Annotated in this window: 53 protein-coding genes and 4 tRNA genes (1 of these 57 cut by a window edge); 30 read left to right on the top strand and 27 right to left on the bottom strand. The window is 67.1% G+C overall.

Annotation, left to right across the window (positions count from 1 at the left end):
* The 4 genes from lptD to J7J08_RS10130 form a co-directional block, all read right to left on the bottom strand.
* Nucleotides 1–1,143: the start of an LPS-assembly protein LptD gene (lptD, locus tag J7J08_RS10145; RefSeq protein ID WP_214904781.1), read on the bottom strand. The gene continues 1,308 nt to the left of window position 1, outside the view; only the first 1,143 of its 2,451 coding nucleotides appear in the window; it begins with the start codon at nt 1,141–1,143; the stop codon falls past the left edge of the window.
* A 132-nt stretch (nt 1,144–1,275) separates the two neighbouring features.
* On the bottom strand, nt 1,276–2,187 hold the full coding sequence (locus J7J08_RS10140) for a histone deacetylase family protein (RefSeq protein WP_214904779.1): 912 nt from the start codon (nt 2,185–2,187) through the stop codon (nt 1,276–1,278).
* A 29-nt stretch (nt 2,188–2,216) separates the two neighbouring features.
* On the bottom strand, nt 2,217–2,771 hold the full coding sequence (locus tag J7J08_RS10135) for a cob(I)yrinic acid a,c-diamide adenosyltransferase (RefSeq protein WP_214904777.1): 555 nt from the start codon (nt 2,769–2,771) through the stop codon (nt 2,217–2,219).
* A gap of 11 nt (nt 2,772–2,782) precedes the next feature.
* Nucleotides 2,783–3,367: a hypothetical protein gene (locus J7J08_RS10130; protein WP_214904775.1), complete on the bottom strand. Its 585-nt coding sequence runs from the start codon at nt 3,365–3,367 to the stop codon at nt 2,783–2,785.
* 85 nt (nt 3,368–3,452) lie between these two features.
* Between J7J08_RS10130 and ubiH the strand changes: the two genes are divergently transcribed.
* The 4 genes from ubiH to J7J08_RS10110 all read left to right on the top strand — a co-directional run bounded on the left by ubiH (nt 3,453) and on the right by J7J08_RS10110 (nt 6,868).
* Nucleotides 3,453–4,658: a 2-octaprenyl-6-methoxyphenyl hydroxylase gene (gene ubiH / locus J7J08_RS10125; RefSeq protein ID WP_214904773.1), complete on the top strand. Its 1,206-nt coding sequence runs from the start codon at nt 3,453–3,455 to the stop codon at nt 4,656–4,658.
* Nucleotides 4,655–5,830: a UbiH/UbiF family hydroxylase gene (locus tag J7J08_RS10120; RefSeq protein ID WP_214904771.1), complete on the top strand. Its 1,176-nt coding sequence runs from the start codon at nt 4,655–4,657 to the stop codon at nt 5,828–5,830. Before ubiH ends, J7J08_RS10120 begins: the two co-directional genes overlap by 4 nt.
* A 112-nt stretch (nt 5,831–5,942) precedes the next feature.
* Complete coding sequence (locus tag J7J08_RS10115) at nt 5,943–6,287, top strand: hypothetical protein (RefSeq protein ID WP_214904768.1); 345 nt, start codon at nt 5,943–5,945, stop codon at nt 6,285–6,287.
* A 155-nt stretch (nt 6,288–6,442) separates the two neighbouring features.
* A complete protein-coding gene (locus tag J7J08_RS10110) occupies nt 6,443–6,868 on the top strand; it encodes a hypothetical protein (protein ID WP_214904765.1) in 426 nt (141 codons plus the stop codon).
* A 41-nt stretch (nt 6,869–6,909) separates the two neighbouring features.
* Here J7J08_RS10110 and rlmM read toward each other — a convergent pair whose 3' ends face one another.
* Genes rlmM through J7J08_RS10095 form a run of 3 tightly spaced genes read right to left on the bottom strand, consistent with a single transcriptional unit; the run spans nt 6,910 to nt 10,318 of the window.
* A complete protein-coding gene (gene rlmM / locus J7J08_RS10105) occupies nt 6,910–7,956 on the bottom strand; it encodes a 23S rRNA (cytidine(2498)-2'-O)-methyltransferase RlmM (RefSeq protein WP_214904762.1) in 1,047 nt (348 codons plus the stop codon).
* A 24-nt stretch (nt 7,957–7,980) separates the two neighbouring features.
* A complete protein-coding gene (locus tag J7J08_RS10100; RefSeq protein ID WP_214904759.1) occupies nt 7,981–8,541 on the bottom strand; it encodes a nucleoside deaminase in 561 nt (186 codons plus the stop codon).
* 28 nt (nt 8,542–8,569) lie between these two features.
* Nucleotides 8,570–10,318 (bottom strand): glutamine--tRNA ligase/YqeY domain fusion protein, encoded by a 1,749-nt coding sequence (locus J7J08_RS10095; protein ID WP_214904757.1) that lies wholly within the window; start codon nt 10,316–10,318, stop codon nt 8,570–8,572.
* Between the two features lie 400 nt (nt 10,319–10,718).
* Between J7J08_RS10095 and J7J08_RS10090 the strand changes: the two genes are divergently transcribed.
* On the top strand, nt 10,719–10,985 hold the full coding sequence (locus J7J08_RS10090) for a DUF2007 domain-containing protein (protein WP_214904755.1): 267 nt from the start codon (nt 10,719–10,721) through the stop codon (nt 10,983–10,985).
* A 9-nt stretch (nt 10,986–10,994) separates the two neighbouring features.
* Nucleotides 10,995–11,663 carry a peptide-methionine (S)-S-oxide reductase MsrA gene (gene msrA / locus J7J08_RS10085; protein ID WP_214904754.1) on the top strand — a complete coding sequence of 223 codons (669 nt, stop codon included), beginning with the start codon at nt 10,995–10,997 and terminating at the stop codon, nt 11,661–11,663.
* A gap of 370 nt (nt 11,664–12,033) precedes the next feature.
* Here the strand turns inward: msrA and J7J08_RS10080 are convergent, their stop codons facing one another.
* From J7J08_RS10080 to ahpC, 5 genes are all read right to left on the bottom strand, one after another.
* Nucleotides 12,034–12,996: a transaldolase gene (locus tag J7J08_RS10080; protein ID WP_214904752.1), complete on the bottom strand. Its 963-nt coding sequence runs from the start codon at nt 12,994–12,996 to the stop codon at nt 12,034–12,036.
* A gap of 51 nt (nt 12,997–13,047) precedes the next feature.
* Nucleotides 13,048–13,452: a nucleoside diphosphate kinase regulator gene (rnk, locus tag J7J08_RS10075; RefSeq protein ID WP_214904750.1), complete on the bottom strand. Its 405-nt coding sequence runs from the start codon at nt 13,450–13,452 to the stop codon at nt 13,048–13,050.
* Nucleotides 13,453–13,588: 136 nt separating this feature from the next.
* Complete coding sequence (oxyR, locus tag J7J08_RS10070) at nt 13,589–14,545, bottom strand: DNA-binding transcriptional regulator OxyR (protein WP_214904747.1); 957 nt, start codon at nt 14,543–14,545, stop codon at nt 13,589–13,591.
* 91 nt (nt 14,546–14,636) lie between these two features.
* A complete protein-coding gene (gene ahpF / locus J7J08_RS10065; protein WP_214904742.1) occupies nt 14,637–16,229 on the bottom strand; it encodes an alkyl hydroperoxide reductase subunit F in 1,593 nt (530 codons plus the stop codon).
* 153 nt (nt 16,230–16,382) lie between these two features.
* Nucleotides 16,383–16,946, bottom strand: a complete 564-nt coding sequence (gene ahpC / locus J7J08_RS10060) for an alkyl hydroperoxide reductase subunit C (protein WP_068849365.1) — start codon at nt 16,944–16,946, stop codon at nt 16,383–16,385.
* A 340-nt stretch (nt 16,947–17,286) separates the two neighbouring features.
* Between ahpC and prmC the strand changes: the two genes are divergently transcribed.
* Together prmC and pip are read left to right on the top strand one after the other, a co-directional pair.
* Nucleotides 17,287–18,144, top strand: a complete 858-nt coding sequence (gene prmC, locus J7J08_RS10055) for a peptide chain release factor N(5)-glutamine methyltransferase (RefSeq protein ID WP_214904739.1) — start codon at nt 17,287–17,289, stop codon at nt 18,142–18,144.
* 34 nt (nt 18,145–18,178) lie between these two features.
* Nucleotides 18,179–19,123: a prolyl aminopeptidase gene (pip, locus tag J7J08_RS10050; RefSeq protein WP_214904736.1), complete on the top strand. Its 945-nt coding sequence runs from the start codon at nt 18,179–18,181 to the stop codon at nt 19,121–19,123.
* 459 nt (nt 19,124–19,582) lie between these two features.
* On the opposite strand, the gene J7J08_RS10045 is transcribed toward pip, so the two are convergent.
* Genes J7J08_RS10045 through J7J08_RS10030 form a run of 4 tightly spaced genes read right to left on the bottom strand, consistent with a single transcriptional unit; the run spans nt 19,583 to nt 22,417 of the window.
* Nucleotides 19,583–20,377 (bottom strand): N-formylglutamate amidohydrolase, encoded by a 795-nt coding sequence (locus J7J08_RS10045; protein ID WP_214904734.1) that lies wholly within the window; start codon nt 20,375–20,377, stop codon nt 19,583–19,585.
* On the bottom strand, nt 20,370–20,921 hold the full coding sequence (locus J7J08_RS10040; protein ID WP_214904729.1) for an NUDIX hydrolase: 552 nt from the start codon (nt 20,919–20,921) through the stop codon (nt 20,370–20,372). The genes J7J08_RS10045 and J7J08_RS10040 overlap by 8 nt, the downstream gene beginning before the upstream one ends.
* Nucleotides 20,918–21,841, bottom strand: a complete 924-nt coding sequence (locus J7J08_RS10035; protein ID WP_214904726.1) for a 5'-3' exonuclease H3TH domain-containing protein — start codon at nt 21,839–21,841, stop codon at nt 20,918–20,920. The genes J7J08_RS10040 and J7J08_RS10035 overlap by 4 nt, the downstream gene beginning before the upstream one ends.
* Nucleotides 21,842–22,417 (bottom strand): nitroreductase, encoded by a 576-nt coding sequence (locus J7J08_RS10030; protein ID WP_214904722.1) that lies wholly within the window; start codon nt 22,415–22,417, stop codon nt 21,842–21,844.
* 331 nt (nt 22,418–22,748) lie between these two features.
* Here J7J08_RS10030 and J7J08_RS10025 point away from each other — a divergent pair, with 331 nt between their 5' ends.
* Complete coding sequence (locus J7J08_RS10025; RefSeq protein WP_214904719.1) at nt 22,749–25,070, top strand: DUF1631 domain-containing protein; 2,322 nt, start codon at nt 22,749–22,751, stop codon at nt 25,068–25,070.
* Nucleotides 25,071–25,541: 471 nt separating this feature from the next.
* A complete protein-coding gene (locus J7J08_RS10020; RefSeq protein WP_214904716.1) occupies nt 25,542–26,621 on the top strand; it encodes an NAD(P) transhydrogenase subunit alpha in 1,080 nt (359 codons plus the stop codon).
* A 96-nt stretch (nt 26,622–26,717) separates the two neighbouring features.
* On the opposite strand, the gene J7J08_RS10015 is transcribed toward J7J08_RS10020, so the two are convergent.
* From J7J08_RS10015 to J7J08_RS10005, 3 genes are read right to left on the bottom strand one after another with little or no spacing between them, the layout of a single operon-like run.
* Nucleotides 26,718–27,149, bottom strand: coding sequence for a DUF3106 domain-containing protein (locus J7J08_RS10015; protein WP_214904713.1), 432 nt, complete (start codon nt 27,147–27,149; stop codon nt 26,718–26,720).
* Nucleotides 27,150–27,151: 2 nt separating this feature from the next.
* Complete coding sequence (locus tag J7J08_RS10010; protein ID WP_214904865.1) at nt 27,152–27,469, bottom strand: hypothetical protein; 318 nt, start codon at nt 27,467–27,469, stop codon at nt 27,152–27,154.
* Between the two features lie 8 nt (nt 27,470–27,477).
* Entirely contained in the window at nt 27,478–28,047 is a 570-nt protein-coding gene (locus J7J08_RS10005) for an RNA polymerase sigma factor (protein WP_343237724.1), read from the bottom strand.
* A gap of 129 nt (nt 28,048–28,176) precedes the next feature.
* On the opposite strand from J7J08_RS10005, the gene J7J08_RS10000 reads away from it, so the two are divergent.
* Nucleotides 28,177–28,485 carry an NAD(P) transhydrogenase subunit alpha gene (locus J7J08_RS10000; RefSeq protein ID WP_068849390.1) on the top strand — a complete coding sequence of 103 codons (309 nt, stop codon included), beginning with the start codon at nt 28,177–28,179 and terminating at the stop codon, nt 28,483–28,485.
* Nucleotides 28,482–29,936: an NAD(P)(+) transhydrogenase (Re/Si-specific) subunit beta gene (locus tag J7J08_RS09995; protein ID WP_214904708.1), complete on the top strand. Its 1,455-nt coding sequence runs from the start codon at nt 28,482–28,484 to the stop codon at nt 29,934–29,936. The genes J7J08_RS10000 and J7J08_RS09995 overlap by 4 nt, the downstream gene beginning before the upstream one ends.
* 147 nt (nt 29,937–30,083) lie before the next feature.
* Here the strand turns inward: J7J08_RS09995 and J7J08_RS09990 are convergent, their stop codons facing one another.
* On the bottom strand, nt 30,084–30,503 hold the full coding sequence (locus J7J08_RS09990; protein WP_214904705.1) for a hypothetical protein: 420 nt from the start codon (nt 30,501–30,503) through the stop codon (nt 30,084–30,086).
* 117 nt (nt 30,504–30,620) lie between these two features.
* Between J7J08_RS09990 and sufT the strand changes: the two genes are divergently transcribed.
* From sufT to J7J08_RS09975, 3 genes are all read left to right on the top strand, one after another.
* On the top strand, nt 30,621–31,172 hold the full coding sequence (sufT, locus tag J7J08_RS09985) for a putative Fe-S cluster assembly protein SufT (RefSeq protein WP_214904702.1): 552 nt from the start codon (nt 30,621–30,623) through the stop codon (nt 31,170–31,172).
* Between the two features lie 31 nt (nt 31,173–31,203).
* On the top strand, nt 31,204–32,301 hold the full coding sequence (locus J7J08_RS09980) for a branched-chain amino acid aminotransferase (RefSeq protein WP_214904699.1): 1,098 nt from the start codon (nt 31,204–31,206) through the stop codon (nt 32,299–32,301).
* 509 nt (nt 32,302–32,810) lie between these two features.
* Entirely contained in the window at nt 32,811–34,550 is a 1,740-nt protein-coding gene (locus tag J7J08_RS09975; RefSeq protein ID WP_214904696.1) for a S8 family peptidase, read from the top strand.
* A 108-nt stretch (nt 34,551–34,658) separates the two neighbouring features.
* Here J7J08_RS09975 and J7J08_RS09970 read toward each other — a convergent pair whose 3' ends face one another.
* The 3 genes from J7J08_RS09970 to wrbA form a co-directional block, all read right to left on the bottom strand.
* Nucleotides 34,659–35,144: an asparaginase domain-containing protein gene (locus J7J08_RS09970; protein ID WP_214904694.1), complete on the bottom strand. Its 486-nt coding sequence runs from the start codon at nt 35,142–35,144 to the stop codon at nt 34,659–34,661.
* Between the two features lie 129 nt (nt 35,145–35,273).
* Nucleotides 35,274–35,612, bottom strand: coding sequence for a DUF2069 domain-containing protein (locus J7J08_RS09965; protein WP_214904691.1), 339 nt, complete (start codon nt 35,610–35,612; stop codon nt 35,274–35,276).
* Complete coding sequence (gene wrbA, locus J7J08_RS09960; protein ID WP_214904688.1) at nt 35,609–36,199, bottom strand: NAD(P)H:quinone oxidoreductase; 591 nt, start codon at nt 36,197–36,199, stop codon at nt 35,609–35,611. Before wrbA ends, J7J08_RS09965 begins: the two co-directional genes overlap by 4 nt.
* 72 nt (nt 36,200–36,271) lie before the next feature.
* Between wrbA and J7J08_RS09955 the strand changes: the two genes are divergently transcribed.
* Both J7J08_RS09955 and J7J08_RS09950 read left to right on the top strand, forming a co-directional pair.
* Nucleotides 36,272–37,546 (top strand): YihY family inner membrane protein, encoded by a 1,275-nt coding sequence (locus J7J08_RS09955; RefSeq protein ID WP_214904684.1) that lies wholly within the window; start codon nt 36,272–36,274, stop codon nt 37,544–37,546.
* Nucleotides 37,543–38,100, top strand: coding sequence for a TlpA disulfide reductase family protein (locus tag J7J08_RS09950; RefSeq protein WP_214904681.1), 558 nt, complete (start codon nt 37,543–37,545; stop codon nt 38,098–38,100). The genes J7J08_RS09955 and J7J08_RS09950 overlap by 4 nt, the downstream gene beginning before the upstream one ends.
* Before the next feature lie 499 nt (nt 38,101–38,599).
* On the opposite strand, the gene J7J08_RS09945 is transcribed toward J7J08_RS09950, so the two are convergent.
* Genes J7J08_RS09945 through hemA form a run of 3 tightly spaced genes read right to left on the bottom strand, consistent with a single transcriptional unit; the run spans nt 38,600 to nt 42,643 of the window.
* On the bottom strand, nt 38,600–40,300 hold the full coding sequence (locus J7J08_RS09945; RefSeq protein WP_214904679.1) for a tetratricopeptide repeat protein: 1,701 nt from the start codon (nt 40,298–40,300) through the stop codon (nt 38,600–38,602).
* Complete coding sequence (prfA, locus tag J7J08_RS09940) at nt 40,297–41,382, bottom strand: peptide chain release factor 1 (RefSeq protein WP_214904677.1); 1,086 nt, start codon at nt 41,380–41,382, stop codon at nt 40,297–40,299. The genes J7J08_RS09945 and prfA overlap by 4 nt, the downstream gene beginning before the upstream one ends.
* Entirely contained in the window at nt 41,360–42,643 is a 1,284-nt protein-coding gene (gene hemA, locus J7J08_RS09935) for a glutamyl-tRNA reductase (RefSeq protein ID WP_214904675.1), read from the bottom strand. Before hemA ends, prfA begins: the two co-directional genes overlap by 23 nt.
* A gap of 64 nt (nt 42,644–42,707) precedes the next feature.
* Between hemA and J7J08_RS09930 the strand changes: the two genes are divergently transcribed.
* The 8 genes from J7J08_RS09930 to ychF all read left to right on the top strand — a co-directional run bounded on the left by J7J08_RS09930 (nt 42,708) and on the right by ychF (nt 49,692).
* Nucleotides 42,708–44,408, top strand: a complete 1,701-nt coding sequence (locus tag J7J08_RS09930; RefSeq protein WP_214904673.1) for a tetratricopeptide repeat protein — start codon at nt 42,708–42,710, stop codon at nt 44,406–44,408.
* The gene (gene lolB / locus J7J08_RS09925; RefSeq protein ID WP_214904670.1) at nt 44,405–45,067 is read left to right on the top strand and encodes a lipoprotein insertase outer membrane protein LolB; all 663 of its coding nucleotides are present in this window, start codon (nt 44,405–44,407) and stop codon (nt 45,065–45,067) included. Before J7J08_RS09930 ends, lolB begins: the two co-directional genes overlap by 4 nt.
* Nucleotides 45,064–45,933: a 4-(cytidine 5'-diphospho)-2-C-methyl-D-erythritol kinase gene (ispE, locus tag J7J08_RS09920; RefSeq protein ID WP_214904668.1), complete on the top strand. Its 870-nt coding sequence runs from the start codon at nt 45,064–45,066 to the stop codon at nt 45,931–45,933. The genes lolB and ispE overlap by 4 nt, the downstream gene beginning before the upstream one ends.
* Before the next feature lie 9 nt (nt 45,934–45,942).
* A tRNA-Gln gene (locus J7J08_RS09915) sits at nt 45,943–46,019 on the top strand.
* A 134-nt stretch (nt 46,020–46,153) separates the two neighbouring features.
* Nucleotides 46,154–47,113 (top strand): ribose-phosphate diphosphokinase, encoded by a 960-nt coding sequence (locus tag J7J08_RS09910; RefSeq protein WP_026070235.1) that lies wholly within the window; start codon nt 46,154–46,156, stop codon nt 47,111–47,113.
* A gap of 80 nt (nt 47,114–47,193) precedes the next feature.
* Nucleotides 47,194–47,811, top strand: a complete 618-nt coding sequence (locus tag J7J08_RS09905; protein WP_214904666.1) for a 50S ribosomal protein L25/general stress protein Ctc — start codon at nt 47,194–47,196, stop codon at nt 47,809–47,811.
* A gap of 80 nt (nt 47,812–47,891) precedes the next feature.
* Nucleotides 47,892–48,470, top strand: a complete 579-nt coding sequence (gene pth, locus J7J08_RS09900) for an aminoacyl-tRNA hydrolase (protein ID WP_214904664.1) — start codon at nt 47,892–47,894, stop codon at nt 48,468–48,470.
* A gap of 130 nt (nt 48,471–48,600) precedes the next feature.
* Nucleotides 48,601–49,692: a redox-regulated ATPase YchF gene (gene ychF, locus J7J08_RS09895; RefSeq protein WP_214904661.1), complete on the top strand. Its 1,092-nt coding sequence runs from the start codon at nt 48,601–48,603 to the stop codon at nt 49,690–49,692.
* Nucleotides 49,693–50,347: 655 nt separating this feature from the next.
* Here ychF and J7J08_RS09890 read toward each other — a convergent pair.
* Nucleotides 50,348–53,086: a TonB-dependent receptor gene (locus J7J08_RS09890; protein WP_214904659.1), complete on the bottom strand. Its 2,739-nt coding sequence runs from the start codon at nt 53,084–53,086 to the stop codon at nt 50,348–50,350.
* A gap of 245 nt (nt 53,087–53,331) precedes the next feature.
* Here J7J08_RS09890 and J7J08_RS09885 point away from each other — a divergent pair, with 245 nt between their 5' ends.
* The 5 genes from J7J08_RS09885 to J7J08_RS09865 form a co-directional block, all read left to right on the top strand.
* Nucleotides 53,332–54,342 carry an isoaspartyl peptidase/L-asparaginase gene (locus tag J7J08_RS09885; RefSeq protein WP_214904656.1) on the top strand — a complete coding sequence of 337 codons (1,011 nt, stop codon included), beginning with the start codon at nt 53,332–53,334 and terminating at the stop codon, nt 54,340–54,342.
* A 139-nt stretch (nt 54,343–54,481) separates the two neighbouring features.
* Nucleotides 54,482–54,567, top strand: a tRNA-Tyr gene (locus J7J08_RS09880).
* A gap of 28 nt (nt 54,568–54,595) precedes the next feature.
* Nucleotides 54,596–54,669 (top strand) — tRNA-Gly (locus tag J7J08_RS09875).
* Between the two features lie 47 nt (nt 54,670–54,716).
* Nucleotides 54,717–54,792 (top strand) — tRNA-Thr (locus J7J08_RS09870).
* Nucleotides 54,793–54,832: 40 nt separating this feature from the next.
* Nucleotides 54,833–55,144 (top strand): GTP-binding protein (locus J7J08_RS09865; protein WP_214904653.1); only part of this gene is annotated, 312 nt, incomplete at its 3' end.

The raw sequence follows: 55,144 nt of genomic DNA, 5'->3' as shown, positions 1-55,144 counted from the left end.
GCGCGCGTACGGCAGTGAGGACTCGGTCAGGGTGTAGTCGGTGAGCTGCCAGTAGTCGGCCATCAGCCCGGCCCGCCAGTTCTTGCCGGTCCCGTAGATGCCGACCTGGCTCTGCAGGCTGGAGGTGGTCACCCCCAGCAGCTTGCTGGAGAAATCCTCGGTGTAGCGCTCGTCGCTCACCCAGGCGATGTTGGCGCGGGCCTGCCAGGTCTTGTTGACGTTGTGGTAAGCGCTGTATTCGACCTGGCCACGGTCCTTGTCGCGCAGCTTGTCATTGGGCAGGTAGGCGGTCTGCAGTTCGCCACGGCCGCCGTCATAGAGATAGCGGAACTCGTTGTCGAGCATCAGGCCGCGCTTGCTCATGTAGCGCGGGGTCAGGGTGTCGTCGTAGTTCGGCGCCAGGTTGAAGTAGATCGGCTGGGCATAGTCGAAGCCGTTGCGCCCGGACATGCCCAGCTGCGGGTAGAGCAGGCCGGTCTGGCGGCGGTCGTCGATCGGGAACTTGAAGTACGGTGCCCACATCACCGGCACGTTGCCGATGCGCAGCACCGCGTTGCGCGCGGTACCGAAGCCTTCTTCATTGTCCACGTCGATCTGCGGTGCCGACAGTTTCCAGACCGGCTGCGAGGGATCACAGGTGGTATAGGTCGACCGGTGCATCTGGCCCACCGAGCCCTGCAGGTCGATCGAATCGGCGCCGCCGTGGCCGCGCCGGTCCACCAGCTGGTACTGGATGTCACTGATCTTGTGGGTGTCCGATTCCTGGTTGCCTTCGGCGCGCTTGGCGGTCATCCGGATCGACGAATCCTGGTAGCGGACATTGCCTTCGGCGATGTAGTTGCCGCTTTCGGTGTCGAAGCTCAGGTGGTCCGTGCCCAGGAACTGGTCGCCGCGCTTGAGCGCCACGTTGCCCTGGTACTGCGGCACGGTGCTGGTACCAAACAGCGCGTCGCCTTCGATATCGGTGGGTTGCTGGTCGCGGGTTTCGGCCGCGGCCTTGTCCGCCACGGGGGCGTCCTGGAAGACAGGCAGGACATCGGTCACCGGGCACAGGCCCCAGTTCACCGGTTTGTCGTCGGCCATGGCCGGCAGGCAGATGGCAATGCTCAGGGGGAGAGGCAGCAGGCGGAGGGCTCGGCGCACGCGGGATTCGGATTCGGACGAAAACGGATCGTAGCTTGCCCCATCCCTTGCATAGGGGCAATGAAGGCCTGCCGCAGGCGAGGGTTCAGGTTCATCCGGAAGGCGGTAGTGCCGGGCCATGCCCGGCAATCGTCACAGCATCGCGCCCACATGCGCGACCGAACATTCGGCGAGGGCCTGCAGGTCGTATCCGCCCTCCAGCATGGACACCATGCGACCGCCGCCATGGCGACGAGCCAGGGTGCGCAGCTCAGCGGTGATCCAGGCGAAATCATCGGTTTCCAACATCAGGTCGGCCTGCGGATCGCGCAGGTGGGCGTCGAAGCCGGCCGAGACCAGCACCAGCTGCGGGCGGAAATCGTCGATGGCCGGCAGCATCTCGTCCGCCCACGTGTTGCGGAAGCGGAAGCCGCCGCTGCCTGGTGGCAGCAGGATGTTGAGCAGGTTGCCGGCGCCCCGGTCGCGGCGCAGCCCCGAGTTGGGGAACAGGCCGGCCTGGTGGGTGCTGTAGTAGGCCACGCGGGGCTCGGCCACGAAGATGTCCTGGGTGCCGTTGCCGTGGTGGACGTCGAAATCGACCACCGCGATCCGCTCCAGGCCGTAGCGGTCGCGCGCATAAGCGGCGGCGATGGCGATGTTGTTGAAGAGACAGAACCCCATCGCGGTGGTCGCGGTGGCGTGGTGGCCAGGCGGGCGCACCGCGCAGAAGGCCATCGGGTCGTCGCCCAGCATCACCGCATCGACGGCCGCCACGCCGGCCCCGGCCGCGTGCAGTGCCGCGCTGGCCGAGCCGGGCGAGGTCATCGTGTCCATGTCGATCAGGCGCAGCGGCTCGGTCTGCGGCGCCAGCACCTGGTCGATCAGCTCGCTGTCGTGCACCCGGGCCAGTTCGCCGAATTTGGCCGGCGGTGCCTGGCGCCAGTCGAGCTGGTCGGGGTAGGCGGCACGCAGGGCATCGAGCACCACCTGCAGGCGTTGGGGGCATTCGGGGTGGCCGCGGCCGGGATCGTGTTGCAGACAGGCGGGATGGGTGAAAACCAGCATGCGGACAGGGTTCCGGGACGGTGGGCGGCTCAGCCGTGGCGGCGGGTGTGCTGCCAGAGGACCTCGCCGTGGCCGTCGGCACGGGCGAGCACGCGGGCCAGTACGAACAACAGATCCGACAGCCGGTTGAGGTAATGCAGCGCCTCGGCGCGCACCGGTTCCTGGCGGGCCAGGGTGACGGTTTCGCGCTCGGCGCGGCGCACGATGGCGCGTGCCAGGTGGCAACGGGCGGCGGCTTCGCCGCCACCGGGCAGGATGAACTCCTTCAACGCCGGCAGGTCGGCGTTGAAGTGGTCAAGCTGCCGTTCCAGTGCGTCCACGTCGGCCGCCTGGATCGCGGCGTGGCCGGGAATGCACAGCTCGCCGCCCAGGTCGAACAGCTGGTGCTGCACGGTGGTGAGCAGGGCGCGCACGTCATCCGGCAGCGCCACCGCCAACAGCACGCCCAGCGCCGAGTTGGCCTCGTCGAGGGTGCCGAAGGCGTTGACCCGTGCCGCATCCTTGGCCACCCGGCTGCCGTCGCCGAGGCCGGTGCTGCCGTCATCGCCGGTGCGGGTATAGATGCGCGACAGCCGGTTGCCCATCTGCGCCGGACTCAGTGCAGCGCGTCGTGGCGGGCGTGCAGCAGCTTGACGACCTGTTCGGTGGCCAGCTGCAGCGCGGCCGCCAGGCCGACGTAGATCGCTGCGGTACGCAGGTAGGGCAGGAACCAGTCCACATAGTTCTGCGCCCAGCCCTGCACGCTGGGTGCAGCGACCACGTCGCTGGTCCAGTAGAAGCCGCTCTGCGCGAACAGGTGGCATACCGCCACCGCCGCCGCCAGCAGCGCCGCGGCCTTGGCCAGCGCGGTCCAGTCCGCGCTGCGGTAACCCTGGCGCAGCAGCGCGCCACCGGCCCACATCGCAGCGTAGGCCGGCACCAGCAGCGCGGTGCCTGGCGAGACGCAGTAGTGCTGCCAGTAGCCGATGCCGCTGGCGCGGATCACCAGCACGTCGATCACGATCGCCAGCACCATCAGCAGCGGGAACGCCCAGCGCGTCCAGCTGCGCAGGTGGAAGCCGGCGATGAAGAACACCGCCCAGGATGCGTCGGGGATCGCCGCGAAGTGATTGACCCGGGTCGCCGCCATCAGCAGCACGAGCACGAACAGGATGAAGGCGCGTTGGGCAGTGGTAGTCATGGGGGCGGGCGGTGAGAGTCCAGCGTTCATTCTAGCGCCTGCCGCCACGGGGCGTTGCCGGGCCGCACGCACTATCATGGGCGGCATGAGTGAACGTCATGACGTAGTGATCGTGGGCGGCGGCCTGGTCGGCGCCAGCCTGGCCATTGCCCTGGACCGGGCCGGCCGCGATGTCGGGCTGGTCGAGATCGCCCCGGCCGGCGCGCTGCCGCCGGTGTTCGACCAGCGCAACCTCAGTTTTGCCGCGGCCACGGTCAACGCCCTGACCGCGTTGGGGGTAATGCCGCTGCCTGGCGCGGCGGTGGGCCCGATTACCCGCATCCACGTCAGCCGCGCCGGCGATTTCGGCCGGGTGCAGATGGATGCCGCGCAGTACGATCGCCCCTGGTTTGGGCAGGTGGTGGTGGCGCGCGATTTCGGCCAGGCGCTGGAAACCCGCCTGCAGGGCCTGCAGCGCCTGGCCCGCTACCGCCCGGCGCGCTTTCTGCGGCTGGGCGCCACGGTCGACGGCTACCGCGAGGTGGTCATCGCCGACGACGCCGGCGAGCGCACCCTGCTGGCGCGGCTGGTGGTCGGCGCCGACGGCACCCGCAGCGGTGTGCGCGAGGCGCTGGGCATCGGCGTGGACGAGCATGACTTCCAGCAGACCCTGTTCGTGGCCCGCGTGCGCCCGGCCCGCGCGCCGGACGGCACCGCGTTCGAGCGCTTCACCGATACCGGCCCGACCGCGCTGCTGCCGCGGGGCGACCGCCATTACGGCGTGGTGCACGGCGTTGCCCGCGACCAGGCCGATGCGGTGCTGGCGCTGGACGACGTGGCCTGGCTGGCCCGGCTGCAGCAGGCCATCGGCTGGCGCGCCGGACGCCTGCTGGACAGTGGTCCGCGCAGCGCCTATCCGCTGGTGCAGGTGTTGGCGCAGGCACGGGTGGGCGAGCGCGCGGTGCTGCTGGGCAATGCGGCGCAGACCATCCATCCGCTGGGCGCGCAGGGCTTCAACCTTGGCCTGCGCGATGCGCTGACCCTGGCCGAGCTGATCGAAGCCGCCGACGACATCGGCAGCGATGCGTTGCTGCAGGCGCATGTCGCGCGTCGGGAAGAGGATCGTCGCCAGACCATCGCGTTCTCGGGTGGGTTGGCGCGGCTGACCAGCAATCCCGCACCGTTGATGCGCCCGCTGCGCAGTCTCGGGTTGCTGGCGGCGCAGGCCACCTCGATGCAGTCGATGCTGGTCGGCGGCGCGATGGGCTTCCGCGGCGAGGTTCCGGCGCTGTGCCGGGGAGCCGGCGCATGAGCCGGCGCGCGCGCGATGTGATCGTGGTGGGCGGCGGCGTGGTCGGAGCCGCCTGCGCGCTGGCGCTGGCCGATGCCGGGCTGGAGGTTACGCTGGTGGAAGGCCGCGAGCCAACGGCGTGGCAGCCGCAGCAACCTGACCTGCGCGTCTACGCATTCGCGCCGGACAATGCGCAGCTGCTGCGCACGCTCGGGGTGTGGCCCTCGGTGCTGGCCGCGCGCGCCTGCGCTTACCGGCGCATGCGGGTGTGGGATGCCGCGGGCGGTGAGGAGCTGCGGTTCGATGCCGACCGCCTGGGCCGCGAGCAGCTGGGCTGGATCGTGGAGAACGACCTGCTGGTGGATCGGCTGTGGTCCGCCCTGCCCGGGGCGGGTGTGCAGCTGTGCTGCCCGGCGCGGCTGGAGGCGCTGGAACAGGATGCCGACGGTGTCCGCCTGCGCCTGGACGATGGGCGCCGGCTGGATGCCGCGCTGGCGATCGCCGCCGACGGGGCGGACTCGACGCTGCGCCGCCTGGCCGGGGTGCAGGTCAGCCGCCAGGATTACGACCAGCGCGGCGTGGTCGCCTACGTCGACACCGAACAGGACAACCAGGCCACGGCCTGGCAGCGCTTCCTGAGTACCGGGCCGCTGGCGGTACTGCCGGCTGGCGCACGGCGCAGCTCCATCGTGTGGACCTTGCCCGATGCCGAAGCCGGGCGCGTGCTGGCGTTGGACGAGCCAGCGTTCAACGCGGAACTGACCCGCGCGTTCGGTGCCCGGTTGGGTGCGATGACGCTGGCTTCGCGGCGCGCCGCCTTCCCGCTGCGCCGTCAGCTGGCCAGCGCCTACGTGGCCGGCCGCGTACTGGCCCTGGGCGATGCCGCACACGTGGTGCACCCGCTGGCCGGGCAGGGCGTGAACCTGGGCCTGCGCGACGTGGCGGCGCTGCATGCCAGGGTGCTGCGCGCACAGCAGCGGCGGCAGGACTGGGCCTCGCCGGATCGCCTGCAACGCTGGGCGCGCGAACGTCGCAGCGAGAACACGGTGTCCGCCTACGGCTTTGACGCAATCAACACCGTTTTCTCGAATGACGAGATGCACCTGACCCTGGCGCGCGGCTGCGCGCTGGGCAGCGTGGGCCGCTGGCCACCGCTGGTGTCGGCATTGTGGAAGCGCGCGGCGGGGTTGTAGTCCCGAGGGGATCGAAATCTGGAAGCGGGCACGGTTGCGACTGGGCAGACTGCGGCGCGGCTGGCGCTGTCCCGCACCGGCAGCCGCGTCTCCTCCCTTCCGGAATCCTCCCATGGAACTGCCACCCCTTGTCCGTCCTCTGCCGTCCTCGCCGGCGCACAGCATCCTGGGCGGCGACCCGCGCCGTGCCCCCGGCGGCATCAAGTGGCAGCTTACGACCGTGCACAACCGTGGCATGGCCCCCCCGAAACCGCTGCACGACGTCGCCGGAGACGCGCGGACTGCGAAACCCGGTGTGCCGCACGCTGTCTCCGGCGCCGACGACAAGGTGGCAGTCGTGCGAAAGGACGAGGCCAACAGAGGCAGCTGCCAGTATTTCGTGGAGCTGTTGAGGTCCCAGAAGCAGGGTCTTCCGGTAGAGAAGTGCCTTCTGTTGAACCAACGCCGCCAGGACTGATGTGCACTGCGGCAGGCCTGGTGGTTGGCGCGACCGGCCTGGGATGATCGTTTCTTGAAAGCTGGTGACCTGCGTGTTTCAGCAGACTGAGGGCGTCTGGATGCGCCTCACCCTGATGGGTGCGCCCTCATCGCTCCCTTTCCGCAGGAAGAATCATGAGCATTGCCAAGGTTCTCAATCAGATTTTCCGGCCGGCGTCGTTCAACGCCGACAAGGCCGCGAGCGCGATCGTTGCCCATCCGAAGGCGGCAGCCGAAGGGTTCGGCGGGCTGCTTACGCACATCAACAACAGATGCCATCCGTTCGGCATCGGGTGCCGGGGCCAGGAAGGCTATCGGGCCCAGACGAAGCTCGACCGGTTCGTCCGTGCGGAGGGTAATGCCGCACCCAGCGCAGGCGAAGCGAAGCTGCTGCTGAGCAGCCTCAAATGTCTGGAGCGCGACCTCAAGAGCCAGTTGCGCCCCGCCCAACAGGCTGCTGGAGCACACCCCAGCTGGAACAATGACCGTCTCAATGCGTTGAACAAGGCATTGGAGCTCACCCGCAGCCTGCAGCATTTCCGGGGGCCGCCGGCGGGCTGACGCTTCTCAGGGCAACAACCAGCCCTGCAGCTGGCGGCGGATCATCGCCCGCTCCAGGCCAGTACCGTGATTTCCTCACGGTCGTGGTAAAGCTGCTTGGCGCGCACGGTGAGCGGTCGTCCGGCCTGCGCCTCGAACAGCTCCAGGCACGTCCGGGTTTCGTCCCAACGCTTCTTCATCGGCAGCTTGAGGTTGAAGATCGCGTGCCGGCACCAGCCCTCGCGGAACCAGGTCGCCATGCGTTCAGCCACCCGGCGCGGCTGCTCGACCATGTCGCAGACCATCCAGTCCAGCGGGGTTTCGGGTTGCCAGTGGAAACCATCGGCGCGCAGGTGCTCGACCAGGCCGCTGTCCAGCACGTGCTCGCGCAGTGGTCCGTTGTCCACGCTGATCACGCGCATGTGCTGGCGGGTAAGCACCCAGGTCCAGCCGCCGGGCGCGGCGCCCAGGTCGGCAGAACGCATGCCGGGCTTGACCAGCTGTTCGCGTTCCTCCGGGCTCATCAAGGTCAGCAGGGCTTCGTCCAGCTTCAGGGCCGAGCGCGACGGTGCATCGGGCAGCAGCTTCAGGCGCGGAATGCCAAGCGCCCAGGGCGCGCTGTCGCGGGTGTCGGCCACGCAGACGAACGCGTGGCGGCCGTCGACGAACACGATGTGCAGGCGCGGCAGGCTGGTGTTGGGCTTGTCGGTGAGCAGGCCGGCCTTGCGCAGCGCCGGGCGCAGCGCATTGCCGAACGCGCGGGCCAGCCCGGCCAGCGGCTTGCCTTCGTCCGAATCGGGATGTTCCACCCACATGTCGCCGAAGCGCTGTTGGCCCTCGAGCGCCGCCAGGATCGGGGTGATCCGGTCGGCGGGGTCCAGTTCGCGCAGTTCGGCCAGTACCACCAGCTTCTGGCGGGCGAAGATCAAGGAACGCCAGGGCAGCGCCTTGGACAGCCCGGCGCCTTCGTCAGTGGCGAACAGGACGTAACCGTCATTGCGCTGGGTGCGCGCATAGCCGGCGATGTTCGCGTACGCGGCTCGTTCGGACAGCTCACCGGCCAGTTCCGGTTCGAAGCCCTGGCGGCACAGGCACAGCAGGCCGCTCATCGAATCACGCCGGCGGCGTGGGAATCAGTAATGCGCACCGTTGATCTCTCCGTATTGGCGCAGGACCGCGCGCGCGGCGTCGCGCTCGATGTCGCGCACGACCTCGATGCCTCGCTTGTTGAGTTCGCCAACCCAGTCGGCCGGAAGCGGGCCTTCATCGAACGGGGTCAGTTCCTCCACATCCTGCGCGCTGGCGCCGATCAGCAGGCGGTCGATGCCGGCCCAGATGGTGGCGCCGTAGCACTGGCAGCACGGCTGCGACGAGGTGGCCAGGGTGACCGGCGACAGCACGTCATTCAGGCGCGGGGTCTGCAGGCGCTGCTGGGCCAGCATGTAGGCCATGTTCTCGGCATGCGCCAGCGAGGTGCTGTGCGGCACCACGCGGTTCACGCCGGCGGCGATGACGCGGTCGTCCGGCCCGAACACCACGGCGCCGAAGGGGCCACCCGTCTCCGCCTCGACATTCAGGCGCGACAGTTCAATGGCCAGCGCGACCTTGGCCGTATCGCCGGGCCAGGCACGGGCCAGGTCGATCTGGTCGTGGATCCAGGCGGGCAGGGTGAGGTGGACTTGCGCGTACAGCATGGGACAGGCCTTTCGAATGCGGTGGGGCTTACGCCGACCAGGTATCGCGCAGGGTGACGCTGCGGTTGAAGACGGGTGCGGCGGCGGTGTGGTCGCGGCGGTCGGCGACGAAGTAGCCGGTGCGCTCGAACTGGAACGACTGTTCGGGCGCGGCGGTGGCGGCGGCCGGTTCCACATAGCCGGTGACAGTGCGGCGCGATTCCGGGTTCAGGTAGTCGCGGTAGGTCTTGCCTTCGGATTCGTCGTCGGGGTTCGGTACCGAGAACAGGCGGTCGTACAGGCGGATTTCGGCCGGCACGGCGTGCACGGCGCTGACCCAGTGGATGGTGCCCTTGATCTTGCGGTTGGCGCCTTCCATGCCGGGGCGCGATTCGGGATCCAGCCAGCCGCGCAGTTCGGTGATGGTGCCGTCGGCATCCTTGACCACCTCATCGCAGCGGATGATGCCGGCGCCGCGCAGGCGCACTTCGCCACCGGGGACCAGGCGCTTCCAGCCCTTGGGAGGCACTTCGGCGAAGTCGTCGCGTTCGATCCACAGTTCGCGCGCGAACGGCACCTCGCGGGTTCCGAAGGCTTCGTCCTTGGGGTGATTGGAGAAGGTCAGCGTTTCGGCGTGGCCCTCGGGCAGGTTGGTCAGCACCAGTTTGACCGGATCGACCACGGCCATGCGGCGTGCGGCGGCGCTGTCGAGGTCTTCGCGCAGCGCGCCTTCCAGTACGCTGAAATCGATCACCGAATTCTGCTTGCTGATGCCCACCCGTTCGGCGAACAGGCGCATCGCCGCCGGGGTGTAGCCGCGACGACGCAGGCCCTGCAGGGTCGGCATGCGCGGGTCTTCCCAGCCATCGACCAGCTGTTCGGTGACCAGCGCCATCAGCTTGCGCTTGCTCATCACGGTGTAGTTGATGTTCAGGCGCGAAAACTCGATCTGGCGCGGCTTGGCGGCCTCACGCGGCAGGCCGCGTTCGACCAGCGGTGCGGTCAGCGCATCGTCATGGGCGAAATCGACGTTGTCCACGCACCAGTCGTACAGCGGGCGGTGGTCTTCGAATTCCAGCGTGCACAGCGAGTGGGTGATGCCTTCGATGGAATCGCCCAACGCATGCGCGAAGTCGTACATCGGGTAGATCGGCCACGCGTTGCCGGTGTTCTGGTGCTCGACGTGCTTGATGCGGTAAAGCGTCGGATCGCGCAGGTTGATGTTGCCGCTGGCCATGTCGATCCTGGCGCGCACGGTGCGCGCGCCATCGGGGAACTCACCGGCGCGCATGCGGCGGAACAGGTCCAGGCTCTCTTCCACGCTGCGATCGCGCCAGGGCGACGGGCGGCCGGGTTCGGTCAGGGTGCCGCGGTAGGCGCGCACTTCCTCGGCCGACAGGTCGCAGACATAGGCCTTGCCATCGCCGATCAGCTTTTCGGCGGCCAGGTAGTAGGCGTCGAAGTAATCCGAGGCATGCCGCAGCTCGTTCCAGGTGAAGCCCAGCCAGCGCACGTCGTCCTGGATCGCGGCCACGTACTCGGGGTCTTCCTTGGCCGGGTTGGTGTCGTCGAAACGCAGGTTGCACACACCGCCGAACTCACCGGCAATGCCGAAATTCAGGCAGATCGACTTGGCATGGCCGATATGCAGGTAACCATTGGGCTCGGGCGGGAAGCGCGTCTTGATCGCGGCATGCTTGCCGGCGGCCAGGTCCTCGCGGACGATCTGACGGATGAAATCCCGCTTTTCGTGGGTTTCCGGAAGGGCGTCGGTGGGGGCGGCAGTAGGCTCGGACATGATGCGCAGGCAGAAGGCAGAAAGATCGCCAGTCTAACGCGTCCCCATGGGACGCGTTAGACGGTAGCCCCGGCCGTTGGCCGGGGTACGCGCCATCGCATGCGCGCTGCCGCCCCACGGTTGGCTGCGCAAACCGTGGGCCCCACTTACCATCACCCATACCCCCGCCGCTTCGCGGCCGCCCCCTGACTCAGGGGGGGCGCGCCATCGCATGCGCGCTGCCGCCCCACAGTTGCTTCGCAAACCGTGGGCCCCACTTATCAGCACCCAGACCCCCGCCGCTTCGCGGCCGCCCCCTGACTCAGGGGGCTACCCTCCAGATCCATCCCGGTTACATCCTGGCCGGTCGTGTTCATGCCTGCGGCGTATGCTGGCCCCAACTTTGCCCGGAGCCCCACCCATGCACGTGATCTACCAGGCCGACAACCTGTTCGACGCCCATCTGGTCAAGCACGCGCTGGAGGCGGCGGGAATTCCCGCCTTCGTGTTCGGCGAGTCTCTGCTGGGCGGGATGGGTGAGCTGCCGCTGTTCGGGGTGCTGCGGGTGTGCGTACCGGACCTGGCCAAGCCGGAGGCGGAACAGATCGTGGCCGGGCTGGACTTGGGCGGCCCCCAGGATGACCCCATATCAGACGGTGACGAAAGCGCCGGTCTGTTGCCGGCCTAGGAGAGCGCCATGTTGGGGATTGCCAAGGGTTTGAGCATCGGGGCGTTCAAGCAGCGCCTGCCGCGCCCGGACGAGGCGCTGCCCGGCCGCGAGCACGCGCTGCCGCTGCATAACCAGCACTACGTGAACAGCCACCCGCTCAAGGACGGTTTTGCCGGCCTGGAGCGCATCCGCTTCGCCATGGGTTGCTTCTGGGGCGCCGAGCGCATGTTCTGGACCTTGCCGGGGGTGTATTCGACGTCGGTCGGCTATGCCGGCGGGGTGACCCCGAACCCGACCTACGAGGAAGTCTGCTCGGGCCTGACCGGGCACACCGAGATCGTGGAGGTGGTATACGACCCGGCCATCATCAGCCTGCCCGAGCTGCTGCAGGTGTTCTGGGAGAACCACGACCCGACCCAGGGCATGCGCCAGGGCAACGACACCGGCACCCAGTACCGTTCGGCAATCCACGCCACTTCCCAGGTGCAGTTCGATGCGGCGCTGGCCAGTCGTGATGCCTACCAGCAGCGGCTGTCTGAGAAGGGCTACGGTCCCATCACCACGGACATTGAATTCCCGGCGCCCGAGTACTACTACGCCGAGGACTACCACCAGCAGTACCTGGCCAAGAACCCGAACGGCTACTGCGGCATCGGCGGCACCGGTGTGAGCTGCCCGATCGGGGTTGGCGCGTAAACCATCGGATTGCGGGCCCGTAGAGCCGGGCTCTGCCCGGCTGCTTTACGCATCCGGGCGAACAGCCGGTGGCCATCGCACGGTCTGAGCTGGGCCGGCGCGTGCGGGTTTGCGGGACACGCCGTGAATCCGTCCATGGAGGCTTGTAGAAAACATCCATGTTTTCTACAGTCCCGCAAACCCGCCCCCGCCGACCCTCGACGGTGGTTCGGTGGCCACGGAAGATCAACGGCAGCGCTGATCGCTTTCCTGCGGCGGCCGCCCAGCTCGGATCAATCGAGACGCTGCTGTCAGCGGAATCTCGAAAAACAAACGGGACGGATGCAATCACTGCATCCGTCCCGCTTATGCACTCTTACTTTTGGACAGCTTACAAACGTTCGCGAATCGTCTGCCGCAACGCTTCCAGATCCTTGGCGAACGCATCGATACCGGCGGCCAGCTTCTCGGCGGCCATCGGGTCGGCGGCCAGATCGGTGGCAAATTTCGCTGCGTCGATCGGGGTGACGTTGACCGCTTCGGCGGCACCCGCCACCAGCTTGCGCGGCAGTTCGCCGTGGTCGGCATCCAGCTTTTCCAGCAGGTCCGGCGAGATGGTCAGGCGGTCGCAGCCGGCCAGCGCTTCGATCTGCGCCGTGGAGCGGAACGAAGCGCCCATCACCACCGTCGCCGAACCGCGGCGCTTGAACTCGGCGTACACCCCGCGCACGAACACCACGCCCGGGTCGGCATCGATGGTGGCCGGGGCCTGGCCGTTGGCCACGTACCAGTCCAGGATCCGGCCGACGAACGGCGAGATCAGGAACGCGCCAGCCTCGCTGCAGGCCAGCGCCTGGCTCGGGTTGAAGATCAGCGTCAGGTTGCAGTCGATGCCTTCGGCCTGCAGCTGGCGCGCCGCTTCCACGCCTTCCCAGGTGGCCGCGATCTTGATCAGCACCTTGCTGCGCGGTACGCCGGCCGCTTCGTACATCGCAATGAACTGGCGCGCCTTGGCCACGGTTGCCGCCGTGTCGTGGGCCAGGTCGGCATCGACCTCGGTCGAAACGCGGCCCGGCACCAGCGTGCTCAGCAGCGTGCCCACGCCCACGGTCAGGCGGTCGGCGACGGCATGCACGATGGTCTCGCGCTCGCCCGCCTGCGTGCGGCCCCAGGCTAGTTCGCGCTCGATCAGCTCGGCATAGACCGGCAGGTCCAGCGCCTTCTTCACCAGCGTGGGATTGGTCGTGCAGTCGACCGGCTTCAGCCGCTTGATCGCCTCGTAATCGCCGGTATCGGCGACGACCACGGACAGTTCGCGCAGCTGCGAAAGTTTGGACGGGGTTGCGGTGCTCATTGCGGCTCCTGGAACGTTACCTGGGCCCTGCGTGGCGCGTGGCAGGGACGATCAATTCTTGGGGTTGTGGACGGCAGTCACCCGCAGGCGCAGTTTGCGGCCGCCAGGTGCATCCCAGTCCATGGACTGGCCAACGGCCAGGCCCAACAGTGCGGTGCCCACCGGTGCGAGGATGGAGACCTTGCCCTGGTCGACATCGGCTTCGCGCGGGTAGACCAGCGTCAGTTCGTGCTTGTCGCCGTGCACTTCATCTTCGCATTCCACACGCGAATGCATCATCACGACGCCATCGGGCATCTGTTCCGGCGCCACGACGGTCGCGCGGTTCAATTCCTCGGCCAGTGCCAGCGCTGCGGGCGTCTTGGCAACGGCGGGCGATTCGAGCATGGCCTCCAGTCGGTCCATGTCGTGGCTGGAAACGGTGATGGAAGGCGGCAGGCCGCTGGCGGTGGACATCTGAAACTCCTTGGTTATGGAAGACCCATGCAAAAGGCGGCGCCTGCTGGCACCGCCTTGTTCTATTGTGCTGCCTATCAGCGGCGGATGCGACCCGGACCCGGGTCGCCCCGGCACGGCCGGTTCAGCGTGATCGTCAGACCCGTGGCTGGATCGGGCGCGGGCGGTCGGCCGCCGCGTCGCCGGTGTCCAACGTGAACAGCGCTTCCGGCAGCCGCTTGAACTGCTCGGCCAGCTGCTCCAGGAAGCCGGTCATGGCCGAGCTGCGCCGCCAGGCCATTGCGATGCGCCGGCTGGGGCGGTCATCGCCCTCGAAATCAAGCAGGCGGATGTTGTCCGAGCGCGGCACCGGTGGCTTGACCGACAGGGTAGGCAGCAGGGTGATGCCTACGTCGGCCGCGACCATCTGTCGCAGCGTCTCCAGGCTGGTGGCGCGGAACTCGGATTTCTCGTTGGCGCCGAACAGCCGGCACACCGCCAGCGCCTGGTCGCGCAGGCAGTGCCCGTCTTCGAGCAGCAGCAGCTTCTGCGAGGACAGCTCCTGTACGTCCAGGTGGAGGCGTCGCGCCAGCGGATGCTGGCCGGAGACGGCGAGCAGGAACGGTTCCTCGAACAGGAACTCGGCATGCAGCTGGTCGTCGTCCAGCGGCAGGGCCAACAGCGCCGCGTCCAGCCGGCCGTCGCGCAGGCGGTTCAGCAGCTCATCGCTTTTTTCCTCGACCAGCAGCAGTTCCAGTTGCGGAAACCGGCTGCGGATATTGGGGATGACATGCGGCAGCAGGTACGGGCCCAGCGTAGGGAAGATGCCCAGCCGTACCGTTCCCGCTTCCGGGTCGCGGCTACGTCGTGCCGCCTCTTTCAGTTGTTCGATCTCGCCCACGATGGTGCGTGCGCGCGCGGCCGCTTCCAACCCGGCCGGGGTCAGCATCACTTTGCGCGGGGAGCGTTCCACCAGCGGCAGGCCCAGCTCATCCTCGAGCTTGCGGATCTGGGTCGACAGCGTGGGCTGGCTGACGAAGCAGGACGCCGCCGCTCGACCAAAGTGGCGATGGTCAGCCAGCGCCACCAGATATTTCAGATCACGTAGGTTCATTTCCTTGTACCTCTAGACGGTAATGGACCGGGTGATGGCGTGGTTTACCCAGCAGGTAAAAAGGTTCCCCGCAAGCGGGGAACCGGACGTTTCAGGCAGCTTCGGCGACAGCGCCGCTGCTCTTGGGAACGGTAGTTCGGATCAAATGGTCAAAAGCGCTCAGTGCGGCCGTCGAGCCGGCACCCATGGCGATGATGATCTGCTTGTAGGGTACGGTTGTGCAATCTCCTGCGGCGAACACGCCCGGAACACTGGTCTGGCCGCGGTCGTCAATGACCACTTCGCCGCGCGGCGACAGTGCCACCGAGTCCTTCAGCCACTCCGTATTGGGCAGCAGCCCGATCTGCACGAAGATGCCTTCCAGCTCCACACGGTGGGCATCGCCACCGATGCGGTCCTTGTACACCAGGCCGTTCACCTTCTGCCCGTCGCCCAGTACTTCCTGGGTGAGCGCGCTGGTGATGATGGTGACGTTGCCCAGGCTGCGCAGCTTCTTCTGCAGTACCTCATCGGCGCGGAGTTTGTCATCGAATTCAAAAAGGGTCACATGCGTCACGATGCCGGCCAGATCGATCGCTGCCTCGACCCCGGAGTTGCCGCCGCCGATCACCGCCACGTGCTTGCCCTTGAACAACGGGCCGTCGCAGTGCGGGCAGTAGGCCACGCCCTTGTTGCGGTACTGGTCTTCGCCGGGCACGTTCATCTGGCGCCAGCGCGCACCGGTGGACAGGATCACCGTACGCGACTTCAGCGACGCGCCGTTCTCCAGCGTGATTTCCACCAGGCCATCGTCGCCGGCCGGCACCAGGCCGCTGGCGCGCTGCAGGTTCATGATGTCCACGTCGTACTCGCGCACATGCTGTTCCAGCGCCGTGGCCAGCTTCGGACCTTCGGTTTCCTTGACCGAGATGAAGTTCTCGATCGCCATGGTGTCCAGCACCTGGCCACCGAAACGCTCGGCGGCCACGCCGGTGCGGATGCCCTTGCGCGCGGCATAGATCGCCGCGGCGGCACCGGCCGGGCCACCGCCGATCACCAGCACGTCGTATGGCGCCTTCGCCGCGATCTTCGCTGCATCGCGCTTGGCCGAACCGGTGTCCAGCTTGGCCACGATCTGCTCCAGGCTCATGCGGCCCTGGTCGAACACTTCGCCGTTGAGGTACACGGTGGGCACGGACATGATCTGGCGCGCTTCGACCTCGGCCGGGAACAGCCCGCCGTCGATCGCCACGTGCTGGATGCGCGGGTTCAGCACCGCCGCCAGGTTCAGCGCCTGGACCACGTCCGGGCAGTTCTGGCACGACAGCGAGAAGTAGGTTTCAAACCTGTAGTCGCCTTCAAGCCCCTGCACCTGTTCGATCACGTCGGCCGCCGCCTTGGACGGGTGGCCACCCACCTGCAGCAGGGCCAGCACCAGCGAGGTGAATTCGTGGCCCATCGGCAGGCCGGCGAAGGCCAGGTGGATGTCCTGGCCCGGGGTGGTCAGCGCGAAGGAGGGGGTGCGCTCGGCGCCGTCGCGGCGCACGTCCAGCGTGATCTGGCTGGACAGGCTGACCAGGGTCTCGAGCAGTTCCAGCATTTCCTGCGACTTGGCGCCGTCATCGGCGTGCGCGGTGATCTGGATCGGCCGGGTGACGCGTTCCAGATAGGTCTTCAGCTGGGACTGGAGGTTGGCATCCAACATCGAAAAACTCCTTGATTCAGGCAAAGGAACTGCGTCGACGTACCGCTACGGTACATCTGGGCGGCATGGGGGTGAACCGAAGCGGGCGCGGGCGCACCGGCTTGGGTTCACCCCCACTCCCGTCAAAACGGGAATGGGGGTGAGGCGTTGCGGTTAGATCTTGCCGACCAGGTCCAGCGACGGGGTCAGGGTCTTCTCGCCTTCCTTCCACTTGGCCGGGCACACCTGGTTCGGGTTGGCGGCGGTGAACTGGGCAGCCTTCAGCTTGCGCAGGGTCTCGGAGACGTCGCGGGCGATCTCGTTGGAGTGGATCTCCAGGGTCTTGATCACGCCTTCCGGATTGATGATGAAGGTGCCGCGCAGGGCCAGGCCTTCCTCGGCAATGTGCACACCGAAGGCGTTGGTCAGCTGGTGGGTCGGGTCGCCGACCAGCGGGAACTGGGCCTTGCCGACGGCCGGCGAGGTTTCGTGCCACACCTTGTGCGAGAAGTGGGTGTCGGTGGTGACGATGTACACCTCGGCACCGGCCTTCTGGAACTCGGCGTAATGATCGGCGGCGTCTTCAATCTCGGTCGGGCAGTTGAAGGTGAATGCGGCCGGCATGAAGATCAGTACCGACCACTGGCCCTTCAGGGTGCTGTCGGAAACCTTGATGAACTCGCCATTCTGGTAAGCATTGGCTTCGAACGGCTTGATCTGGGTGTTGATGAGCGACATCGATATTCCTCGTGGTGAAGGGGATGGGTGAAGCAGCCAACACAGAGTACCGGCTCGCTTTCGATAAGGACAATGCATTGATTTCATCTATACGATAGATACAGTCTATCGAAAGGGCCTGATCCGGGAGTGAACGGGAGGCGCTATTCATCCGTAGCTGATTGTCTGCAAAGGGTTTTCATGGATTTCGCGGTCACCACGCTGATAGCCGCTGCTTATCCGGTTGGCCCAGACCCTGAACAGCCTTTTAGCGCCGACAGGCCACTGCGGCATCCGGTCGCGGGCACGGCCTGTGCCGCCATTGGCCTACACTGCGCCCCCACCGTCGCCCAGGCCCGCCATGAACGCCGCCCCGCAGGAGATCCGCCAGCTGCTTGCCGCCGCGGCCCGCGAGCTGCCCGGGGTGGAAGGCCGGCACGAGGCCGAACTGCTGCTGCTGCATGTGCTGGGGCGCGAGCGCGGCTGGCTGTTCGCACATGCCACTGATCCGCTCGAACCGGCCACGGCGGAGGCGTTTGCGGCCCTGCTGCAGCGTCGCATCGCCGGTGAGCCGGTGGCCTACCTGCTCGGCCGCCGCGGCTTCTGGACCCTGGACCTGGCCGTCAGCCCCGCCACGTTGATTCCCCGCCCGGAAACCGAGCGGCTGGTCGAGCTGGCGCTGGGGCGCATGCCGGAAGGCGTGCCGCTGCGGATTGCCGACCTGGGCACCGGCAGCGGCGCCATTGCGCTGGCCCTGGCCAGTGAACGCCCGCTGGCGCAGATAGTGGCCACGGACATGAGTGGGGACGCGATCGCCGTCGCTGCCGGCAACGCCCGCCAGCATGGGCTGGCCAATGTCGGGTTCCGGCAGGGGTCCTGGCACGCGCCGCTGGCTGGCGAGCGTTTCGACCTGATCGCGAGCAATCCGCCCTACATCGCCAGCGACGACCCGCACCTGGCACAGGGCGACCTGCGCTTCGAGCCGCCCACTGCGCTGGCCTCCGGTCAGGACGGGCTGGACGACATCCGCCTGATCATTGCCGGTGCGCCTGCGCACCTGCAGCCGGGCGGTTGGCTGCTGATCGAACATGGCTGGGACCAGGGCGAGCCGATCCGCGCGCTGCTGGAGGGCACGGGATTCATGGATGTGGAGACGGCGCAGGACCTGGAACAGCGTGACCGGGTGAGCCTGGGCCGGTGGCCTGCCACGCAACGGTAGAATGAGCGACCGCCATTCCAATGGAGCTCCGTCCATGCGCACGCTGTACCCGGCCATCACCCCTTACGACGTTGGCACCCTGAAAGTCGACGACCGCCACACGTTGTATTTCGAACAGTGCGGCAACCCGCAGGGCAAGCCGGTGGTGATGCTGCACGGCGGTCCCGGTGGCGGCTGCAGCGACAAGATGCGCCAGTTCCACGACCCGGCAAAGTACCGCATCATCCTGTTCGACCAGCGTGGTGCAGGCCGTTCGACCCCACACGCCGACCTGGTGGACAACACCACCTGGGACCTGGTGGCCGATATCGAGAAGCTGCGCGAGCACCTGCAGGTGGAGCGCTGGCAGGTGTTCGGTGGCAGCTGGGGCTCGACCCTGGCGCTGGCCTACGCCCAGACCCACCCACGTCAGGTGACCGAGCTGGTGCTGCGCGGCATCTTCATGCTGCGCCGCTGGGAGCTGGAGTGGTTCTACCAGGAAGGCGCCAACCGTCTGTTCCCGGATGCGTGGGAACACTACCTGGCGCCGATCCCGGCGGTGGAACGCCATGACCTGATCTCCGCCTTCCACCGCCGCCTGACCAGCGACGATGAAGCCACCCGGCTGGCCGCGGCCAGGGCGTGGAGCGTGTGGGAAGGGGCGACCAGCTTCCTGCATGTAGATGCCGACTTCGTGAACAGCCATGAAGACCCGCGCTTCGCGCTGGCGTTCGCGCGCATCGAGAACCACTATTTCGTCAACGGCGGCTTCTTCGAGGTCGAAGAGCAGCTGCTGCGCGACGCACACAAGATCGCCGACATCCCTGGCGTGATCGTGCACGGGCGCTACGACGTGGTGTGCCCGCTGCAGAATGCGTGGGAGCTGCACAAGGCATGGCCGAAATCGACGTTGGAAATCAGCCCGGCGTCGGGCCATTCGGCGTTTGAAGCGGAGAACATCGACGCGCTGGTGCGTGCTACGGATCGCTTCGCCGGTTGATCGCTGCCCGGCTGCTTTCTGCATTCCGGCGAACAGCCGTTGGCTGATGCATCGCGCGCTGAGGGCCGGCGGCTGCAGGGATACGGGGGGGCGCCGTGAATCCTTCCATGGAGGCTCTTACGAAACATCCATGTTTCGTAAAGCCCCCCGTACCCCTACACCCGCCGTCCCTCCGACAGAACGTCGGTGGCCAGAGACAATAAACGGCAACGGCAATGGCAACGCGTAGAGTCACGCCCTGCGTGGCTGCTCTTTCCCACCGCATCGCGACCATGTATGGGGGCGGCCGCCGGGTAGCCCCCGGAGAGACGCTAGAAAACATGGATGTATTCTAGCAGCCCCCATGGATGGGTTCACGGCGTGTCTCGGAGCGGGGCTGCCCGGCGGCCGCCCCTGCACGTAAGAATTGAAACGCTGCAGTTGGCGCAGAACTCAGGAGCAGCCAGCCAGAGCCAGAAGCTACGCGCGCAGCAACTTGGATTCGAGCGCACCAAACACCCGCGCCAACCGCGCTGCCCAGGCAAACTGCCCTGCAGCATCGGCAATCAGGTCCTGGCGGATTTCCAGCTCCACATGCAGCAGCCCACGGCCTTCGCCATGCACCGGCACCGCGTAATCGCTGGTGCTGCTGACCGAATAGGGTTCGTTGTCGCCCACCACCAGGTCGCCCTCATCGCGCAGTGCCTGCAGCAACGCATGGGCGAAGCGCGTGTCGCGGTGGTACAGCACGCCGGCGTGCCACGGGCGCGCCACGCCGTTCATCACTGGGGTGAAGCTGTGCATCATCACCAGCAGGGTCGGGCGCGTGGCGTCGGCGCGGGCCGCCAGCTCCGTGTCGATGCGTGCGTGGTACGGTACATGGATCGCATCGATGCGCTGCTGTCGCTGGACGTCGGATATCCCCGCATTGCCCGGCACTACGGTGCCGTCGCTGGTCTCGGGAATCAGCGTCGGCGAGGACAGCGGCCGGTTGCAGTCGATCAGCAGGCGCGAATAGGTCTGCTCGATTGCCCAGGCGTCCAGCCGCGCCGCCAGCGCCCGCGTAACCCCGGCAATGCCGATGTCCCAGCCGATATGCCGGTCCAGCTCCGCCTGCGGCAGGCCCAGACCGTCCAGTGCCCGGGGCACCTGCTGGCCGGCATGGTCGGCCAGCAGCACATAGGCAGACGTGCCGTGCGCCCGGTGAACGGTGTAGATGTCCGGATCATCGCCGCCAAGCAGCGCCGACAATGCCTGCGTGCCCGAATCAGCCACGTGCGGTGCCATCCAGGTGGTGTTCGATCATCCACAGGCCGGCCCACAGCTTGGCATCCAGCTCGTAGCCCTGGGCCATCTTCTCCACCAGCCACGCCGCCGCGCGGGCGCGCGGAACTTCATGCACGGTAATGTCCTCGCTGGCGTCGCCGCCGCCAGCGCCCACCTTGCGCAGGCCGGTGGCGCGCACGAAGGCGATCTTCTCGCTGCTGGCGCCGGAGGAGGTCGGCCCGATCATCAACACGTCGGCATGGTCGGCAGTCCAGCCGGTTTCTTCTTCGAGCTCGCGTACCGCGGAAACTTCGATCGATTCGTCGGCGTCGATGTCGCCGACCAGGCCGGCCGGCATCTCGATCGTATGGGCCTGCAGCGGTACCCGGAACTGCTCGACGAACAGCACATTGTCGTCGGGAGTGACGGCGATGATGATCGCGGCCAGGCCGCCGGCGTGGGTGCGTTCGCTGTACTCCCACGTGCCGCGCACGACCATGCGCTGGTACTTGCCTTCATAGACGACCTTCGGGGCTTGCGTGTTGGGACTCATGCGAACTCGCTGGCGGGAGGGGAAATGTCGGGAATACCGGCGGCGCTGAACAACCGGCGCCGGGTCAGCGGGCCAAACCGCAGCGCTTCGCACAGGCCCTGCAGCATCTGTGGGTCGGCGCCGGAACGGCTGAAGTCGGCCTGGGCCGCACCCAGCGGTGCATCCAGCGCGATCGTGGTCAGTTGTCGCCACAGCAGGGCGTGTTCGCGCTGTTCGCGCAGGCGCACCGCCATCTGGGCCGCGCCGCGCAGGCGCAGGAACGGTACTTCATCCAGCCGCTCGTACAATGTGTCCAGGCTGCCGAAATGGGCCAGCAGCACGGCCGCCGATTTGGCGCCGACACCGGTGACACCGGGGATGTTGTCGACCGCATCGCCGCACAGCGCCAGGTAATCGGCGATCTGGTGTGCATGCACGCCGTGGCGGGCCTTGACCCCGGTCATGCCCCAGCGCTGGTTGCGGGCGTAATCCCATTGCTCGTCATGCTCGAACAACAGCTGCGACAGGTCCTTGTCGGCCGACACGATCACCCCGCGCATGCCGGCCGGGCGGCGCGCGTGCAGCGCGCTGCCGATCAGGTCATCGGCCTCATACTCATGGTGGGCCAGCACGGCCAGGCCCAACGCGCTGCACAGCGCCTTGCAGTGCGCGAACTGACGCCGCAGTACTTCTGGGGCCGGGTCGCGGTTGGCTTTGTAGGCCGTGTACAAGGTGTGCCGGAAGCAGCTGTCCAGGGCTTCGTCGAAGGCAATGGCAATGTGCTGCGGGCGTTCGCGCTCGAGCAGGTCGAGCAGGAAGCGGGCAAACCCATGCACTGCATTGGTCGGCCAGCCCTGCTGGTCCTGGAATTCGTCGGGCATCGAATGCCAGGCCCGGAACACGTACAGGCTGGCATCGACCAGGTAGAGGGGCGTGTGCACTCAGCCCACCCAGTCCTGCAGCAGCGCGGCCGGATCCGGGCGCTCGCGTTCGGGCACGGCGGTCATGGCAGTGCCGATATGGATGAAACCGGCAATGCGCTCATGCCCGGCCAGGCCCAGGTGCGCGTGCACGGCGGGGTCGAAGGCCATCCAGGCGGTCAACCACTGCGCACCGAAACCCAGCGCCTGCGCGGCCTGCAGCAGGGCGAAGCAGACGCAGCCGGCGGTCATCAGCTGCTCCTGTTCGGGCACCTTCGGGCTCGGCGTGGGCGCGGCGATGACGGTGATGATCAGCGGGGCGTGCGAAAAGCGCAGGCGGTCTTTTTCCACCTGTGCATCGGAGGCGGTGGGGTCGCGCTCGCGGCTGCGCCGGGCCAGGAATTCGCCCAGCTCAAGGCGGGCATCGCCGGCAATACGCAGGAAACGGTACGGCACCCGCTTGCCGTGGTCGGGCACGCGCACGGCCGACACCAGCATTCGCTGCAGGGTGGCCGGGTCCGGTCCGGGCGCGCCCAGTTGCAGGGCGGGAACCGAACGGCGGGCGTCCAGGGCTTGCAGCGCAGGGGAGTCGAGCATGGGATCTCAGTCAGGCGTCTCGGTACGCCAAGTATAGGCGGGGCAGTTTGTGACACGGCGTGGGGCGATCTCCGGCCCATTTGCGACAAACCGCGATGAACAGCACCTTATTAGTGGTATTCCTTCACGTCCCTGTACTCGCTTCCCATCGACGCTGGCCTTACGATACAAGGCCTGCCGGCGCCCGGGTCATGAGGTTTAAAGTGCGGACTGTTTCACTGTCCCTGACCGGTCGGACGTCCTACCATCCGGGTGCTGGTGTCTTGGGGACGCCCGTGCCCGTTGTATCCATGTTGCATTCTGTACCTGCGAGGGTGGGGAGCCTTTTCGCATGATCGCCACGCCCAATGTACCGGGACAGCCGGGTCGCGACCCGGCGCTGTTGAAGCTTGCGCGCGAGGCCGCCCTGCCGGGCCTGGCCGAGTCGTTCGCGACCGTACTTGCACGCTTCGACGACGTGCTGTTCGACCGTGCCGGCACTGCGGGCGCGTCGCAGCTGTTGTTCCTGGATGGCATGCGTGAACTGCGTCGGCGCCGCGAGGACATCGTGGCCGGCTTCCGTGGTCACCTGGCCCGGGCCTGGGACGCGCTGGAAGGTGCCGAACCGTTGTCGGCCGAAGCCACCCTGGCCGGTCAGGTCGAGGACGGACTGAGCCTGGTCCCTGAACACGTGCTGGAATCGCGGCTGGCGGTGCGCAACTTCGCCACCGTGCTGCTGCGCGACTGGAAACCGGTGCTGGGCCGGCTCGACCGCCGCCTGGGCTGGATTGCCGGCGGACTTGAATTGAATGCCGATATCAATCCGATCAGCCCCGAGCACATCGGCGTGGCGATCCATGAGGCCTTCGCAGACTGTGAACTGGCGCCGGAAGTGCGCCTGGTGCTGATCAAGCTGTGCGAGCGCGACCTGCATGCGCCGATCGGCAAGCGTTACGAGAAACTGGATGAACAACTGGCGGCTGCCGGTGTGATGCCGCAGATGGCGGCCCCGCGCCGCGCCGCGCCGCGTCCGCCTTCGCCTTCGCCTTCGTCGCGGCAGGAACTGGACGAACTGGTCGAGGCGCTGGAAACCGAAAGCGGCGCTGCCGACGATAGTGCGGCACCGGCCTGGGCGCGACGCTTTGCCGACCGCTGGGCGGCCAGCCGCGGCCGCATGCAGTCGGCGCAGGCCGCGCATGACCATGCCAGCGATGGCCCCGACGGCATGAGCGGCAACCAGGGCATGTTGCTGGAGGCACTGCACGAGTTGCTGCAGCAGACCCGGCATGTGCGTGAAGACGCCACGTCCGCCGCCAGCGTGGCGGTCGGGCAGCAGCGTCCGCTCAGCCAGCGCGAAATGATGTCGGTGCTGTCGCTGCTGCAGGCCACGCCAAGCGCGACCCTGCGCGCGGCGATCGGCGAAGATGGGGAATCGCTGGCACAGCGGCTGAAGAGTGAAGTGCTGTCCGGAGCGACCCGGCTCGGGGTGGACCCGGCGCAGGCGCGCCTGGACCCGCAGGATGAAGATGCGATCGACCTGGTCGGCATGCTGTTCGATGTGATGCTCGACGAGCGCGACCTGGAAGGTCGCTCTCGCGAGCTGATCGGCCGGCTGGTGGTGCCGTTCGTCAAGGTGGCCATGCTCGACCGCCGCATGTTCGTGCAGAAGACCCACCCGGCGCGCAAGCTGCTCAATTCGCTGGCCGAGGCCTGCGAAGGCAATACCGGCGAGAGCCAGGCCGAGCGCGTGCTGATGGGCAAGGTCGAGGAAATCATCGAGCGGCTGGTGGCCGAGTTCAACGAGAACCTGGCCATCTTCCTGACCCTGGAAGAAGAATTCCGCGACTTCCTCGCCCAGCACCGGCGCCGGATCGAGATCGCCGAACGGCGTGCGGCCGAGACCCAGCGTGGCCAGGAAAAACTGGAAGTGGCGCGCACCCGCGCGGCATCCGAGCTGGACTGGCGTATCGCCGATACGGCGCTGCCGCAGGCCATCGGCGATTTCCTGCGCCAGCCGTGGCAGCACCATCTCACTTTGGCCGTGCTGCGCGAAGGCGACGACGGCCCGTCGGTGAGCGAGGCGCTCGCCCTGGCCGATGGCGTCTTGGAAGAAGTCGCCGAAGCCCGTCGCCAGATCGTCGGCAAGCCGTGGCTGCAGGCGTGGCACCCGGTGCTGCGCAAGGTGTTTGCCAGTGTGGGCGTGCACGCCGATGGTGCCAACGCCGCCATCGATTCGCTGCACGACACGCTGCAGTCCATCGCTGAATCGCGTCCGGAACTGGAGCGCGCGCTGCCGGAACTGCCAAAGGTGGCACTGCCGGTGCCGCCGGCGACGGACAGTGCCAGCGTGGAGCTGGGCAGCAAGGTTGATGTGACCGATTTCGACAACGCCGATGCCGACCGCTTCCGCGGCCTGGAGATCGGCAGTTGGCTCGATTTCGTCGACAAGGACGGCAAGGTCCAGGCGGGCAAGCTGTCCTGGGTCAGCCCGATTTCGCAGCGCCTGCTGTTCGTGAACCGCCGCGGCGTGCGCTTCTGCGTGGCCTCGCCGGAAGAACTCGCGGTAATGGTGCGCCTGGGCCGCCTGCGCGCGCACATCGACGACGGCGCGTTCGACAGCGCCATGCAGGGTGTTATCGACCGCCTGGATACCAAGGGCGCCACGGTTCACTGAGGTTTCGTTCAACGTCAACGGCAGCGTTTTGGGTGCTACGTGCTGGGGCTGCCCGCCGGCCTCCCCCGATGGTTGGCCGCGTGCGGTATGAAAGAGCAGACACGCATGGCCTGCCCTACGCGGGCACGGTAGGTCGGTCCCCAAACAACTGATAGCAGCCGCCGTTGACCTTCCATGGCCACTGACACACCGTCGAGGGTCGGCGGGGGCGTATTTGCGGGACCGTAGAAAACATGGATGTTTTCTACGAGCCCCCATGGATGGGTTTACGGCGTGTCCCGCAAATACGCACCCGCCGGCCCAGCTCGTACCATGCACGGCTCAACGGCTGTTCGCCCCAATGCATGAAGCTGCCGGCGAACGGCCGGCACTCAGGCGACGCCCGATTCCAGGCAGCGCTTTCAGCGGAAAGGCATCCTGCCCGACCAATCGGGTTACGATCCCTCCACTTACCGCTGCTCGGGGACATGCATGGCTGTCGAGGTGTTGGGGGTCAAGGAATACGCGCAGGGCGAACGGCGCGTGGCGCTGACGCCGGAAACGGCGCGCAAACTCATCGCGTTGGGCGCTGCCGTGTGGGTCGAACCGGGTGCCGGTGCCGGCGCGGGCTTCACTGACCAGGCTTACCTGGATGTCGGTGCCCAGCTGGCCGACGACGCGCGCCTTGGCCAGGCCGATATCGTGCTGTGCGTGCAGCCACCGGAAACGGCGCGGCTGGGCCAGCTCAAGAGCGGTGCCAGCCTGGTGGGCATGCTGCACCCGCAGGCCGATGCCGAACGCGCGGGCATGATCCAGTCGCGTGGGCTGCAGGCGTTCCCGCTGGAACGGTTGCCGCGCACCACGCGCGCGCAGTCCATGGACGTGCTCAGTTCACAGGCAGGCATGGCCGGCTACAAGGTCACGTTGATCGCCGCGCAGCTGGCGCCCCGCTTCTTCCCGATGCTGACCACTGCCGCCGGCACCATCCGGCCGTCGCGGGTGCTGGTGGTGGGGGCGGGCGTGGCCGGGCTGCAGGCCATTGCCACCGCGCGCCGGCTGGGTGCGCAGGTGGAGGGTTTCGACGTACGTCCGGAAACCCGCGAGCAGATTGAATCGCTGGGCGGCAGGTTTCTTGACCTCGGCGTGAGCGCGGTGGGCGAGGGCGGTTATGCGCGCGCGCTGACTGACGAGGAGCGTGCCGAGCAGCAGCGCCGACTTGGGGAGCACCTGAAACTGGTGGACGTGGTGATCTGTACGGCAGCCGTGCCCGGCCGCCCGGCTCCCAAGATCGTCAGCAGTACCATGGTGCAGGGCATGCGTCCGGGCAGCGTGATTGTCGACCTGGCGGCCGAAACCGGCGGCAACTGCGAGGCTACCCGACCGGGTGAAACGGTGAATGTTGGCGGGGTAACGGTGGACGGTCCGCTCAACCTGGCCAGCCTGGGGGCAGTGCATGCCAGCGAAATGTACGCGCGCAACGTCTTCAACTTCGTCGCGCTGTTCGTGAAAGACGGCACGGTCGCGTTCGACTGGGACGACGAGCTGCTGTCGAAGACACGCTGGATTGCATAGGCGCGCGATGTTGGTCATCGCGCAGCCACGCAGGGCGTGGCTCTACGCCGTCGCCCCGCATCTCATCCCGTAGAGCCACGCCCTGCGTGGCAACGATCAGCGCCTGGGCGGTGCCGGCGGGCGGTCCGTTACCGGGTTGGCCTTCAGCCATTCCTGCCGCTGCTCAGGACTCATGCCGGCCCAGCGCTCGCGCAACGCGTCACGCTGCGCAGGCGTCATGCCCCGCATCTGCGCGAACAATGCCTTTGCCTGCTCCCGTTGCTCCGGGCTCATGTTCTCGAAGCGGTGGCGGCCGCGCCGGGCCAGCTCGCGCTGTTCCGGGGTCATGCTCTGCCAGCGCTGGCCGTGCTGCAGCATGCGCTCGCGCTGCGGCGGCGGCGCGTCGTTCCAGCGGTCGCGCACCGGCGCGATCAGCGCCTCCCGCTGTTGCGGGGTGAGCTTGTCCCACTCCGGCAGCGCCGAAGTCTGTGCCCCGCTGGCCGCGCTCAGCGACAGCAGCACCAGCGCCAGGGTCAGTCGCGGTTTCATGTTCACTCCATTGCCAGGTCGGTGGCGCCCAGCCACAGGTACAGGTCCGGATTCTCGTCGAGCACATCGCTGCTGTCATCTCCGGCACTGCCTGCCATCTGCACCGGGGGGGGCTCCGGCGGATGGGCGGTGAAGCTGATGCCCAGCCCCAGCGCGACCACCAGCGAACAGGCGGTGGCCAGCCACCAGCCGTGCGCGCGTGCCTGCCGCGGCGCGTGCCGGGCGGCACGCAGGCGCGCCAGCGTGGCCGGAGAGAGCTGGTTCACCGCCTGCGCGTGCAGCTGCGCCAGCGCGGCGTCATCAGGAAGCGTGGAATTCACGGGGCGGCTCACAGTTCGATCTCCAGATGCTGCTGCAGCGCCTGCCGGGCGCGCGAAAGATGGGTTTTGACCGCGCCTTCGCTGCAGCCCATGGCTGCGGCGGTGGTGGCGCCATCGAGCTGCTGCAGCACGCGCAGCGTGAACGCTTCGCGTTGGCGTGCCGGCAGCCCGCGCAATGCCTTGACCAGCGCGGCGTACTGATCGCGCTGCTCGTGGGCCTGCGCCGGGCCGGGGCCCGGATCGGCCCAGTCGATGTCGTGGTCGCCGGCCAGTTCGTCGCTGCTGCGCCAGAACTGCAGCCGGAAGCCGCGGCGGCGCTGCAGGTCCACCACCCGGCGGCGCAGGATGCTCCAGAACAGCGGGGACCACTCCCCCGCGGGTTTGTCGCGGTAGGCCAGCATGCGCAGCATCGCGTCCTGCACCGCATCCAGCGCATCGTCACGCTGGCGCAGCCCGGCCTCGGCGAAGCGGAACGCACGCGGGCCGATGCCGGCCAGGAACGTATCCAGCGACACCGGCAACGCGGTTTCGGCATCGGCAGCGTCGGCCAGGGTCGGCAGGGAAGGGCTCACCAGCACAGGGTAGCGCTCGCGCAGGGGGATACCGTGAGAACGCACCGGCGCGGCATTGGTTGACCGCCCTGCAGAACGGTTCAGCGCATGGTTATGATGCAGGGGACGGGATGACCGCCGGGAAGAGGGACAGCAATGAGCGACGGGTTCGTGGCGTTGTACATCTTCATGCTGGCTGCGATTGCAGGCCACGTGATCATTTCGCGGGTGCCGGTGATCCTGCATACCCCCCTGATGTCCGGGTCCAACTTCATCCACGGCATCGTGCTGATCGGCGCCATGGTGGTGCTGGGCCACGCGCAGACCCCGCTGGAGAAGATCATCGGCTTCATCGCCGTGGTGCTGGGCGCGGGCAACGCCGCAGGCGGTTACGTGGTGACCGAGCGCATGCTGGACATGTTCAAGCCCAGCCAGAAGCGCGACGCCGGGGAGAAGGCACCTTGAACGTGACCACCGCGCAACTGCTGCAGTGGCTGGTGCAGGTGAGCTACCTGGTGGCCGCCACCCTGTTCCTGCTGGGCCTGCAGCGCATGGCCTCGCCGATGACCGCGCGCAGCGGCATCCGCTGGGCGGGCCTGGGCATGCTGATCGCCACGGTGGCGACCTTCTTCCTGCCCGACCTGCACAACGTACCGCTGATCCTGGCGGCGGTAGCCATCGGTACCGGCGTGGCGTGGTGGTCGGCCAAGCGCGTGGCCATCACCGACATGCCGCAGATGGTGGCGCTGTACAACGGCATGGGCGGCGGTTCGGCCGCCGCGATCGGTGCGGTGGAACTGCTGCGCTTTTCGTTCCTGGCCAACCGCGATACCAGCCACTGGAGCGCGCAGGCCATCGCCGAACTGGGCGCGCGCCAACCCTCGGCCACGGTGCTGGCGCTGGCGGTGATCGGCTCGGCGATCGGCGCGGTATCGCTGTCCGGTTCCATCATCGCCTGGGCCAAGCTCGACGGGCGGCTGGACCGGCGCGTGACCTTTCCCGGCCAGCAGGCGTTCAATCTGCTGGTCGCGCTGGCGATGGTGGTGCTGGGCACCTGGGCGGCGGTCAGCCTGAGCCCGGTGGCGATCATCAGCTTCTTCGTGGTCGCCCTGGCGTTGGGCGTGTTGATGACCCTGCCGATCGGCGGCGCCGACATGCCGGTGGTGATCTCGCTGTACAACGCCTTCACCGGCCTGGCCGTGGCCTTCGAAGGCTATGTGCTGGGCAACGAGGCGTTGATCATCGCCGGCATGATGGTCGGCGCGGCCGGCATCCTGCTGACCCGGTTGATGGCCAAGGCGATGAACCGGCCGATCAGCGGCGTGCTGTTCTCCAACTTCGGTGGTGGCGGCACCGCGCAGGAAATCACCGGCGCGCAGAAGCCGATCGAGGCCAGCGACGTGGCCGCCATGCTGGCTTTTGCCGAACGCGTGGTGATCGTGCCCGGCTACGGGATGGCCGTGGCCCAGGCCCAGCACAAGGTATGGGAGCTGGCACAGCGCCTGATCGAGCGCGGCATCAAGGTGAAATTCGCGATCCACCCGGTGGCGGGACGCATGCCGGGCCACATGAACGTGCTGTTGGCCGAAGCGGGCGTGCCGTACGACCTGATCGCCGACATGGACGACATCAACCCGGAGTTCCCCACCACCGACGTGGCACTGGTGATCGGCGCCAATGACGTGGTCAACCCGGTGGCGCGCACCGACCCGGCCAGCCCGATCTACGGCATGCCGATCCTGGACGTGGTCAACGCCCGCAACGTGGTGGTGATCAAGCGCGGCAAGGGTACGGGCTTCGCCGGCATCGAAAACGCGCTGTTCTACGCCGACAACGCGCGCATGCTCTACGGCGATGGGGCTGGGGCGGCTGGCGCGTTGGTCAGCGAATTGAAGGCGCTCGACGGGGGGCATTGAGCGGATGGGATGGCCATGGATATGCGTGGGCCGGCCAACGGCCGGCGCTACGGGTCGATGGACCCGGCGGTTGATTGATCCTGATTTCAATGGGCCCGTAACAATTCGTAGCGCCGGCCGTTGGCCGGCCCACGCAATCGCCGAACGTTACCTCGCTATCCACCACCCGACGACCAACGCCACCCCCAGCCACAACCATTCGGCAACGCCGTTGGCCAGCTGAACCAACGTGAACGCCATGAACGGCCCCATCCGCAACGCTGAATCCCACGGATCCAGTCCCAGCGAACCGCCCAGATAGGCCGAGGCGATGCCCCAGTTGGCGGCTGCCGCCACCAGCAGGGTTCCCAGCAGGGTCAATGTGACCCGCAACGGGCCGCCGCGCAGCTTGCCCAGGCGCAGCATGAACCCCAGTTCCAGCGCGGCCAGTACGGCCATCCAGCCCGCCTGGCGGCTGCTCAGCAGTGCGATGACCAACCAGGCCAGTGTGGCCGTGACGATTCCAAGCAGAAACAGCGGGGCCCAGACCCAGGCAGAAGACCTGGCGGGCGCAGAGGTGGGCGGCATGCATTCTTCCTTTGGTCCGCCACAGGATACCGGCTTGCGGGGTGACCGGCGCGTGGGCGGCCGCTGGGCTAAAATGGCGGCCTTGCGGGAATTGGCCGCGACCCCATATCGATCCACATGTACTCCCGTAGCAGCGAACCCGTCCACTTCGAACGCGACTGCGAGGCCGTCATGGTCCCCCAGGGCGAAACGGTCACTTTGCCGGCCGGCAGCTATGGGTACATCACCCAGGCGCTGGGTGGCAGCTATACCGTGTTCGTTGAAGGCAATCTGTTCCGCATCGCCGGCAAGGACGGCGACGCCATGGGCAAGGAACCGCCACCGGCGCTGGAACTGCCCGCCGACGCCTCCGACGAGGAGGTCGAAAAGCTGGTGTGGCAGCAGCTGCGCACCTGCTTCGACCCGGAGATCCCGTTCAACATCGTCGACCTGGGCCTGGTCTACGAAGTGGAGCTCAAGCACCTGGACGATGGCCAGCGCGAGGTCGACGTCAAGATGACCCTGACCGCGCCAGCGTGTGGCATGGGCGACATCCTCGTCGACGACGTGCGCAGCAAGCTGGAAATGATCCCGACCGTGGCCGAAGCCGATGTCGAACTGGTGTTCGACCCGCCGTGGAACCAGCACATGATGTCCGAGGCCGCCCGCCTCGAAACCGGCATGCTGTAATTGATCCCGTAACCAGAACAGGAAATATCCGGTGTCCCAGTCTTCCGTGAGCTTCACCACCACCCGTTCCGCCCAGCCGCGCAGCAGCGAGGAGCGCGAACGCATCCTGGCCGCGCCCGGTTTTGGTCTGCACTTCACCGACCACATGGTGGAAGTGCGCTGGGACAAGGATACCGGCTGGCACGACGCCAGCGTGCGCCCCTACGGCCCGCTGCAGCTGGATCCGGCCGCCGCCGTGCTGCATTACGGCCAGGAAATCTTCGAAGGCATCAAGGCCTACCGCCACGCCGATGGTTCTATCTGGACCTTCCGGCCGGACGCCAACGGCCGCCGCCTGCAGCGCTCGGCGCAGCGCCTGGCGCTGCCGGAGCTGCCGGTGGAGATCTTCGTTGAATCGCTCAAGCAGCTGATCGCCTTGGATGCCAGCTGGGTGCCGTCGGCCGACGAATCCAGCCTGTACTTCCGCCCGTTCATGATCGGCGATGAAGCCTTCCTCGGCGTGCGCGGTGCGCAGAAAGCCGGCTATTACGTGATCGCCAGCCCGGCCGGCCCCTACTTCGCCAAGGGCGTGGCCCCAGTGGCGATCTGGCTGTCCACCGAATACGCGCGTGCGGCCAAGGGCGGCACGGGTGCGGCCAAGTGCGGCGGCAACTACGCCGCTTCGCTGTTGCCGCAGCAGAAGGCGCAGGCGCAGGGCTGCTCACAGGTGCTGTTCCTGGATCCGGTCGAGGGCAGGTACCTGGAAGAACTGGGTGGCATGAACGTGTTCCTGGTCTACAAGGACGGCACGCTGGTGACCCCGGAACTGTCCGGCAGCATCCTGGAAGGCATCACCCGTGAAAGCATCCTGCAGCTGGCGCGCGACCGTGGCATGAAGGTCGAAGAGCGCAAGGTGACCATCGACGAGTGGAAGCAGGGCGTGACCTCGGGCGAGATTGCCGAAGTGTTCGCCTGCGGTACCGCGGCGGTGGTCACCCCGATCGGCCAGCTCAAGGGCGAGGGCTTCTCCGTGGGCGACCTGGCTGCCCCGGCCGGTGAAGTGACCATGTCGCTGCGCAAGGAACTGACCGACATCCAGTACGGCCGCCTGCCGGATCGTCATGGCTGGCTGGTGCGCCTGGACGGCTGATCCGGCCCAGGAAAACAAGAGACCGAGGCCCGCCTGGCAACAGGCGGGCCTTTTCATTTGGGATGGGTCGCGCAGCCACGCAGGGCGTGGCTCTACGGTTGGCGGGCCGAAGGCCGTAGAGCCACGCCCTGCGTGGCTGCCACACCCTGGCCGCTCAGAACGATCCAAACCGGGCTAACCCATTGCTGCGCAAGCGATGTCTTGCGATTGACGCGCAAGACAGTGACGCAGGACACGGATTACGCGCGAGCTGTCCATTTCCCTACCCGCAGGTTTCTTCACATTCACAAACCATTGACCCGGAAAGTCTCAGATCGAAACTTTCACAATCCTGAAAGCGCGCTGAAACGTTGTTGGGGTGAATCGAAACCACTAGCGTCCGGGGTCGGGCGGTTTTGCAGGGGAAAACCGATCCGTCTTCCAGGTTCGATCCAAGCCATCTCTGCACAGCGCCGGATCGAACCCACCACGCCGCCTCGACGGCTCCTCAAGACCTAAAGGGAATTCCGATGTCTCATGATTCGCAGCGCTTGCGTCAGCGTGCCTTGGTTGTACTCGGTGGTTCGGTTCTCTCAACCCTGCTCCTGGCCGCGCCGGCCTTTGCCGGTGACGTGCAATTGAGTGGCCTGGCGTCGGCACCAACCCACCAGCGTTTCATCGTCAAGTTCAAGGACGGCGCCACCGATGTGGCCACCCCCACCGCGCTGGCCAGCTCGCTCAAGGCCGCCGCCCAGGCCGTACCGGCCACGCAGGGTCGCGCGCTGGGCCTGCAGAAGCTGCGCCAGCTGGCCATCGGTCCGACGGTGGTCAAGGCCGACCGTCCGCTGGACACGGCCGAATCGGAGCTGCTGATGCGCCGCCTGGCCGCCGACCCGAACGTCGAATACGTCGAAGTCGACCAGCTGATGCACGCCACCCTGGTGCCCAATGACACGCGTCTGTCCGAACAGTGGGGTTTCGGCACGAGCAACGCCTCGATCAACGTACGCCCGGCGTGGGACAAGGCCACCGGCACCGGCGTGGTGGTGGCCGTGATCGATACCGGCATCACCAGCCATCCGGATCTGAACGCCAACATCCTGCCGGGCTATGACTTCATCAGCGATGCCGCGATGGCGCGCGATGGCGGTGGCCGCGACAACAATGCCAACGACCAAGGCGACTGGTACGCCGCCAACGAATGCGGTGCCGGCTACCCGGCCTCCAACTCCAGCTGGCACGGCACCCACGTGGCCGGCACCATCGCGGCGGTGACCAACAACACCACCGGCGTGGCCGGCACCGCCTACAACGCCAAAGTGGTTCCGGTGCGCGTGCTGGGCAAGTGCGGTGGCTACACCTCCGACATCGCCGATGCGATCGTCTGGGCCTCCGGTGGCACCGTCAGCGGCGTGCCGGCCAACGCCAACCCGGCCGAAGTGATCAACATGTCACTGGGCGGCGGCGGCACCTGTTCGACCACCTACCAGAACGCGATCAACGGCGCCGTCTCGCGTGGCACCACCGTGGTGGTGGCAGCGGGCAACAGCAACACCAATGTGTCCTCGTCGATGCCGGCCAACTGCGCCAACGTAATCGCGGTGGCCGCCACCACCTCGGCGGGCGCCCGCGCCAGCTTCTCCAATTACGGCGCCGGTATCGATGTTTCGGCACCGGGCCAGGCGATCCTGTCCACCCTCAACAGCGGTACCACCGTGCCGGGCACCGCATCCTACGCGTCCTACAACGGTACCTCGATGGCGGCCCCGCACGTGGCCGGCGTGGTCGCGCTGGTGCAGTCGGTCGCGCCGACCGCGCTGTCGCCGGCAGCCATCGAGACGCTGCTCAAGAACACCGCACGGGCCCTGCCGGGTGCCTGCACCGGAGGCTGCGGTGCCGGCATCGTCGATGCAAACGCGGCTGTTACCGCCGCGCTGGGCGGGACCAACCCGAACCCGGGCACCGGCACGCTGCAGAACAACGTGCCGGTCACCGGCCTGGGCGCCTCCAGCGGTGCATCGCTGGCCTACACCGTGGCCGTGCCGTCGGGCCGCTCGCAGTTGAAGGTGACCATCGCCGGCGGCAGTGGCGATGCGGACCTGTACGTGCGTTCGGGCAGTGCGCCGACCGACACCGTGTACACCTGCCGCCCGTACCTGAGCGGCAACAACGAAACCTGCACGATCAACGCTCCGGCGGCAGGCACCTGGCACGTCCGGGTGAAGGCGTACAGCACCTTCTTCGGCGTGACCCTGACCGCGCAGTATTGAAAAAAAGGCCCCGGCAACGCCGGGGCCTCTTTTCGGTAGCGCCGGCCGTTGGCCGGCCCTACGAATTGCTACGTTCCCGGTGGGATCCGGATACGTCGGGACAGGCGATCATGCGTCCTCGAACCGGTTTGCGGCCACGTTCTTGCGCACGTGTTCGGGATTCCAGATGCGGCCGTTCATGGCGATGTACACACCCGGCGGCAGCGACTGCACCGCGCCGATCGCGCAGCCGATGTTGAACTCGGCGTCCGAACCGCGGAAGCGTGCCGGGCTGAGCGCGCCGGTCATGACGATGGTCTTGTCCGGGATGCTCTTGAGCACCTGGCCGGTCTGCACCATCGAATCGGTGCCGTGGGTGACCAGCACGTGGCGGGTCGGCTGCGCGGCGATGGTTGCGCGGATCAGCTCGCGGTCTTCATCGGTGATGTGCAGCGAGTCCTTGCGCAGGATCGGAATCACGTTGAAACGGAAGGTTACGCCCAGCTCGCGCAGGATCATCCCGATCTGCGGATCGCCGATCTGGTAATCCGACTTGTCGTCGAAGTAGATCTTGTCGATCGTGCCACCGGTGGTGATGATCAGTAGTTCTTCCATTGCCGCAATCCTGGTTTGACGGTGAGCCGCGCGGGGGTGCCACGTAAGGTGCACATGATACGGCGACGAGGTCGGTAGCGCCGGCCGTTGGCCGGCCCACGTACCGCCTGGGCCGGCCAACGGCCGGCGCTACCGGGTCCGCCCAAACCGCCTGCGCAGGCCCGGGGCGCTGGATACGCCGATCACTGCCAGGGCCAGCAGCAGCTCCAGCCAGGCCCACAGCGCGGTTTCCGGGTGGCTCCAGGCACTCATCACGCCGTGGCTGAACCAGAACAGCGCCAGCACCCCGGCCCAGAACATGGCCTTGCCGCGGCCCGTGAGCACGCCAAGCGCCAGCAGCAGTGGCGGGGCAGTGAAGACCAGTTGGCTGGCCAGCCAGTGTCGGTCGTGCGCGAACCAGGTCGCGAACACCGCCGCCAGCGCCAGCAGCAGCACGGCCAACGTCCACTTCTGCACGCGCGGGCTCATCCCAGCCGCCGTGCGATATCGGCTACGCGCCGCCCCAGCGCGCGCGCCAGGATGGCTTCATCTTCGCTCGGCACCGGGTTGTCGTCCGCGCCGGCCACGTGGCTGGCGCCGTACGGCGTACCGCCGGTGGTGGTGTGGCTCAGCGCCGGTTCGGTGAAGGGAATGCCCACGATCAGGCAGCCGTGATGCAGCAGCGGCACCTGCATCGACAACAGCGTGGATTCCTGGCCGCCATGCAGCGAAGCGGTGGAAGTGAACACCCCGGCTGGTTTGCCGGCCAGCGTGCCGTTGACCCACTCGGCCCCCAGCCCGTCCAGGAAATGCTTGACCGGCGCGGCCATGTTGCCGAAGCGGGTAGGGCTGCCCAGCAGCAGCCCGCTGCATTCGGCCAGGTCGTCCACGCTTACGTAGGGTGCACCGTCATCGGGCACCGGCGGCCGCGCGGTCTGGGTGACCGCCGCCACGGGCGGCACCGTGCGCAGGCGCGCGCTCATGCCCGGCACTTCGCCGATGCCACGCGCGATCTGGCGCGCAAGCCGCGCCACCGAACCGCCGCGGCTGTAATACAGCACCAGGATCTCCGCCATCTCGCTTCCGTTGTGTCCAGTCTGTCCGCAGTATGGCATTGCCTCCACCCGGCTTCAGGTACGCTTGCCACGATGGAACCCCTGGATACCCTCAACCTGTGGATGGAACGCGTGCGCGACCGCGCCCGCACCGCCAGCTTTGGTCGCTTCCTGTGGCGTCGCTTCCTCGATGACCGCCTGTTCCAGGCTGCCGCCTCGCTGGCCTACACCACCGTGTTCGCGCTGGTGCCGCTGGCCATCGTGGTGTTCGGGGTGCTCTCGGCGTTCCCGGTGTTCGATCGCTGGAGCGACACGCTCAGCGACTACGTGTTCTCCAACTTCGTGCCCAATGCCGCGCGCGCGGCCGAGGGCTACCTGCGCCAGTTCTCGGCCAGCGCCGGCCAGCTCACCGCCGCCGGCTTCATCGCGCTGGTGGTGTCGCTGCTGATCACCCTCAACAGCGTGGAGCAGACCTTCAACCAGATCTGGCGGGTCAGTTCGGCGCGGCCCAAGCTCACCCGCTTCCTGGTCTATTGGACCGTACTCACCCTCGGCGCGATGCTGGCGGCCGCCTCGCTGGCCGTGTCGGCGCGGGTGTTCGCGCTGCCGCTGTTCGGCACCAGCGAAGGCCGCCTGCTGGCCAACGCCTCGCTCACCATTGCGCCGATCCTGATCGAGTTCGTCTGCATCATGCTGGTGTACCGCGTGGTGCCGCACCACACCGTGAAGTGGCGGCATGCCATCCCCGGCGCGATCCTCGCTGCCGTGATGCTGGAACTGGTGAAGTGGGGCATGGGCGCTTACCTTGGCAGCTTCCAGTCCTACCAGAAGCTCTATGGCACGGTGGCATTCGTGCCGATCCTGCTGCTGTGGATCTATCTATGCTGGGTGTCGGTGCTGCTGGGCGCCTCGCTGGCCTCGTCGATCGCCGCATTCCGTTACCAGCCGGCCGACCTGCGCCTGCCCACCGGCTATGAACTGTATGGGCTGCTGCGTCTCATCGGGCGCTTCCACCAGGCGCGCGTGGACGGTCGCGGGCTGGACGAAGACGAGGTCCTGCGGCTGGAACCGATGCTGACCGACTCGCTGCTGCAGAGCATGCTCTGCGACCTGGAAGCGATCCGCGTGGTGCGCCGCGACGAGCGGGGCGAGTGGCTGCTTTCCCGCGACCTGGACAAACTCACCCTGGCCGACCTGTACGAATGCACGCAGCTGCGCATTCCGGTCAAGGAAGCCTACCTGCCGTACCGCGACGACAGCCTTGGCTCCGCCTCGGTGGCGGCGCTGGATGCCTTGCGCCTGCCCCTGCGCGAGCTGCTCAAGCGCCGCGTCAGCGATATCTATTCCCCGAATGGAGACACCCCATGACCTTCAAGCCATTGCTCCTGGCCGCAGGCCTGCTGGCCCTGGCTGGCTGCAACAAGCCGGCGCCGCAGCCCGAAACGGCAGCACCGGCACCGGCGCCCACAGCAGAACCGACGACCCCGGCCGTCGATGCGGCCACGCCCGACCTGGAACGCAAGACCGTGGCCCAGCCGCGGCTGGTGCTTCCCGCCCTCGATGGCAGCACCTATGACCTGGCGGCGCACCGTGGCAAATGGGTAGTGGTGAACTTCTGGGCGACCTGGTGCGCACCATGTCGCAAGGAAATGCCGGAGCTGGCGGCGCTGCATGCCATGCGCGAAGAGATCGAAGTGGTCGGGCTGGCCTACGAGGACATCGAACCGGCCGAGATGAAGGCCTTCCTGCAGAAGCTGCCGGTAACCTATCCGATCGTGATCGTGGACACCTACAACCCCCCGGAAGATTTCGCCGTACCGCGCGGGTTGCCGCTGACATACCTGATTGCGCCGGATGGTAAGGTCGCCAAGGAATTCCTGGGCCCGGTGACAGCGGCGGATATCGAAAAAATCGTGCGGTGATGCCTTCGCTCTTGGTTGATTGATCCCAATCTTCCTGCGCACGTATCAATTCGTAGCCCCGGCCGTTGGCCGGGCACCGCGCGCAGCGCGGCACAAGCGTCCGGAGGCGGCGGGATGCGGCCCCGGTGACCCGTCCGGCGTTTAGACGATCCGAAGCCGACGGTAGCACCGGCCGTTGGCCGGCTGCTTTTCGTTCCGGCGTCATGAACGCCCGACGGGCGGCTTCGGAACGTGTAAACGCCGGGGTGTTGGCCGCGAGCGGCGAAACACCGGCCCCGGACGCTTGGGCCGCGCCGCGCGCGGTGTCCGGCCAACGGCCGGGGCTACGAATTTTTACGGGCCCATTGGGATTGGGATCAATCAACCATGGGGCCATTGGGGTTGGGATCAATCAACCACGTGCCCATTGGGATCAATCCACCGCGGTGGATTCGGAAATCCCTGAATACCCGCCGGTACGGCCGGGCCGCGGATCGCCTGGGCCGGCCAACGGCCGGCGCTACCGGTGTTGCCAGCCGTGCAGTTTCGCCATGGCCTGTACCTCGGCGCTGAAGTCGCGCGCGAAGCCGGCCATGTCGAACAGGCCACTGTCGGAACGCCGCTGGGCCAGCGTGGCCCGCAGCGCCGCCAGTGCCTGGGTGTCGTTGCCCAGTGCGATCGCGGTTGCAACGAAGGCACGGTCGTCGGCAACGTTCATCGCCGGCAGCTGCAGGTGGTGGTTGAGCGATCCGGCCACGCGCGAGGCGAACGTCGCGCCCGGGCAGGTCAGCACCGGGCAGCCGGCCCACAGCGCATCGGAGGCGGTGGTGTGGGCGTTGTACGGGTGCGTGTCCAGGAACAGGTCGGCATGCTGGTAGCGCGCCAGGTAGGTGGGATGCGGCAGCTTGGGCATGAACACCAGCCGCGTCGGATCCAGCCCAGCCTCGCGCGCGGCGGTGCGCAGCCGCGCGTCGGCATTGCCCGGGCCGGACAGCAACCACAGCACGCTGCCCTGCACGCCCTGCAGCACCGCGAACGCGCGGCGCAGGCTGCGCGGGTTGAGCTTGTAGCTGTTGTTGAAGCAGCAGAACACCACGCCCTGCGCGGGCAGGCCACAGGCCTCGCGGCCGGGCGCCGGATCCAGCACGCGGGTGTTGTCCGAAGGCTGGAACGCGCGGGGCAGGTGCCGGACCTGCTCGCTGAAGGCCGGCGCCAGCGCAGCCGGCAGCACGTAGTCATCGGCCAGCACGTAGTCCATCCACGCCGCGCCCGAAGTGCCCGGATAGGCCAACCAGTTCACCTGCACCGGTGCCGGGCGCATGGCCAACACCGCGGGCGTGCCACCGCCGCCCCAGCCGCGCAGGTCGAACAGCACATCGATGCCGGCGTCGCGGATGCGCGCGGCAATCGCCGCATGCGGCAGCGCTGACACGTCGTGCAAGGCAGTGGCGGCGGCCTGCAGGCGCGCGCGGATCGCGCTGCCATCCTCTCCGTTGAGGGCGAACAGATGCAGCTCGAGCACGCCCAGCGCGTGCAGCTGCTCGAACAGCGCCACGGTCAGCAGCCCGGTCGGGTGCGCGCCGAAGCCATTGGACAGAAAGCCCACGCGCAGTTGTCCATCGCGGCGGACCTGCGTGGCCGGCAGCGCACGCAGCCCTTCGGCAACACCCGCCGCGCGTTGCCGTGCACACGCCAGCTGCTCGGCGGCACTGGCGTCTTCGCTGAGGAACGCGAACGGCTCGACCACCGCCGCACCTTGCGCGACGGCCTGGCGCACCTGGTTGGACAGCGGCTCCAACCCGCGCCAGTCGCACAGCCGGCGTTGCCAGTTGAGCAGCTGCGCAGTGATGTAGGGCTCACCCGGCAGCAGGCGATGCGCCTGCCGGTAGGCATCCGCGGCGGCTTCGGGCTGGCCGGCGTCTTCCAGTGCGTGGCCCAGCCACAGCGCGATGCCGGGGTGCTCGGGTACCAGGTTGGCGGCCTGGCGCAGCAGCGTGGCCGCCTCGCCATGCCGGCCCTGCATCCAGCGGCTGCGGCCGAGCCGGGCCAGCGCTTCGGGGTGGCCCGGGCGCAGCTGCAACGCGCGCGAGGCAGCGTGGTCGCCGGCAGCGGTGTCGCCGGCTTCAAGCTCTGCATCGGCCAGCATCACCCAGGCGATGAAGTCCTGGGGCTGGCGCTGCACCGCGCTGCGCAACTGGTCACGCTGCGGGTCCATGCTCACGCGCCGGCGGACAGCTGGGCCAGTTCGTCGGCCTGGTGTTCCTGGATCAACCGCTCCACCAGTGTGTCCAGCTCGCCGGCGATGATGTTGGGCAGGTCATACAGGGTCAGCCCTTCCACGCGGTGGTCGGTGATCCGGCCCTGCGGGAAGCTGTAGGTGCGGATGCGCTGGCTGCGGTCGCCGCTGCCAACCTGCAGTCGGCGGCTTTCGGCGGTGGCGGCAGCGTGTTTGCTGCGCTCGGCATCCAGCAGCTGTGCCTTGAGCCGTTTCATCGCCTTGTCGCGGTTGGCGTGCTGGCTGCGTTCGGTCTGGCACTCGACCACCACGCCTGTGGGCACGTGGGTGATGCGGATCGCCGATTCGGTCTTGTTGACGTGCTGGCCACCGGCGCCGGACGAGCGGAACGTGTCGACTCTCAGATCTGCCGGGTTGATGACGATGTCATCGACCTCGTCGGCTTCGGGAATGATCGCCACCGTAGCCGCCGAGGTATGGATGCGACCCTGCGATTCGGTGGCCGGCACGCGCTGCACGCGGTGGGTGCCGGATTCGAACTTGAGCTTGGAATACGCCCCGCGGCCGACCACGCGCGCCACGATCTCCTTGTAGCCGCCGTGCTCGCCGGGATTGTCCGATTCGACCTCGACCTTCCACCCCTGGCGTTCGGCATAGCGCGCGTACATGCGGAACAGATCACCGGCGAAGATCGCTGCCTCGTCGCCGCCGGTACCGGCACGCACTTCCAGGAACAGGTTGCCCTCGTCGCGTGGGTCGCGCGGCACCAGCAGCAGCGCCAGGTCATGGTCCAACTGCTGCAGGCGCTCCTGGGCCGCGGCGATTTCCTCTTCGGCCAGCTCGCGCAGGTCCGGATCGCTGCGCATCGCTTCGGCGGCGGCCAGGTCGGCCAGCGCCCGCGCTTCGTCGTCCAGCGCGGTGGCGATGGGCTGAAGCTGCGCGAACTCGCGCGAGAAATTGCGGAACCGCTCGTTGTCGCCGACCACGTCCGGGTCGGCCAGCAGGCGTTCGAGTTCTTCGCGGCGCTCGGCCAGTGCTTCCAGCTTACGGCGCAGGGTCGGCGTCATCGTTGCTCACGGCAGGGTGTTGGTAGCCCGGCTTGGCCGGGAACAGGCGCTCGGCGGCGCGGGTCAGTTCAGTATCGCCGCTGAGCGCTGCCGCGCGCAGCGCGGCGGTCGGCGGGTGCAGCAGGCGGTTGGTCAGGCCGTGCGCGAGCAGCTCCAGTACTTCTTCCGGCGATTTGCCGTGGGCCAGCTGCTGGCGTGCCTTGTCCAGCATTTCCACCCGGGTCGCTTCGCCGTATGCACGCAGCTGGCGCAGCGGGGCCTGGTGTGCGTTGGCCTGCAGGGTCTCGACGAAACGCGATACCTGGAGGTCGATGATCGCTTCGGCTTCGGCGGCGGCCTCGCGGCGGCTGCGGCGGTTGTCTTCCACCGCGCGCTCCAGGTCGTCGACCGTGTACAGGAATGCATCCTGCAGGTCGCCGACCCCGGCTTCGATATCGCGCGGTACCGCCAGGTCGAACAACAGCATCGGCTTGTGCTTGCGCGAGAGCAGCGCGGTGGCGATCTGGGCCTTGGAAATCACCGGCTCGCGCGCGGCGGTGGCCGAGAACACGACATCGGCTTCGCCCAGGTGGCGCTCCAGTTCGGTCAACGGCAGGGCCACCCCACCATGGCGGGTTGCCAGCTCCTGGGCATGGGCCAGGGTGCGGTTGGCGATCAGCAGCCGGCGTACGCGGCCTTCGCTGAGGTGGCGGGCGGCCAGTTCAATGGTTTCGCCGGCGCCGACCAGCAGTACGGTGGAATCTTCCAGCCGCGCGAACGAGTTCTGCGCCAGGCGTACCGCGGTGGAGGCCACCGAGATCGGGTTGGCGCCCACGCGGGTATCGGTACGGGCGCGCTTGGCCACCGAGAAGGTCTGTTGGAACAGCCGGTCCAGACGCTGGCCAAGCAGGCCGTGGTCGCGCGCGGTCGCCCACGCATCCTTCACCTGGCCCAGGATCTGCGGCTCGCCCAGCACCATCGAGTCCAGCCCGGTGGCGACCCGGAACAGGTGGCGTACGGCATCGGCATCGGCGTGCTGGTACAGATAGCCCTGCAGCTGCCCGGCGTGCGACTCCAGCCACTGCGCCAATGCCTCGCCCGACTCGGCCACGGCATACAGCTCGGTGCGGTTGCAGGTGGACAGCAGCACCGCCTCGGCCACCTGCGGGGTATCGCGCAACGACGCCAATGCCTGGGACAGGGCGTCGCCGCCAAAGGACGCGCGTTCGCGCAGTTCCACTGGCGCGGTCTGGTGATTCAGTCCGAGCACCCACAGGGTCATTGTTCAGTTGCTTGCGATAAGCTGCTGGCCATTCAAGTCGTCATTTTAAGGCCAGAAGCCCCCGATGCCCGCATTGATTCGCATCTCCAGCGTTCTGCTGCTGTCCCTTGCCGCCGCCCAGGCCCTGGCAGCCGACGTAGAGCCGGGCTCTGCCCGGCTGCGGACCCCAACGGCGGCAACGGCCGAGCCGGCGTCGCTGACCCCGGTCATGGCCGGTGAGTTCGCATTGCAGGCCGGCAAGCTGGCCGAGGCCGCGCGCTGGTACCTGGAGGCCGCCGAGGCGGGCCGTGACGATGCCGGCCTGGCCGAACGGGCCACCCGGATCGCCATGCTCGCCGACGATGACAAGCGCGCCACGCGCGCACTGGCGCTGTGGGAAAAGCGTGCGCCGCGCTCGCTGGCCATGCGCAGCAGCGCCGCCGCGCTGGACCTGCGCAAGGGCGATGTGAAGGGCGCGAGGACCGAGCTGGCCATCCTGCTGCGTGACCCGGACCCGCGTGGCTGGAAGTTCGCGCTGGCCGCGCTGATCGGCGGTGGCCGCGACCCTGCCGCTGCCGCAGACGTGCTGGGCCGGCTGGTCGACGACAACGCGATCCCCAACCAGCTCGAGCCCTGGCAGGAATTCGGCCGGCTGGCCATGCGCATGGACCGGCCCGAGCTGGCACGGCGCATGGTGGATGAAGTGGTGCGCCGTTTCCCCGGCGAGCCGCGTGTGGCGCTGCTCAATGCCAGCCTGATGTTCCAGGCCGGCAAGACCGAAGAAGCGCTGGGCACGCTGCGTGCGGTGGAGCCGCGCACCGCCGATGACCCGGAGCTGCGCAATGCCGTGGCCATCGCCTACGATGCCATGGGCGATGCCAGATCGGCCGAGCGCGTGCTCGCGGTCGGCCCGCAGAACGTGCAGACCTGGGGCATGCGCGCCTCGTTGCTGGCCAAGCAGAAGGACGACGCGGCGCTGCTGGCGCTGTATACCGACCTCTCAAAGCAGGCGACCAAGCCGGATCCGGCGCAGCGCCTGCTGCTGGGCAAGATCGCCGAGTACCTCAAGCGCCATGCCGAAGCAGTGGACTGGTACCTCAGCGTACCGGGTGGCGAAGAGCGTGCCGAAGCGCGCCTGCGCGCGGCCAGCGCCCAATACGAACTGGGCCAGACCGACAAGGCCTTCGCCGGGGTGCATGCGATCCAGTCGGACGCCATGATCGATGATGAAGCGCGGCGCGATGCCTACCTGCTTGAAGCGGAGCTGCGCCAGCGCGGCAATGACCTGCCGGGTGAGCTGGACGCGCTGGCCCGTGGCCTGGCCGCCTACCCGGACGAGAACGCACTGCTGTATGCCCGTGCGCTGGCCTGGGAGCGCCGCGACGACGTGCCGCGCGCTGAAGCGGACCTGCGCAAGATCCTGGTGACCGAACCGGAAAACGTGGCGGCGCTCAATGCACTGGGCTACACCCTGGCCGACCGCACCCCGCGATACCAGGAGGCGCTGGAGCTGATCGACCGCGCCCGCGTGGCCGAGCCGGACAACGCCGCCATCGTCGACAGCTACGGCTGGGTGCTCTACCGCCTGGGCCGCAACGAAGAAGCGCTGGTGCAGCTGCGCCGCGCCTGGACGCTGGCCAAGGACCCGGAGATCGCCGCGCACGTGGGCGAGGTGCTGTGGGTGCTGGGCCGCAAGGACGAGGCCCGCCGCTTCTTCGATGAAGCGCGCAGGCTGGACCCGGAAAACCGTGCGCTGCAGCGCGTGATCGAGAAATACGGCGTATGAACATGATGTCCCTGAAGGTCGCCTTCGCAGCGGCCATGGCTGTGTCGTTGTCGGCCTGCGTATCGCTGGATGCGCGCAAGGCTCCGGCCGCGCCCGAGGTGGTGACCGCGGTCAGCGCGGAGGCGCAGCAGGTCGAGGCCGCGCGCGTGGCCGCGCTGCGCGTGCAGCCGGCGTGGTCGTTCCAGGGCCGGGTAGCGGTGAGCAAGGGACGCAACGGCGGCAGTGGCCGAATCGACTGGCAGCAGCAGGCACGCCAGTACGTGGTGTCGCTCAGCGCGCCGGTCACCCGGCAGAGCTGGACCCTGAGCGGCGACAGCCAGAACCGGAGCGGGCGCCTGGATGGCGTGGAGGGTGGTCCCCGCCAGGGCGAGGATGCGCAGCAGGTGTTGCTGGAGGCCACGGGCTGGGATATCCCGGTCAACCAGTTGCCGGACTGGGTGCGCGGCCTGGTCGCCGAAGGTGCGATGGGGGCGGAGCGGATTGATCGCGACGCCGAAGGCCGGCCCCGCCGGGTCCGCCAGATGGGCTGGGACATCCAGTTCCTGGACTGGTACCCGGCCGAAGGCGATCGTCCGGTGCTGCCGCGGCGGATCGAAGCGGTCAATGGCGACGCCAAGGTGCGCCTGCTGGTTGATGGTTGGGTGCTGGGCAGCCCATGAGCGCCCCGGACCTGAACGCCAGCGGGTCGTGGTGGCCGGCGCCGGCCAAGCTGAACCTGTTCCTGCATATCACCGGCCGCCGTGCCGATGGCTACCACGCGCTGCAGACCGTGTTCCGGCTGCTGGACTGGGGTGACAGGGTGTGGCTGCGCGTGCGTGAAGACGGTCAGGTCCGCCGCGAAGGTCCCTCCGTGCCGGGCGTGGCCGAGGCTGATGATCTGGCTGTCCGGGCCGCGCTTATTCTAAAAGAACACGCAAACATCGCCCAAGGTGCGGACATCACCGTCGAAAAGTGCGTTCCCGCCGGTGGCGGCTTCGGCGGCGGGTCTTCGGATGCAGCTACCGTGCTGGTGGCCTTGAACCACCTCTGGCAGGCGGGATTGGACGAAGATGCCCTGGCCGGACTGGGCCTCCGGCTGGGTGCGGATGTCCCGGTCTTCGTGCGCGGCCGCAACGCCTGGGCGGAAGGGGTGGGGGAGCAACTGACCCCGCTGGCGCTGCCGCCAGCCTGGTATGTGATCGCCGACCCCGGCGTCCATGTGCCCACCGCTGCACTTTTTGCCAGTTCCGATTTGACGCGCGACGTCCCAGTAGCGAAAATAGCGGACTTCGCTTCCGGGTCTTTGCTCGGGAATGCGTTCGAGCCGGTACTGCGCCGTCGCGAACCTGCCGTCGAGGCAGTGCTCATCGCGTTGGACAGGATTGGCCGGGCACGACTCACCGGGTCGGGAAGCGGTTGTTTCGTCGAGTTCGCCACGCGCGCTGCTGCAGAGCAGGGCCTGGCGCAGTTGCCGGAGGAACTGCGGGCATGGGTGGCTGCGGGCGTGGAGCGCTCGCCACTGCTTGATGTACTCGAGCGTTATTGATTTTGATGCAGGGGCGTCGCCAAGAGGCCCAAGGCACCAGGTTTTGATCCTGGCATTCGGAGGTTCGAATCCTCCCGCCCCTGCCACTTGCGGACGTCAACCGTGTTCCATGCGCATGCTGCGCGGAAACGGTTGACCGGCCGCGGTGTTGTCACCGCAGACGTCCTCGGGCGCCGGCGGCAGAGTTCTCCGCCAATCGCTCCCGCCCGAGACCGTCATGATGCAAGAACACCCCAACCTGCTGGTATTTTCCGGCAACGCCAACAAGCGCCTTGCACAGAGCATCTGCAAGGAACTGGGGGTGCGGCCGGGCAAGGCATTGGTATCGCGCTTCTCCGATGGTGAAGTGCAGGTCGAAATCGAAGAAAACGTCCGCAAGCAGGACGTCTTCGTGATCCAGCCGACCTGCGCGCCCAGCGCCGAGAACCTGATGGAACTGCTGGTCCTGATCGATGCGCTCAAGCGCGCCTCGGTCAACAGTGTCACCGCCGTGGTGCCGTATTTCGGCTACTCGCGCCAGGATCGCCGCATGCGCTCCTCGCGCGTGCCGATCACCGCCAAGGTGGCCGCCAAGATGTTCAGCGCCGTTGGCGCCGACCGCGTCCTGACGGTGGACCTGCATGCCGACCAGATCCAGGGGTTCTTCGACATGCCGGTGGACAACGTGTATGCCTCGCCGCTGCTGCTCGCCGATATCTGGCGCGCCTACGGCACCGAAAACCTGATCGTGGTGTCCCCGGACGTGGGTGGCGTGGTGCGTGCGCGCGCAGTGGCCAAGCGCCTGGACGATGCCGACCTGGCGATCATCGACAAGCGTCGTCCGCGCGCCAACGTGTCCACCGTGATGAACATCATCGGTGACGTCGAAGGCAAGACCTGCGTGATGGTCGATGACATCGTCGATACCGCCGGCACCCTGTGTGCGGCCGCCGCGGCGCTGAAGGCGCGTGGCGCCCTCAAGGTTGCCGCGTACTGCACCCACGCCGTGCTCTCGGGCCCGGCGGTGGACAACATCAACAACTCCCAGCTCGATGAGCTGGTGGTGACCGATACCATCCCGCTGCGTGAAGAAGCGCGCGTGTGCAGCAAGATCCGCCAGCTCAGCGTGGCGGAAATGCTGGCCGAAACGATGCGCCGCATCGCCTTCGGCGAATCGGTCAGCTCGCTGTACGTGGATTGATTTTTTTTCGGTACGTCTGGTCGCGGACGTGCCTTTCATCGCCAAGCCATTCCGGCAAGGCAACAACTGGTAGAAAGAAAATGTCGAAGACCCATGAAATCAAGGTCACCAAGCGTGAACTGCAGCGTAAGGGTGCGAGCCGCCGCCTGCGTCACGCCGGTGTGATCCCGGCCATCGTGTACGGCGGCAACGCCGAGCCGGTTGCCATCAGCCTGGACCACAACGCCACCTGGCTTGCCCAGCAGAACGAGTGGTTCTACTCGTCGATCCTGAGCCTGAACCTGGACGGCCAGATCACCAAGGTCCTGCTGCGTGACATGCAGCGCCACCCGCACAAGCAGCTGATCATGCACCTCGATTTCCTCCGCGTGAACGAGAACGAGAAGCTGACGGCCAGCGTCCCGCTGCACTTCCTCAACGAAGATGCCTCGCCGGCCGGCAAGGCTGCCGACGTCGTGGTTTCCCACGAACTGAAGGAAGTGACCATCAGCTGCCTGCCGAAGGACCTGCCGGAATCGATCAACGTCGACCTGGCCACCCTGAAGGTCGGTGACATCATCAAGCTGTCGGACATCGCGCTGCCCAAGGGCGTCGAGATGCCGGTCCTGGCCCTGGGCAAGGACCACGATGATGCCGTCGTGACCGCCAAGGCCGCCAAGGGCACCACGACCGACGAAGAAGCGCCGGCGGCAGAGTAACCGGTTGCGGCGCCTGTCCTCCGGGGCAGGCGTCGTTTCTGTATGGGCCGGCACAGGGCCGGTACCGACGAAGAAGAGCGATGACAGGATTGCGATTGATCGTTGGCCTGGGCAACCCCGGACCCGAGCACGCCCAGACCCGGCACAATGCCGGGTTTCGTTTCATTGATGCCCTGGTCGCACAGGCCGGCGCGCGCTGGAGCGTGGACAGCAAGCTGTTCGGCGAGACTGCCAAGGTCGACATCGCCGGGCAACCGGTGTGGCTGCTCAAGCCCGCCACCTTCATGAATCTCAGTGGCAAGTCGGTCACCGCTGCCCAGCGCTTCTGGAAGATCGAGCCCGAGCAAACCCTGCTGGCGCACGACGAACTGGACCTGCCGCCCGGCGTGGCCCGGCTGAAGTTCGATGGCGGCCACGGTGGCCAGAACGGCCTGCGCGACACCATCCGCCTGCTCGGCCATGGAAAGTTCCATCGCCTGCGCATCGGCATCGGCCATCCCGGTCACAAGGACCGCGTGGTGCCATGGGTACTCGGCCGCGCCAGCAAGGACGATGACGTGCTGATCGGGCATGCCATCGATGATGCGATCGATGTACTGCCGTTGGCCGTGCGTGGCGACTACAGTGAGGCGATGAAACGCCTGCACACCCCGAAATAATGCTCCCGGCCTCGAACGGCCGTGGACCGGATGGTAGGTGCCGACCGTTGGTCGGTACGGAGAATGATCGGAAAAGCCGCGCCCAACGTCGCGGTTTCCCCAATCATTTTCACCCCAGAGGTTGTCAAAGATGGGTATCAAATGCGGCATCGTCGGCCTGCCCAACGTCGGCAAGTCGACCCTGTTCAACGCGCTGACCAAGGCGGGCATTGCTGCGGCCAACTTCCCGTTCTGCACCATCGAGCCGAACGTCGGCATCGTGCCGGTGCCGGATCCGCGCCTGAACGAACTGGCGGCGATCATCAACCCGCAGAAGGTCATTCCGACCGCCGTGGAGTTCGTCGACATCGCCGGCCTGGTGGCCGGTGCCGCCAGCGGTGAAGGCCTGGGCAACAAGTTCCTGGCCCACATCCGCGAAGTGGACGCGATCACCCACGTGGTGCGGTGCTTTGAGAACGCCGACGTCATCCACGTCAACAACAAGGTCGACCCGCTGTCGGACATCGACACCATCGACACCGAACTGGCCCTGGCCGACCTGGACAGCGTGGAGAAGGCGTTGAACCGCGCCGAGCGCGCCGCCAAGGGCGGCGACAAGGAAGCGGCAGCACGCAAGCCGGTGCTGGCCAAGCTGCAGGCCGCCCTGGCCGACGGCAAGGCCGGGCGCAGCGCCGGGCTGGACGAGGAGGAAAAGGCGCTGGTACGCGACCTGTTCCTGCTCACCCTCAAGCCGGTGATGTACATCGCCAACGTGCTGGAAGACGGCTTCGAGAACAACCCGCACCTGGACGCCGTGCGCACCCGCGCCGCGGCCGAAGGCGCGCAGGTGGTGCCGGTCTCGGCCGCGATCGAAGAAGAGCTCTCGCAGCTGGACGACGAAGACCGCGACACCTTCCTGGCCGACCTGGGCCTGGCCGAGCCGGGCTTGAACCGCGTCATCAACGCGGCCTACAGCCTGCTCGGCCTGCAGACCTACTTCACTGCTGGCGTGAAGGAAGTCCGCGCGTGGACCGTGCGCAAGGGTGCGACCGCGCCGCAGGCCGCTGCGGTGATCCACACCGACTTCGAGAAGGGCTTCATCCGCGCCGAGACCATCGCGTATGACGACTTCATCAAGTACAAGGGCGAAGCCGGTGCCAAGGAAGCCGGTCGCCTGCGCCTGGAAGGCAAGGAATACCGCGTCCAGGAAGGCGACATCCTGCATTTCCGCTTCAACGTCTGACCCGCACTCGCGGAGAGGTTCCCAAAGCGCCCCGCCCAGTGCGGGGCGTTTTGCGTTTGGACAATAATTGGCCACGCTTCAAAACCGTTGCGCGCCAAGCTTCACCGCACTTGTCCACAACAAACTCCCATCGCTTTCCACGTGCCGTGTGGAAAACTTCCGGGCTCCAAGCGCCAATGCAGTTGCAGGCGACCCGTAGAGCCGGGCTCTGCCCGGCTGCTTCATGCATCTGGGCCAACAGCCTTGGGCCGAGGCATGGTCTGAGCTGGGCCAGCGGGGGTGGCCATGGGCGAGCAGACGCGCATGGCGCGTCACTATGTCGTCGGCGGCTGGGTGGGTAGGGTTGGTCGCCAGACAACCGCCGTGAACCCATCAACGCCCGGTAACGCATGACCTCAATCAACGCGAATGACGGCCAACGGCCGTCACCCGCGTTTCCCATGGCAACGACACCCGGTCAAAAGGTGGGTCGGGGCGGGTTTCCGGGGGTGTAGAAAACATGGATGTTTTCTACAAGCCCCCATGGATGGGTTTACGGCGTCCCCCGGAAACCCGCACCGTCCCGCCAAGCCAGACGATCGTTGCACGAGGGCTGTTCGCCCAGATGCATGAAGCAGCCGGGCAGAGCCCGGCTCTACGTGAATCATGCAATCCGTTACAGCGCAGACCCACCAAACTTGTGCGTGTACTGCAGGTTCAACTGGCGGCCGACCGCATCGAACCACGACACGTCGTAGTACGGGTACGACGTATACGTCGCATCCTTCGGCGGCATCTTGTTGAACAGGTTGACCACCGACAGCGACAGGCGCGAATGGTCGTCGAAGCGGTACTGCACTGACAGGTTGTAGCGGTAGGTCGCCTTCATCCACGGGCTGTCGCCGCTTTCCCAATCGAAGCTCTGGTCATAGCTGTCAAACGTCGGCAGCTTGCCCAGGCGCGAACCGTACAAGGTCGCCGACCATGCATCGTTTTCCCACGTCACGCTCGCACTGGTCTTGGTGCGCGGAATGTCGAAGCCGCTATTGACCGCGAACTGGTCCTGCACCGCATCGCCCACGAACTGCTGGAAATCGTGGCGCTGCACCCAGGTGTGGCTGCCGCTCAGGATGAAATCGCCCATGCCGGTGGCCAGGCGGTAACGCAGGCCTACATCGATGCCGCGCGTGGTCTCGCGCGCGATGTTGATCGGACTCACGTGCACCCCGTACAGGCGCCCGTCGCTGGTGCGGGTGACCCGGTTGATCGCATCCACACAGGTCGGCGAGGTTGCGTCCGCGCCGCCCAGGCGGCAGGCCGCCTCATCGCGCAGGATCGTGCTCACGTCCATGTCCTGCACCTGGTCGCGCATGTCGATGTCGAACCAGTCCACCGACAGGTCCAGGCCTACCGCGGGCGACCATACCAACCCGGCGCTCCACGACGTGCTGGTTTCCGGGTCCAGCTGGCGGTTGCCCTCGCGCGTGCGGATCAGGTTCTCCTCGTAATCCGAACAGTCATCCGCACCGTCCACCGCGCAGGCGTAGTAGTCGTTCGCACTGGTCTCATCGTTGCCCGGGCCGGCGTATACGTAGTGCAGGTCCGGCGCGCGGAACGCGGTGCCGTACGAGCCGCGCACCAGCAGCGACTCGATCGGGCGCCATTCGATGCCGCCACTCCAGGTCGCCTTGCCGATCGTGTTGCCCGAATAGCGGTACTGGTCGAAGCGCCCGGCAACACTCACGTTGAGTGTGTCGTGCAGCGGCAGGCGCAGCTCGGCGGCCGTGGCCCAGCGGTTGCGGCTGCCGTGGCCGTCCGAATCCTTCCAGCTGTAGTAGTAGTACTCCGTCGCCAGCGGATCGGGGTTGAGCGCGTAGGACTGGTTGCCGAACTCGGCCGTGGCCGCAAAGCCCGCCTTGCCGCCGGGCAGCTCGAACAGCTCGCCGTTGGTCAGGGTCAGAGCCGCGGTATCGGTACGCGACTTGGGCGTATAGGTGGTGCGTGCGGCGATCGAATCGTATTCGGCGCGCGTCAGTGGCTGGTACAGGCGTGCCGGATCGGCGTTGTAGACCGGGAAGCCATCGTCGTCCTCGCCCAGCTGCGGGCCCAGGAACAGGTAATTGGCCTTGGCCGCGATGATCTGCGGCCAGCGGATTGACGACTGGTACTGCGAGTGGCTCAGCGACACCTCGTACTCCCAGGCCGCGCCCAGCGAACCCTTGAACCCGGTGGTGACGCTGAAGGTCTTCTGGGTGCTGCGGACCATACCGTTGCGCAGCCCGCCCATTTCCTCCGGCGAGAACTGGCGCTGCCAGAACTCCACCTGACCGGTGGCCTGGTTGTGGAAATAGCCATCCTCGTTGCCATCGGCCGCCATCAGGCCCCACTGGGTCACATCGCGCATCAACGCGATGTCGTGGTAGCCCAGCTGCACGTCGGCGAACCATTCGGCGCCATTCTCAAACCCATAGCGCAGCGACGCATAGCCATTGGCACCGCGGCGCTCGCTGAGGATCGTGCCATAGCCGATCGAACGGTCGCTGCCGCAGTAGAAGCCATAGCGCGGGCGTTCGGCATGGTAGGTGCTGCCCTTGTTCTGCCCGGCCAGCGCATCGCAGGTGGCCTGGCCCGGGTCCAGGTAATCGTCGTTGTAATCGGTACGCAGGTAGGCGCGGCGTGCGGCGCGGGCGCTTTCGGTGGGGGCGTCGAGGGTGGAATCCTGCTGCGCACGCTCATAGGCCCACAGCGGCGTCTGCGACTGCAGCTCCAGGCTGTAAACCGCGCTGAACCGGCCGGAATCGAAGCCGCTGGCGACGCTCATGTCGAATGACTCGCCACCGCCTTCGGTGGTGGTGCCCATGCGCACATCCACCGTGGTGCCATCCACCTGCTTCTTCAGGATGAAATTGACCACGCCGGCAATGGCGTCCGACCCATAGATGGCCGATGCGCTGCCGGTCAGCACCTCGATCCGGTCGATCATGCCCAGCGGGATGTTGGAGACGTCGGTGAAGTTGCTGCGACCCTGGAACGGCATCGGGAAGTCGGCGATGCGGCGGCCATTGACCAGCACCAGCGTGTGGTTGGGCCCCAGCCCGCGCAGGTCGACCTGCTGCGCACCCGGCGAAAAGTCGGCGCCGCTGGCCGACTGCTGGCTCTGGGTCTCACCGCCGTTCTGGGTCATCGAGCGAAGCACGTCCGGCACGCTGGTGAAGCCGCTGGCCTGGATCTGTTCGGCGGTGATCACCGTCACGGGGGCGGGGCCTTCGACCTGGGCGCGCGGAATGCGCGATCCGGTGACCTGGACCGTGTCCAGCTGCTGCACGCCGGGAGCGGTCGGGGCCTGGGCCGCCGCCGTTGCGGCCACGCCCAGCAACGCCAGCTGGATCGACCACGCCATCGCCTGTTTATGCATGAGAATTCTCAAGAAGAAAAGTAGACCTCAAGGGAGGCCCTGACCCCCATTCACATCGGTGAACGGACGGCGCGCATTTAACGCCTTTTTTACGTCCGCCGCCAGCGGGCGGCCTTCAGGTAACGAGGTATCAACCAACGGTCGATACCTACCAGATTTCCGGCCTCCTGGTAGGTGCCAACCGTCAGTCGGCACTTCGCGGTCTCTCCGGCATGATGAACGGTCTCCCGAACCCGGTCACCGCCATGTCCCGCCGAACCGCCTTCCTTCTCTCGCTGTGCCTGCTCAGCCCGGTCGCCCTGGCTGCCGAGCCGGTCCTGGTCATCCATGGCGGGGCAGGCGTGCAGCGCAAGGACCTTTCCCCGGCCGACGAAAAGGCGGCCCGCGCGGCACTCCGCCAGGCATTGATCCAGGGCCACACGGTGCTGGCGGCCGGCAAACCTGCGCTGGATGCGGTTACCGCAGCGATCACCGTGCTGGAGGACGACCCGACCTTCAATGCCGGCAAAGGCGCGGTGTTCACCCATGACGGGCGGAATGAGCTGGATGCCGCGCTCATGGACGGCGCCACCCTGAAGGCCGGTGCGGTGGCCGGCGTGCAGCGCGTCCGCAACCCGATCCTGCTCGCCGAGGCGGTGATGCAGCACTCGCCGCACGTGATGATGGTGGGCGAGGGCGCTGAGCTCTTCGCCACCCGCCAGGGCATCACCGTGGTCGCCCCGTCCTACTTCCGCACGGAAAAGCGCTGGCAGCAGCTGCAGCGAGCGTTGAAGGAAGAGGCCAGCGGCCAGGCCCACGCCGATCTGGAAACCGCCCGCCACTTCGGCACCGTCGGCGCCGTGGCACTGGATGCGCAGGGCCACCTGGCCGCCGGAACCTCCACCGGCGGCATGACCAACAAGCGCTACGGGCGCGTGGGCGACTCGCCGATCATCGGCGCCGGCACCTACGCCAATGCCGCCTGCGCCGTGTCCGGCACCGGATGGGGCGAGTACTACATCCGCACGGCCGCCGCGCACGACATCTGCGCACGCATGCAGTACCTCAAGCAAAGCCCGGAGGAGGCCGGGCGCGAAGTGATCAATGCGCGCATTCCCACACTGGGCGGCGACGGCGGTGCGATCGTGCTGGGCGCCGATGGGCGTGCCGCCACGCCGTTCAATACGCAGGGCATGTACCGCGGCTGGATCGGCGCCGATGGAGTGCCCCACGTGGCGATCTTCGACGATGAAACGCTGGCACTTCCGGACCAGTAGGTCGTATCGCCGGGGAAATTTGCGATTGGTGTGAAAAATTTCAAAAAGATTGTTGACAGAACCCGCATTCACCCCCCAAAATTCACGGCTCTTCCACCCCACACCGAAAACGCTTCGGCGCCACGGGACAGGGTGGTAAGGAGGGATACCCAAGCGGCCAACGGGGGCAGACTGTAAATCTGCTGGCTTACGCCTTCGGTGGTTCGAATCCACCTCCCTCCACCAGTTTCAGGTTGTGGCAAGAGCTTCCGCTGCGGGAGTAGTTCAATGGTAGAACCTCAGCCTTCCAAGCTGATGGTGCGGGTTCGATCCCCGTCTCCCGCTCCATTGAATGGATTTGAATATATTCAAATTCGTGCCATAATTCAAAACTCGCTCACGTAGCTCAGTCGGTAGAGCACCTCCTTGGTAAGGAGGAGGTCGAAGGTTCGATTCCTTTCGTGAGCACCATCCAAGCGCCACCATTCAGACGATTTCGAGATAAGCAGCCATGGCCAAGGGTAAGTTCGAGCGCACCAAGCCGCACGTCAACGTCGGCACCATCGGTCACGTCGACCACGGCAAGACCACGCTGACCGCCGCACTGACCAAGATCGGTGCAGAGCGCTTCGGTGGCGAGTTCAAGGATTACTCCGCGATCGACGCGGCGCCGGAAGAGAAGGCGCGTGGCATCACGATCTCGACCGCACACGTCGAATACGAATCCGAAAACCGTCATTACGCCCACGTTGATTGCCCGGGCCATGCTGACTACGTCAAGAACATGATCACCGGTGCTGCGCAGATGGACGGCGCGATCCTG

This window comes from Stenotrophomonas sp. ISL-67 (assembly GCF_018612915.1).
In the GTDB taxonomy this organism is placed as follows: Bacteria; Pseudomonadota; Gammaproteobacteria; order Xanthomonadales; family Xanthomonadaceae; genus Stenotrophomonas.
Note: the sequence above shows the minus strand (reverse complement) of the source record. Positions and strands in the feature narration are given on the sequence as shown.

What these genes read in the sequence shown, in the direction of transcription:
- J7J08_RS10140 (WP_214904779.1), bottom strand. Translation starts at nt 2,187, where the DNA reads ATGCTGGTTTTCACCCATCCCGCCTGTCTGCAACACGATCCCGGCCGC.
- J7J08_RS10135 (WP_214904777.1), bottom strand. Translation starts at nt 2,771, where the DNA reads ATGGGCAACCGGCTGTCGCGCATCTATACCCGCACCGGCGATGACGGC.
- J7J08_RS10130 (WP_214904775.1), bottom strand. Translation starts at nt 3,367, where the DNA reads ATGACTACCACTGCCCAACGCGCCTTCATCCTGTTCGTGCTCGTGCTG.
- ubiH (WP_214904773.1), top strand. Translation starts at nt 3,453, where the DNA reads ATGAGTGAACGTCATGACGTAGTGATCGTGGGCGGCGGCCTGGTCGGC.
- J7J08_RS10120 (WP_214904771.1), top strand. Translation starts at nt 4,655, where the DNA reads ATGAGCCGGCGCGCGCGCGATGTGATCGTGGTGGGCGGCGGCGTGGTC.
- J7J08_RS10115 (WP_214904768.1), top strand. Translation starts at nt 5,943, where the DNA reads ATGGAACTGCCACCCCTTGTCCGTCCTCTGCCGTCCTCGCCGGCGCAC.
- J7J08_RS10110 (WP_214904765.1), top strand. Translation starts at nt 6,443, where the DNA reads ATGAGCATTGCCAAGGTTCTCAATCAGATTTTCCGGCCGGCGTCGTTC.
- rlmM (WP_214904762.1), bottom strand. Translation starts at nt 7,956, where the DNA reads ATGAGCGGCCTGCTGTGCCTGTGCCGCCAGGGCTTCGAACCGGAACTG.
- J7J08_RS10100 (WP_214904759.1), bottom strand. Translation starts at nt 8,541, where the DNA reads ATGCTGTACGCGCAAGTCCACCTCACCCTGCCCGCCTGGATCCACGAC.
- J7J08_RS10095 (WP_214904757.1), bottom strand. Translation starts at nt 10,318, where the DNA reads ATGTCCGAGCCTACTGCCGCCCCCACCGACGCCCTTCCGGAAACCCAC.
- J7J08_RS10090 (WP_214904755.1), top strand. Translation starts at nt 10,719, where the DNA reads ATGCACGTGATCTACCAGGCCGACAACCTGTTCGACGCCCATCTGGTC.
- msrA (WP_214904754.1), top strand. Translation starts at nt 10,995, where the DNA reads ATGTTGGGGATTGCCAAGGGTTTGAGCATCGGGGCGTTCAAGCAGCGC.
- J7J08_RS10080 (WP_214904752.1), bottom strand. Translation starts at nt 12,996, where the DNA reads ATGAGCACCGCAACCCCGTCCAAACTTTCGCAGCTGCGCGAACTGTCC.
- rnk (WP_214904750.1), bottom strand. Translation starts at nt 13,452, where the DNA reads ATGTCCACCGCCAGCGGCCTGCCGCCTTCCATCACCGTTTCCAGCCAC.
- oxyR (WP_214904747.1), bottom strand. Translation starts at nt 14,545, where the DNA reads ATGAACCTACGTGATCTGAAATATCTGGTGGCGCTGGCTGACCATCGC.
- ahpF (WP_214904742.1), bottom strand. Translation starts at nt 16,229, where the DNA reads ATGTTGGATGCCAACCTCCAGTCCCAGCTGAAGACCTATCTGGAACGC.
- ahpC (WP_068849365.1), bottom strand. Translation starts at nt 16,946, where the DNA reads ATGTCGCTCATCAACACCCAGATCAAGCCGTTCGAAGCCAATGCTTAC.
- prmC (WP_214904739.1), top strand. Translation starts at nt 17,287, where the DNA reads ATGAACGCCGCCCCGCAGGAGATCCGCCAGCTGCTTGCCGCCGCGGCC.
- pip (WP_214904736.1), top strand. Translation starts at nt 18,179, where the DNA reads ATGCGCACGCTGTACCCGGCCATCACCCCTTACGACGTTGGCACCCTG.
- J7J08_RS10040 (WP_214904729.1), bottom strand. Translation starts at nt 20,921, where the DNA reads ATGAGTCCCAACACGCAAGCCCCGAAGGTCGTCTATGAAGGCAAGTAC.
- J7J08_RS10030 (WP_214904722.1), bottom strand. Translation starts at nt 22,417, where the DNA reads ATGCTCGACTCCCCTGCGCTGCAAGCCCTGGACGCCCGCCGTTCGGTT.
- J7J08_RS10025 (WP_214904719.1), top strand. Translation starts at nt 22,749, where the DNA reads ATGATCGCCACGCCCAATGTACCGGGACAGCCGGGTCGCGACCCGGCG.
- J7J08_RS10020 (WP_214904716.1), top strand. Translation starts at nt 25,542, where the DNA reads ATGGCTGTCGAGGTGTTGGGGGTCAAGGAATACGCGCAGGGCGAACGG.
- J7J08_RS10015 (WP_214904713.1), bottom strand. Translation starts at nt 27,149, where the DNA reads ATGAAACCGCGACTGACCCTGGCGCTGGTGCTGCTGTCGCTGAGCGCG.
- J7J08_RS10000 (WP_068849390.1), top strand. Translation starts at nt 28,177, where the DNA reads ATGAGCGACGGGTTCGTGGCGTTGTACATCTTCATGCTGGCTGCGATT.
- J7J08_RS09990 (WP_214904705.1), bottom strand. Translation starts at nt 30,503, where the DNA reads ATGCCGCCCACCTCTGCGCCCGCCAGGTCTTCTGCCTGGGTCTGGGCC.
- sufT (WP_214904702.1), top strand. Translation starts at nt 30,621, where the DNA reads ATGTACTCCCGTAGCAGCGAACCCGTCCACTTCGAACGCGACTGCGAG.
- J7J08_RS09975 (WP_214904696.1), top strand. Translation starts at nt 32,811, where the DNA reads ATGTCTCATGATTCGCAGCGCTTGCGTCAGCGTGCCTTGGTTGTACTC.
- J7J08_RS09970 (WP_214904694.1), bottom strand. Translation starts at nt 35,144, where the DNA reads ATGGAAGAACTACTGATCATCACCACCGGTGGCACGATCGACAAGATC.
- J7J08_RS09965 (WP_214904691.1), bottom strand. Translation starts at nt 35,612, where the DNA reads ATGAGCCCGCGCGTGCAGAAGTGGACGTTGGCCGTGCTGCTGCTGGCG.
- wrbA (WP_214904688.1), bottom strand. Translation starts at nt 36,199, where the DNA reads ATGGCGGAGATCCTGGTGCTGTATTACAGCCGCGGCGGTTCGGTGGCG.
- J7J08_RS09955 (WP_214904684.1), top strand. Translation starts at nt 36,272, where the DNA reads ATGGAACCCCTGGATACCCTCAACCTGTGGATGGAACGCGTGCGCGAC.
- J7J08_RS09950 (WP_214904681.1), top strand. Translation starts at nt 37,543, where the DNA reads ATGACCTTCAAGCCATTGCTCCTGGCCGCAGGCCTGCTGGCCCTGGCT.
- prfA (WP_214904677.1), bottom strand. Translation starts at nt 41,382, where the DNA reads ATGACGCCGACCCTGCGCCGTAAGCTGGAAGCACTGGCCGAGCGCCGC.
- hemA (WP_214904675.1), bottom strand. Translation starts at nt 42,643, where the DNA reads ATGACCCTGTGGGTGCTCGGACTGAATCACCAGACCGCGCCAGTGGAA.
- J7J08_RS09930 (WP_214904673.1), top strand. Translation starts at nt 42,708, where the DNA reads ATGCCCGCATTGATTCGCATCTCCAGCGTTCTGCTGCTGTCCCTTGCC.
- lolB (WP_214904670.1), top strand. Translation starts at nt 44,405, where the DNA reads ATGAACATGATGTCCCTGAAGGTCGCCTTCGCAGCGGCCATGGCTGTG.
- ispE (WP_214904668.1), top strand. Translation starts at nt 45,064, where the DNA reads ATGAGCGCCCCGGACCTGAACGCCAGCGGGTCGTGGTGGCCGGCGCCG.
- J7J08_RS09910 (WP_026070235.1), top strand. Translation starts at nt 46,154, where the DNA reads ATGCAAGAACACCCCAACCTGCTGGTATTTTCCGGCAACGCCAACAAG.
- J7J08_RS09905 (WP_214904666.1), top strand. Translation starts at nt 47,194, where the DNA reads ATGTCGAAGACCCATGAAATCAAGGTCACCAAGCGTGAACTGCAGCGT.
- pth (WP_214904664.1), top strand. Translation starts at nt 47,892, where the DNA reads ATGACAGGATTGCGATTGATCGTTGGCCTGGGCAACCCCGGACCCGAG.
- ychF (WP_214904661.1), top strand. Translation starts at nt 48,601, where the DNA reads ATGGGTATCAAATGCGGCATCGTCGGCCTGCCCAACGTCGGCAAGTCG.
- J7J08_RS09890 (WP_214904659.1), bottom strand. Translation starts at nt 53,086, where the DNA reads ATGCATAAACAGGCGATGGCGTGGTCGATCCAGCTGGCGTTGCTGGGC.
- J7J08_RS09885 (WP_214904656.1), top strand. Translation starts at nt 53,332, where the DNA reads ATGTCCCGCCGAACCGCCTTCCTTCTCTCGCTGTGCCTGCTCAGCCCG.